We start from the raw sequence: 56,802 nt of genomic DNA on the forward strand, positions 1-56,802 counted from the left end.
GGATCTTGGCGTTGTTCGGCTCCTGCTCGAACTTCACCAGCTGGTTGTCCACGGTATCCAGGCTCTCGCTGGTCTCCGTCAGAAACTCCCGCAACAGATCATCCATGAGCTACGCCTTACTGACCTGGACCTTTACGCCTGAGCCGCGCTTGGCATGGACGGAAGCCCTACCCTGGATCGTTAGACATCCCTTTTCACGGTCCCGTTAATTTCATCCTCCGTGCTAATACGGATATTGAAGACAAGTTTGCGGTTCGGCCGCATGAGACAGCGTTTTTTAACAAGACCGGCACTGCGCCGCGAGCGCGAGACGCGTTGGGTAAACGTGCCGATAACGGCGGGGCGAGACCCGCGCGAAAGGCCTGCGCGTCAAGGACAATATGCGCGCCTTCGCGCAATTGGATCGCGCCGCCTGCAAACAGGGGCGCTCGCGCCACCGTCGCTTCGTGGCGTGCCGGGATCCCCAAGGCCAGCCATTGCGGTAAACGAAGGGTTACCCCGCGTCCGAGGCGGTTGGTGCCGCGCTAACCCAGCCGTGCGGCGGAGGCGGCGTCGGCATCGGGACGGTGCTCCGACAGACAATCGTTGATGGCGGCGAGCAGGGCATGCGGCGTGAACGGCTTGCGCAGACAGCGCGCCGCACCGAGTTCCAGCGCCATCCGGAGGAAATCGGGGGCCGGCGAATTCAGATTTGCGAAGGCGTAGCCGGACATCGCGATCAGCGGAATGGCCGGCGCCCGCTCGTGAAAGAGCCGGATCGATTCGAACCCGCGCATGTGCGGCATGAAGATATCGATGATCATCAGGTCGAACTGTTCGTGTTCGAGGGCGCGGAGTCCGGCTTCCCCTCCTTCGGCAATCGTCACCCGAAAATTGTTGCGCTGGAGATAGATCTCGATGGCCATGCAGACCATCGGGTCGTCGTCGACAACGAGAATATGGCGCAGACCATCTGTCCCCATTTGAGCTTCCCGTTTCGGCGATTCAATCATCGAACCGTGGGGCACGCCTTTCTCCTTTGCTTTCAGCCGAAAAATGGATGGTCGCGAGGTTCGTTGGCCGAACGGGGAAGACGAGGGACGCAAGATCTGCCGCCACCCGGCGCCAGGGATCGGAGCAATGTTGGAGGGCTGCAAGCGCGCGCCCAACGAATGAGGCCGCGCGGTTCGGCCGGCGTCCGATGGCACCGCGGATGCAATGGCTTCCGGCTCATGATGGCCCCCTTGCCGCCTCTTCCTGCGATCCTCGCAGGATTGGCACGCAGGCTCATGAGCGAATCAGCGCGCTATTCTCATTTCCGCCGCAAATGCCTCAGGCTGTCTGCCTCCCAACGGGTATATGGATAGCGACGCAACCTGTATAATATGTTTTGGCCATCGCGCAACTGGACGCCGAACAGGGCGCGATGCCGAGCATTTATCGAACGCGCCGGATCGACCTGATGACCGCGAGCGACCAGCCGCCCAACCTGTTGCTGCAACTGCTCGACGCGGCTGATTTGAATCTGCTGAGTCCCCATCTCGCGACGGTCGAAATGGTCAGGGAATCTGTCTTGAGTGAAGCCGGTGCCGCGCTGAGACACATCTACTTCCCGCACGGCGGATCGGTATCGATCACGGTCAGCCTTTCGGAAGGACAGACGATCGAAGTCGCGATGCTGGGCCGCGACAGCGTCGTGGGCGGCGGTGCGGCGCTTGCCGACGGCATCGCGCTGGCCGACGCCGTCGTGCTGTTCCCCGGAACCGCTTCCATGCTCGAAATCACGGCCTTCCGCACGGTTGCTGCCGCAAGCACGGCGTTTCGCAGCCTGATGGTCCGCCATGAGCAGGCCATGCTCGCGCACGCGCAGCAATCGTTGCTTTGCAACACGCTCCACCCGATCGAGGCACGGCTGGCGCGCTGGCTGTTGCGGGCCCGCGACCTGTGCGACAGCGAAATCCTCCCGCTGACACAGGAGGTGCTGGCGCAGATGATCGGCGTGCGGCGCAACGCCATTTCCCTGGTCGCACATGCGCTCCAGCGTGCCGGCGTCATTCGCTACACCCGCGGCCAGATCGAAATCATCGATCCGCTGGCGCTGGAGACCACGTCCTGCGATTGCTATTCGGCGGTGAAGGCCAGCCACGCGCGCCTGGTCGGAACCTCGCGGTGATGCCCGCGACGCGATCAGCCCGTAAGCCGAAGCGCACGCAGCAACGCAGCGGCGATCATCGTGGTCGGACATCTTGTCCCAATTGCCAATATATCCCGGCGGGAACATGATGGAACTTGCCCGCACGGGAAGCGACGTCGCCTGCGGCGAGTCGCAGGTGCAGGAGACGGGAGGCGGCTTTGGAAACGATGGTGCGTCCCTCCAACGGTTTCCTGTCCGCCCTTTCGGCAGACGATTATGAACTGATCCGTCCGCACCTGCGTACGGTCGATCTGCCGCATGACGCGGTGCTGGTCGAGACCGGCGAGACGCTCAAGCGCGCCTACTTTCCCCATCGCGGCGTCATCTCGCTGGTGGTGGAACTCGCCAAGGGAGAGCATGTGCAAGTCGCCATGATCGGCCGTGACAGCCTGTTCGGGGCTTTCTCGACCCTGGGCGATGCATGCGCGCTGAATACGGCAATCGTGCTGGTACCCGGCGTCGCGACGGTGGTGGATCTCGACCGGCTGCGCGTCGCGGCCGATCAGAGCGCCACCTTGCGGACGCTGCTCACGCGCCATGGGCTGGCGGTCTACGTGCAGATCCAGCAGACCGCGGGCTGCAACGCCGCCCATCCCGTGGAGTCGCGGCTGTCGCGCTGTCTGTTGCACACCCATGACCTTTCGGGCGACTACCGGCTGCTGCTGACCCAGGAGGCGATGGCGCAGATGATCGGCGCGCGGCGCAACAGCGTGTCGCTGGTCGCCAATAGCCTGCAGCAGGCCAATTTCATCCACTACAGCCGCGGCCACATCCAGATCCTCAATCTGGACGGCCTGCGCCGGACGGCGTGCGAATGCTACGCCACCGTGAAGGCGCAGTATGACCGGCTGCTCGGCCCGCGCTGACCGGCGCGTCGTGGTAAACCGGCGGCTAATTGCGGCCTGCAAATACGGGGCGTCCCGCTACCGGAACTGAAATTCGAATGCCGTAGACACGAGCGTGCCTTGCGCCGGTACGGGCCGCGCAGCGGGCCAATCGTGATCGAGGCAGGCAAAGCCATGTTTGAAGTATCCGTCGCGCCGGCGCAGACAGTGCTCGATGCCGAGACTGCACGCGAGCCGGGCGCGTACGAGGCGCTGGTGCGCGAGATCGGCGAGGATGGTGCCGGGGAAGTGCGCGACGTGTTCTGGAGCGAGACCTGTGCGCGCCTGCAACTGTTCCGTGCGCTCTGGCTTGCGCAGCATCGCGCCAGGATCGCGCGCGAAGCGCATTCGCTGAAGAGCGCCGCGGGAACGTTCGGCTATGTCAGGCTCGCTGCGCTGGCGCTGCGGTTGGAGAAGACCGCCGAGAAGCTCGGCGACGCCGAATTCCGCGACCTCCTCGACCTGATGGACGCCGCCTACGCCGCCGCGCGCGCGCAGGAGCCGGAGGGCTAGATTCCTGTTTTGACGCGTTTTCTTCACGCGAACCGGCATCCATTTCGCTCGAAAACGCTCCAACCCCTCGCGCGTGCAAACCCGCCGTACTTCTACGGTTTGGGATTTTCACAGATGGCTAATCATAGGTAGCGATAGTCGCGGGAAACCAGGAGGGTTTCCATGTTCACATACGAGACCGCGGATCAGAAAGAAGTTCGTCGCTTCCGCATCGCGCAGTTCAACGGCCGGATGGCGACGGTGACCGCTGGCGCATCGACGGTGACCGGCTTCGTGCGTTCGGTGGTAGAGCAGGAATCGAGCATGCCGCCGCGCTGGACCATCACCATCATTCCCAACGCACCGAAGGAAGAGCTTAAGCCGCTGCGCCCCTCGCCGCGCACGCGTCCCTTCGCTGAAGATTATTTCTGAGCGCGATCGGATTCCCGGGCTTTCTCGAGCAATCGCTCAAGCGCGGCCCACGCCGCCGGCGGACGGCACAATACGAGACCTTCAGTCGATCGCATGCAGCAGCGCCGCACGGACGAGGTCCGCGGTGTTGCGCGCACCGAGCTTGCGCATCGCCTCCGCGCGATGGCTCTCGAACGTACGCGGACTGATCTGCATCCGAAGCGCACCCTGCTTGTTCGAATAGCCCTCGCTGATCAGCCTCAGCACCTCGCGCTCGCGCTTGGTCAGCCGCTTCTGGCCCGACAGGCCGAGGAACTCGGCGCTCGGCACGCGCTGCGACTGCGGCGCGCGCGCGGCTCTCGATTCGGCGTCCTCGGTCCTGGACGGGACCGGCGGGCCGCCCGTGTGAGGACCCGCAAGCTGCTTGACCAGGCCACAAACGCGCTCGGTCTGCGTCAGCGCATTCTCCACCACCCGCTGCAAATAGGCGCGGTCACCCGTGACAGGCGCGAGCTGATCGCTGTGATGCTTGATCTCGCCCATGTAAAGCAGCAGCGCCGTGAGGGGGCCGTTGAGCTCGCGGGCGATGGCCGCGGCCATCTCGTCGGCCGCCTTGGCCCCAGCCGCGTTCAGGCGGACGAAATCGAGCTCTTCAGCTGGAGAAGCGCCGCTTTCGTACCGTTCCGACGGCCGCGAATCGGTGGCCGTATCATTCTGTGACCCCATGTCACTCATTTAGCGGAACCGGAGGCGATCTGTGGTTAACTTTTTGCTCCGTAAGACTACGGTGATTTCGACAGTTTTGCGCTCAAACAACGGCGTCGGCACAATTTGTGCTTGCGCGGGGCTGTCGCCGTCCCCGCAAAGGTTGAGATTTCCGCTCAAATCTTGAGCCGCGAGGTGGAAAGCCGCTCCACCACCAAACCCCGCCCGACGCCGGTTCCCCGGATTTTACGAATTAATTAACGGCGGCTTGCTTTCTTAGCACGATTGAGAGCGCGCAAATGCCTCCACGCATTGGGCCCGCGAGCCTTGCGGGAAACGCTGCGAAAGACTGCGTGCCATGAACGAGATCGACCGCCTGTCGGAATTCCTGCAGAGGCTCACGCCGCTGTCGCGGAGCTGTCTGCTCAGCGAACTCGAGCGGCTCGAGCTGTGCGGCATCGACATGCCGGGCTCGCCCGAGATCCAGTCGCGCCTGCGCGCCGAGTTTCGCAAGGACGGATCGACCCAGGCGCGCGCCACCAGTCCCTCGCGCTATTTCTTCGCGCCGCTCGAGTTGCTCCTGATCGACGGCGCACCCGAGCATGCCAATATGGGGCGGATCTCGCGCAACACCCTCACCCCGATCTGGGAATGGATCTGCCGCGACCTGCTGCCGACCATGGCGCGCGACTACATCAAGGCGATCAACGACCAGGTCACCGCCAACAATCCCAAGGAAGTGCTGAAGATCGCATCGACCTTCCAGACCAAGGTCGTCAAGGTCCTCGAGAGCACTTTCGCTTCGGCGGAGAGCACCGAGTTCGCGCGCGGCAAGCTCGCGCAATACACCGCCTCGCGCACCGCCTTCGACGACGTGAAGAAGATGCAGCACGTGCTGCGCGCCGGCGCCGCGCTGCCCAAGTTCGGCGAAAAGCTGCCCGAGAAGATCGCGAAATTCGACGACGGCCTGGTTGATCAGATCACCGCGCGGCTCGATGCCTTCAAGAAGGCGAATCCCGAAGCGCTGCCCTTCGCGCTGGCGCTGGTGGCGAGGCGGTTGAAGACGCCGTGGCAATTGGTGCGCCTTGCCACCAAGGCTGCCGCGAGCAAGAGCGCCGCCGACGTCGCCGCCACGCCCTACGCCTGTGTCGTCCACATGGCGCTCGACCAACTCGACGACAAGCGCCTCGCCTTGCGCATCGCACTCCGGCACAACCGGGTGCTGGTCGCGCGCGACCTGCTCGCCGAGATCTACGACACCGAATACGCGCTCAAGGTGCGCATCGACGGCATCGAACATTGCGAATGGGGCATCCGCCTGCAGCAATTGATGGACGCGATCGCGGCGCTGGTGTCCGCCGAGGTGAGCCGCTTCCCGTCCAATGTCGGCCACATCCTCGGATCGCGCCGGCTCCGCAGCCACGACACGCTGGGCGGAAAGCTGTCCTATCTGGCCTGGAAGGGACGCGATGCGATCGAGGACGGCGCGGCGGCGTTCCGCAAATTGATCGGGCAAACCTGATCTTGTGCCGCGAGCGCTAGCGCGGCAGGCAAAAGAAGCGGTCGAGAAATCGTCCCGACAGCACGAATCTGAACCACCAATACAATAGTCGCCGCGTCGTCATTGCTGCGATCCTTCGACAGCCCACCACCGGCTGTCGCGAGCATTAGCGCAGGTGCAGCAATGCGCATGTGACGTGCTTCACATTTGCCGCCCGGCGCATTGTCGCGGAACTGTCACGAGCCAGGCGGCAATATGCGCGCATCGCGCGAAGTTGAGTTCTTCGATCGCGGCGCTCGCTTCCATGCTCGGGCGCATACGGCCAATTGAGGCCGGCATTATTCAATTGGGCGAAGTGCGCGCAGGCCCGTCCAATTGCAGGACACCGGGCGCGCGGGTCGTCGAACCGCGCGTCGCGAAATCCCCGCATGATTGTCGCAGGCCTGCACGCCACGCGTGTCCAGACGTGAAAACTTCGCGAAGGAGATCCGAACAATTTTAGGAATGATGCGCGCTTTAACGTTACCCAGATAATCCAGCATTGGGCTGAAGCCTTCCATATTTGAAACTGCTCACGTCGCTAACACCGTCGCGGAACGGGAGTGGTTTGCGATGAACGACGAAATTGTTGAACTCGCCGGACGAAGGCCAAAGACCTTCGGACGGCGAAAGGTAACGCCGCGAGCATGCGTTGCCGACGGCAAGCGCCATTTGCGCGCCTTTCTCGCCGAAGTGCTGGAGGATCTCGGCTTCGTCACCACCGAATGCGCCAGCGCCGACGAGCTGCAGGGCGTGCTGACGCGCGAATTGCCCGACCTGATTCTGCTTGGCATCGCCGCCGACGGAATCGAGCCCGGCACGTTCCTGGAGACGCTGGTGCGCGAGGCCTTCGACGGCAAGGTTCTGGCCGTCGGCGCCCGCGAGTCGATCATCGTTCGGGCCGTGCAGCAGGTCGGCGAGGAATACGGCCTTGCGATGCTGCCGCCGCTGACGACGCCCTTTGCCGCGGAGACGTTGCGCGAGCGCGTCGCAATGCTGCTGCCGGACGAGCCGGCGCCGAGCCCTGCCGTGCACGTCGGCGAGGCGCTGCATGCCGGCTGGCTCGAGCTCTGGTACCAGCCCAGGATCGACGCGCGCACGCTGGTCCGCAGCGGCGCCGAGGCGCTGGTGCGGATGCGTCATCCGACCTGGGGCGTGGTGCCGCCGGCCTATTTCATCCCCGAGGCGCACGATCCGCATCTGCGCGACCTCTCGGAATTCGTGATCGAGCGCGCCGTGCAGGACTGGCACTATCTGCTGGAGCGGCAGAGCCCGGTCGATCTCTCGATCAACCTGCCGGCGGCGTATCTGAAGGAGCCGCAGGCCGTGCGCGATCTCTGCCGCCGCATGCCGACGCATCCGGCCTTCGGCGGGCTGACGATCGAGATCGACAGCGAGGAGGCGATCCGCGATCTCGATCTCCTCGTCGAGGTCGCCCGCGAAGTGCGTCTGCACAATATCGGCCTGTCGGTCGACAATCTCGGCGCCAACTGGCCGTCGCTGATGGACCTCGGCAAGATTCCCTTCATCAAGCTGAAGGCCGACCGGCACTTCGTCACCGGCAGCGGCAATGACCGGCTCAAGCGCACGGTGTGCCGCCACATCGTCGAGCTTTCGCATGGCTATGGCGTGCATGCGGTCGCCGAGGGCGTCGAGAGCCGCGCCGACCTCGTCGTCGCCAGCGAACTCGGCTTCGACCTCGTGCAGGGTTTCCTGTTCGGAAAGCCGATGCCGCTGAAGAAGTTTGCAAGAAGCACGTTGACGCGGACCGTGATGGGAGGCGAGTGAGGCCGCCCGCCTCAGGCAAACCGCCGCGCGAAGAAGACGCAGGTGACCACCAGCGCGGTCGCCGCGATCATGCTCCAGGCGACGGGCTCGTGCAGCAGCAGGCCGGCGAGTGCGAGACCGAAGAACGGCTGGAGCTGCTGCAACTGGCCGACACGGGCGATGCCGCCGATCGCAAGTCCGCGGTACCAGAAGATGAAACCGACGAACATGCTGAAGACCGAGACGTAGGCGAGCCCGATCCAGGCGGGCGCACCGACGCCGCTCCAGTCCGGCGGCCAGGTCCAGACCGCGAGCGGCACCATCAGCGGCAGCGCCAGCAGCAGGGCCCAGGAGATCACCTGCCAGCCGCCGAGCCGGCGCGACAGCGCGGCGCCCTCGGCATAGCCGAGCCCGCACAGCACGATCGCGGCGACCATCAGGAGGTCGCCGCGAAGCGATGCGGTGCCGTCGTTGGACAGGGCGAAGCCCGCGACCGTGGCGCTGCCGAGCACGGCGAACAGCCAGAACATCGGCTGCGGCCGCTCGCCGCCGCGCAGCACGCCGAAGATCGCGGTGGAGAGCGGCAACAGCCCGATGAAGACGATCGAATGCGCCGAGGTGATGTGCTGCAGCGCGAGCGCCGTCAGCAGCGGAAAGCCGACCACCACGCCGATCGCGACGATGGCGAGCGAGGCGAGATCCCTGCGCTGCGGCCACGCCTGGCGGAGCAGGCCGAGCACGGCCACGCCGATCAGCGCCGCGATCACCGCGCGCACCGAGGTCAGGAACAGCGCGGAAAATCCGCCGACCGCCACGCGCGTCGCCGGCAGCGAGCCGCTGAAGATGATGACGCCGAGAAGCCCGTTGCCCCAGCCGGTGGCGGAAGAGTGCATGTTGGTCTCGCTTGGTGGATGGTGATCCGATCTGGAGAGGCCAGCCGGGGTGGCGTGAGGATTACCCTTAAGCCTTTCGGGGCGGGACGCCAAAAAAGGCTCGAAAACAACCCCATGCACAGTAGGCGGCGGATGCAGGATCAATGACTTACGCGGGGCCCGGACTCGTTTGACCGGGCGGCGATCCTAGTGTCGGAGGATTCGGATGACGTCGCGCGTCGTTTGACTCGTCGGGCAACACAGGAGCATGATGTCATCATTGCAGGGCCCGTGAGAGCAACGGACATCAGTGAACCTGCCGCAGCAAACGCAGGCGATTTTCTCTTCGGACGCGCCCGATCATTCCGGCTTCACGTTGCGGTTCGTCCGCAGCATCGGCGGCAAATCCGAGAAATGAGCGCGCACCCATTGGATGTTGATCTTGCTCGCCCCAACAGTTGGATGCAACCGACGACAGCGCGTGAGCCGAATGGGACGGTGTTCGATCTACCGCGCTTAGAGAAGCACCTCTTATGTGACAGCGATGGCCGTTCCCGGAGCATTTCAATTCATGGGAGGGTAGTGTTGTCGCGGCCGAATTGCAGCGAGAAGGTACTATCGCTTGGTATCGCAACCCGGACCGAGCAAGTCAGGATTCTCTAGGAGTGACATACAAAGACGGCGACGAAATGAAAATCGTGCGGCCGGACTTCATCTTCTTCTCCGAACATGCTGACGGAACTATCCGTGGCGGACATCGTCGATCCGCACGGGATTCATCTTGCAGACGAACTGCCGAAGCTGAAAATCCTGGCAGAATATGCCAGCGCGAATTTGCGTACCTGCCACCGAACAGAGGCAGTGGCGAAGATTGATGATAACGACCGCGCACTCGACCTTACCAAAGATAAAGTCCGGGCGGAGATTCAAGCGGCCACTTTTGCCAGGTCGCTTTATGCCGGCAACTTTGCGAACGACTATACCCTGCCTAGTTGCTGGCTCGGCCCCGAGCATCTCGAAGTAAGGAAGAAGCGATGAACGACCCTGTCACCCACCAAATGGCGGTGGAAAGGCTGCGCGCCGCTGGGGCGGTTCAGGTGGCCGACAAGCTGGCGGCCTTCCGCAACGTGGACGGAGGGCTCGGCGGCTGGGACGGCTTCGTCCGGAAACAATTTAGCCAGCGGATCGTTGCGGTCATTTGGCCCGAGGAAGGACCGGCACCGAAGCCCCACCTAACACGACCAGCACTTGGATGAACCGAACGCCTCTCGCGAGCCTTGCCCACATGGGGTCAGGTCGGAGGTTGAACAGGAAAAGTCGCAAGGGATTAAATCAGTATGGCGGAGAGGGAGGGATTCGAACCCCCGATAGGCTTGCACCTATGCCGCATTTCGAGTGCGGTGCATTCAACCACTCTGCCACCTCTCCTGAAGGCGCCAAGGTAGGAGCAGGGCCCCTGTGGTTGGGGGCGTTAATAGGCGAGGTTGGCGGGCCAGACAAGGCGCCAAAGGGGAAAATCCGCTGCCTCTTTCATCCCTGTGCTGGAGCCACTTCCGTTCCGATGGATCGGAACGGGGCTCCAGATTCTTGTTTTGGCGCGCTTTCTTGACGCGAACCGGTCTCCACTTCGCTCGAAAACGCTCTCGTCGCCGGAAGGAATTGCCATGGAGCATCTCACGATCAAGGCCAACGGCGCCAATTTCCACGTGGCCCGCGCCGGACGGGGCAAACCGCTGCTTTTGCTGCATGGTTGGCCGGAATTCTGGCTGACCTGGGAGCCGGTGATGGCCCGGCTGGCCGATCGCTTCATGCTGGTCACGCCCGATCTGCGCGGCTTCGGCGGCAGCGACAAGCCAGAGGGGCCTTACGGGCCCGATGGCCATGCGGCGGACGTGCTGGCGCTGATGGACGGGCTCGGCATCGCGCGATTCGCCGTGGTCGGCCATGATGTCGGCGGCGCCGTGATGCAGCCGCTGGCCCGGCAGGCACCGGAGCGGATCGCCGGGCTGTTCTTCTTCGATTTCGTCTATCCCGGCATCGGACCGCGCATGGCGGCGCCCGACCGGCTCAACCACATCTGGTATCAATCTTTCCACCAGATGGAGATGGCGCCCGCGCTCGTGGGCGCGAGCCGCGAGACCTGCCAGCTCTATATCAGCCACTTCCTGAAGGGCTGGGCGCATCGAAAGAATGCCTTCGACGACGTCCTCGACGCCTTCGCCGACAATTTTTTCAAGCCGGGCAACATCGCCGGCGGCTTTGCGCATTATCGCGCGTCGCATGCCGGGCGTGTCGCGATGATGAAGGGCGAGGCGTCACGACTGCCGCCAATCGACGTGCCGACCTGCGTCCGCTGGGCCGAGCACGATCCGCTGTTTCCCTATGCCTGGACCGACCGGCTCGGGGAGACCTTTGGCAATGTCGATGTTGCGATGTTTCCCGACGTTGGACACTTCCCGCATCGGGAAGATCCCGATCGCGCGGCAGCCGAGATCGCGGCGTTCTTTCAGAGAATCGGCTGGGGTTGAATTCGGGGAAGCTGGAGCGGATGGGTGAAGTCGATCGCGCTTGGCCGACGGCAGCGCTCTCTCCGTTCCCTCCCCCCTTGTGGGGGAGGGGCAGTGAGGGGGGTGCCACACGGGAATTCTCTTCGTCGCGCATCCGTCCCGCCACGCCATCAACGACCGTCACCTTTTCCTGGGCTACCCCTCTCCCTAGCCCTCCCCCACAAGGGGGGAGGGAACGCACCTTTGTTAGGGCGCGAGTCCCGTCTCATCATGCTCTCGAGCAGGGGTGGGACCGCCAGACGCGGTAAACACTGGCGGTCCCGTGCCGCTCATTGAAATACTGGCTGGGAAGGGCGGCTTCGCCAGCCAGGTGAGGCGACGATTCGACCCTAGCGTGCGGGCCGTGCGCCGCAACGCAATCCGGTCCTTAACCTAACCAGTCAAGGTTACTCTGGAGCCGGTGTCTCCCCCATCGAGAACTCCCGCGTGGAGAGACCCTCACCCGCCGCGCGCGGGACGATGCTTCGCATCGCCCGAGGCGCGTCCGCCTCTCCCGCGAGCGGGAGAGGCGGAGCAAGCCCGCGGCCGGTGATCCAACCTGAAGCATTCTCTTCAGTCACCCTTGCTCTTTTTCTTCCCGTTGTCCTTGCCGTTCTCGGTAGAATCCCGGTCCTTGTCCTTGCCATTGCCGCCGTCCTTGCGGCGGTTGGTGAAGCGGGCGTTGCCGAGCCCGGTGCCGATGGTGAGCACGCCCCAGCGGTCGACGTCCTGCATGAACGGCACCTCGGACAGGCCCTGAACCACGCCGTCATTGTGCATCAGGATCGCGGTGTCGTGCTCGCCGATCTGCGGAATGCCCTCGATCAGGCTCGCCGGCAGGTTGAACTTGCTGCTCTCCCAATTGCCCGGCAGGTTCTGCGCGCCCTTCTCGATCGAGCCGTCCGCGTTGATCACGCCGGGACAGGCGATGCCGATGAAGGGCGCGAGCTTGTAGCCTTCCTTTTCGGCCTCGGCGATCAGCGCCTTCAGCATCTTGGTGAGCCGCTTCACCGCGCCTTCGCGCGTCGGCTCGTCGTCGGCATGACGCCACAGGTCGGAGTTCACGACCTTGGCCTTCGAGAGGTCCTTGGCCTTCTTCCAGCTGGTCTCCACCAGGCCGCAGCGGATGTTGGTGCCGCCGATGTCGACGGCCAGAATGCTGTCATGGGCCTCGAAAATCCAGGACGGCGCCAGATGCAGCGCGCCGAGCAGGCCGGCTTCATCCGGGTGATGGCGGATCGGCGTCATGTCGATCTTGAACTCCTCGGCCTTGAGGATGATCTCGGTGCGCGCGATCGCGAGCTCACCCAGCCGGGAATCGCGGAATCCACCGCCGACCACGATGCGCTCGGTCTTCCCCCAGGCCTTGGACTTGAGGAAACGCCGCGTGACGTAAGCGAGCTCCTGGGCGAAATCCTCGATCGCGCTGTGCACCACCGCGGAGGCCTCGGTGTCGTCGCCGGCCAGCATGGCGTCCAGCGTCTTCTTGCTGACGTTCTCCGAGGGCTCCTTGCCGAACGGATCCTCGCCGGTCTTGCGCAGCGGCTTGCGCCAGCGCTCGAGGATCTTGCGGAACGCGCCCCTGCTGGCGCGGTCGCCGAGAAAACCGTCCTCGTCCTTCATCTCGATGTTGAAACTGTCGACGTCCACCGAGGGCAGCCGCTCCGCCCCGTGATGGGCGATGCCCGTCGTCGTCTTCACCAGCTCGTCTGTTGCCATGCTAAGCCCTGCCCGCGCGAGAATTCGCGGGGACAACGACGAGGGAACCCGTTGGTTGCAGCGCGGACCGGGATTCGATTGCGGGCATGCGAACGGCCAAATCCTTCAAATCCGGGCCGTTTTCGGCAGTTTTCCTTGACTCGGCGGGGATCGCGGCTATAAGTCCCACAACCGGCGCGGGGCGTTTCTCGCGCCGCTTGTTTTTGCGTGGGTTTTCAAAGGGATAACTCCCGCCCGCACAAAACTCGCATAAACCCATAGCGACTGACAAAAAGCCGGCCCGGACGAATTTCGTCGCGAGGCCGGGATTTGAACACGGAGAAAAAACGATGTTCGCAGTCATCAAAACCGGCGGCAAGCAATACCGCGTCGTGCCGGATGATGTTCTCGAAGTAGGCAAGATCGAAGCCGAAGTCGGCACGATCGTGCAGTTGAACGAAGTTCTGCTGGTCGGCGGCGACACGCCGGTCCTGGGCATTCCGACGGTGGCCGGTGCGTCCGTGGCCGTCGAGGTGCTCGACCACAAGCGCGGCCCCAAGGTCATCGCGTTCAAGAAGCGCCGCCGCAAGAACTCGCGCCGCAAGCGCGGCTACCGCGACGAGATCACGGTGCTTCGCATCAGCGAGATCCTGACCGACAACGCCAAGCCCACCAAGGGCCCGCGTCCGAAGCGGGAAAAGGTCGTCAAGGAAAAGGCAACCGAAGAAGCCGCCGCATAATTTTGTCACGCGCAATCACGAATTGATGCGTGGGAAATCGTGAAATGATTCCGTCAAGGAATTGATCTAGACATACGCAGGATTTCGGAGACGAGCCATGGCTCACAAAAAAGCAGGCGGTTCATCGCGCAACGGTCGCGATTCCAAGGGTAAGCGCCTCGGTATCAAGGCGTTCGGCGGGGAAGTCGTCATTCCCGGCAACATCATTGCGCGTCAGCGCGGCACCACCTGGCATCCCGGCCTTAATGTCGGCATGGGCACGGACCACACTCTGTTCGCCAAGATCGAGGGTCGCGTCACGTTCCAGGCCAAAGCCAACGGCCGCACCTTCGTATCGGTGCTCCCGCTCGCAGAGGCGGCTGAATAGACGGCGGATCAAATCTGGAGTCCGCCGGGTCCTTGACCGAACCGGCGGAGTCCTGAAGATCAAAAGATCGAAGGCTCCAGGGGAGGCAGGGAAACCGGCCTCCCCTTTCGTTTGCGTCCTCACTTTTCACTTAGTGACTTCGACGGAGCCGGACATGTTGCAGGATTTTTCGAGCGTGACCTTGCGGGAGGCGAGACCCAGCGTCGTCGCCACCGAGCGGCTGACCTTGCGGCGGCCGACACTCGCCGACGTCAGGACCATCGCCCTCCTCGCCAATGACCGCCGTGTCGCGGAGAACACCCGCCGCCTGCCGCATCCCTATTCGCAGGACGACGCCGTCGAATTCGTCCGCGCCACCGCCGCGCTCGGCAGCGAGACCGTGTTCCTGATCGAGCACGACAGCGGACCGGTCGGCATGGTCGGCATCGACTGCTCGACGCCCGACAATGCCGAGCTCGGCTATTGGCTCGGCGTCGAGCATTGGGGCCGGGGCTTTGCCACCGAGGCCGCGCGCGGCGCGATCGACTTCTTCTTCGAGGAGTTCGAGGACGAGCACCTCCATGCCGGCGCGCGCGTCACCAATCCGGCGTCGCGCAACGTGCTGGAGAAGTGCGGCTTCCAGTGGAGCGGGGTCCAGCTGCACCGCTTCCTGGCGCTGGGCTCCTCCACGCCCGTCGACTGCTTCCGCCTCTCGCGCGGGGTGTGGTCGTCGCTGAAGAGCTGGAGCAGCGCGCGACGGGTGAGGTAGGGCGTTTACCCTCCCCTGGAGGGGGAGGGTCGGCTCACATCGAGCGCAGCGAAGATGTGAGACGGGGTGGGGTGACGGTCTCTGCCCGTCCAACAGTGCCCGTGCGGAGAGATCACCCCACCCCGCTCGCGCTTCGCGCGATCGACCCTCCCCCTCCAGGGGAGGGTAAGAGCTACGCCGGCGGATTCACCTCTGCACTCGGGCGCCCCAGATCGCGCTCGCGCAAGTAGATGTAGAAGCCGGCGCCGATGATGATGACGGCGCCGACGATGGTGGCGATGGACGGCACGTCGCCGAACACGACGAAGCCGAAGATCACGGCCCAGACGATCATCGAATATTGATAGGGCACGACGACACTGGCCGGTGCGAGCTTGAGCGAGCGGTTGACGCAGAACAGCGCGGTCACCGAGATGCACCCCGCCAGCGCGAAGATCGCGAGGCTGCCCGATGTCGGCGGCACCCAGTGGAACGCCGACAGCACCGCGCCGAGCAGGAACGTGCCGACGAATTGCGAGGACGCCATCACGATGTCCGGCGTCTTGCGCAGGCTGCGCGTGATCAGCATCAAGGTTGCGAACGACAGGCTGCCGCCGAGCGCGATCAGCGCCGGCAGGCTGACGGTCTGCGCCGACGGCCGCAGCGCGATCAGGACGCCGCAGAAGCCGATCAGGATCGCCGTCCAGCGCCGCCAGCCGACCTTCTCGCCCAGGAACACCGCCGACATCGCGGTGACGAAAATCGGCCCTGCCAGATAATAGGTGATGACGTCGGCAAGCGGCAGATAGACGGTCGCAAGGAAGAAGGCGGCGACCTCGAGCGTCGACAGCACGACGCGGAAGAGCTGCAGGCGCGGCCGCTCCAGATGCAGGAACTGGTGGCGCTGCCGCCAGACCAGCGGCGACAGCAGCAGCAGCGCCGCGCAGGCGCGCAGGAACAGCAATTGCCCCACCGAATACGTCCCGACCAGGAACTTGCCCATGGCATCGCCGAACGAGAACATGAAGATCGACAGCACCATGAGTGCGATGCCGGCAAGGCGCGCGGAGCGATCATCATAGGCGGAGAGGTTTTTGAAGAGAGGCATTGCTGTCGATCGTGGAAACCCGTCGTTGCGAGGAGCTCTTGCGACGAAACAATCCAGACTGTGTCCGCGGAGGCGATCTGGATTGCTTCGCTTCGCTCGCAATGACGGGCGGAGAGCGTTCGGAAACCGGCGAATAGAGTCGCTTGCGGTCGTTTTAATGACGTGGGCAGCCGGGACAAGCCCGCTTCGCCGAATTGAACGGATTGTCGCACTCTTCGCGCCGCGGTAGCGATAGGCCGCCCACGAACAGAGAGCTTGGACATGACCGATTTCGATCCGACCCGGCATCGCATGATCCCCGCGCAACGCTGGTTTGAGGATTTCGTGGTCGGCGAGCGCTTCGTGCTGCCGAGCCGCACCCAGACCTCGGCGGTGTTCGCGGCGTTCCAGACCGCGAGCGGCGACACCCATCCAGTGCATTACGACGTGGAGTATTGCCGCAGCCGCGGCATGCCGCATCTGCTGGCCCACGGTTTCCAGACGCTGATCCACACCGCGCCCGGCGCCGGCCTGTTTCCGTTCATGGTCGAGAATTCCCTGGTCGGCTTCCTCGAGCAGTCGAGCCGGTTCCTCAAGCCCGTCTTTGCCGACGACACGATCTATCCTGCGCTCGAAGTCACTGAGCTCGTGCCGGGACGCACGACCGGGACAGTCACGCTCAAAAGCACCGTGTTCAACCAGCGCAAGGAGCTGGTGCTGGAGGGCGCGCAGAAATTCCTGATCCGGCGGCGGCCCGCCTGACGTCGGCTTGGACGTCGGCTTGGACCTCGTCTTGGACCTCATCTTGGGGTTAAGCACGGGGCGAAAATCGCGGAAATTCGGCCGGTTTGCGGGTCAATCCGGGTTGCCGCGCGGGACCGGCTAGCCTACCTATGGCCCATGAAATTCCTTGACGAAGCAAAGGTCTATATCCGCTCCGGTGACGGCGGGAACGGCTGCGTGGCGTTCCGCCGCGAAAAATTCATCGAATTCGGCGGCCCCTCCGGCGGCAATGGCGGCCGCGGCGGCAATGTCGTCATCGAGGTCGCTGATGGGCTCAATACGCTGATCGACTACCGCTACCAGCAGCATTTCAAGGCCCAGAAGGGTGAAAACGGCTCAGGCTCGGACCGTCACGGTGCCAACGGCAAGCCGATCACGCTGAAGGTCCCCCTGGGCACGCAGATCTTCGACGAGGACCGCGAGACCCTGATCCACGACTTCACCAATGTCGGCGAAAAATTCGTGCTCGCCGAAGGCGGCAATGGCGGTTTCGGCAACGCGCATTTCAAGACCTCGACCAACCGCGCGCCGCGCAACGCCAATCCCGGCCAGCCCGGCGAGGAGCGCTGGATCTGGCTGCGGCTGAAGCTGATCGCGGATGCCGGCCTCGTCGGCCTGCCCAATGCCGGCAAATCGACCTTTCTCTCCAAGGTCAGCGCGGCCAAGCCGAAGATCGCCGACTATCCCTTCACCACGCTGCATCCGCAGCTCGGGGTCGTGAATGCCGACGGCCGTGAATTCGTGCTGGCCGACATTCCCGGCCTGATCGAGGGCGCCCATGAAGGTGTGGGTCTCGGCGACCGCTTCCTCGCCCATGTCGAGCGTTGCCGTGTGCTGCTGCATCTCGTCGATGCAACCTGCGAGCATGCCGGCAAGGCCTACAAGACGGTGCGGAAAGAGCTCGATGCCTATGGCGGGCTCCTGACCGACAAGATCGAGATCGTGGCGCTGAACAAGATCGACGCGGTCCAGCCGGACGAATTGAAGAAGCAGAAGGAGCGGCTCAAGCGCGCCGCCAAGAAGACGCCGCTGCTGCTCTCCGGCATCACCGGCGACGGCGTCAAGGAAGCCTTGCGCGCGCTCGCCGACGTGATCGGCGAGAGCCCGGTCTCCGCCAAGGCGAAGAGCGCAGCCGAAGCCGAGCCCTGGTCGGCCTGATCCGGCTCCACTTGTCTTCGCGCCCTCGATGACGCAGCATCAAGCAATCAAGAAACGGCAGGGGCGAAGCATGGCGCGCGCGAAGAACGTTCTCTGGATCATGTGCGACCAGCTTCGCTACGATTATCTCGGCTGCACCGGCCATCCCACGCTGAAGACGCCGAACATCGACGCGATGGCCAAGCGCGGCGTGCTCTTCAGCAAGGCCTATGTGCAGTCGCCGATCTGCGGTCCGTCGCGGATGTCGTTCTACACCGGACGCTACATGCGCTCGCACGGCTCGCACTGGAACGGCTGGCCGCTGCGCGTCGGCGAGCCCACGCTCGGCGACCACCTGAAGAAGATCGGCGTGCGCAACGTGCTGGTCGGCAAGACCCACATGGCGCCCGATCTCGAAGGCATGAAGGCGCTCGGCATCCCGCCGGAATCGATGATCGGCGTGCACGTCGCCGAATGCGGCTTCGAGCCCTATGAGCGTGACGACGGCCTGCATCCGACCGGCCGGCCGCGCCCGAAATACGACGAGTATCTGCGCAAGCAGGGCTTTGAAGCCACCAACCCGTGGGAGCACTGGGCCAATTCCGGCGCGGCCGATGACGGATCTTTGCAAAACGGCTGGCTGCTGGTGCACGCCGACAAGGCCGCGCGCGTGCCGGAAGAGCACTCCGAGACGCCGTACATGACGCGGCGCGCGATGGACTTCATCAGCGAGACCGACGGCAGGCCGTGGTGCCTGCATCTGTCCTACATCAAGCCGCACTGGCCCTACATCGCGCCCGAACCCTATGCCAGCATGTATTCGACATCCGACATGATTCCGGTGATCCGCTCCGAGCGGGAGCGGCAGAATCCGCATCCGGTGTTCGGCGCCTATATGGACATGCGCTACTCCCGCAACATGGCGCGCGACGAGGCCCGCGAGAAGGTGATCCCGACCTATATGGGCCTGATCACCCAGATCGACGACCAGATGGGCGTGCTGATGAAGTTTCTGGAGGAGCACGATCTGCTCGACACGACGATGATCGTGTTCACGTCCGATCACGGCGATTATCTCGGCGATCACTGGATGGGCGAGAAGGATCTGTTCCACGAGCAGTCGGCGAAGATCCCGCTGATCATCATCGATCCCTCGAAGGAGGCCGACGCCACCCGCGGCACGCGCAGCGACGCGCTGGTCGAAGCCATCGACCTCGCGCCCACCTTCGTCGATTATTTCGGCGGCAAGGTGCCGGGCCACATCCTCGAGGGTCGCTCGCTGCTGCCGCTGCTGCGCGGGCCGACGCCGGCCGATTGGCGCAAGGTCGCGTTCTCCGAATACGATTATGTCATGCAGGACGTGCGGCTGAAGCTGAACCAGCCGATCGAGCGCTGCCGCCTGTTCATGGTGTTCGACGGCCGCTGGAAATACATCCACGCGTCGGGCTTCCGCCCGATGCTGTACGACCTCGAAACCGATCCAGAAGAGTTTCTGGATCGCGGCGACGATCCGGAGTGCGCCCCGATCATCGCGCGGTTGCAGGCCGAGCTGTTCGACTGGGCACTGCATCCCAACGATCACATCACCACGCCCCGCGAGAAGATCGCGGCCTATGCCGATAATCAGCTCCAGGTGAAGGGCGGGATCCTGATCGGCATCTGGGACGAAACGGAGCTGGCGTCGATTCGTGATGGGATCGAGCAACGCGCGAAGCTGTGAGAGAGGGACAAGCTCTCTCAATTCGTCATGCCCGGGCTTGACCCGGGCATTCACGCCTTACGGCAACCGCGGATACAGGTGGATGGCCGGGTCAAGTCCGGCCATGACGACTGAGTATGCGGCGCCGCCGAAACTCAATTCTCGATCTTGTACCCCGTCGCTTTCACGATCGGCTGCCAGAACGCCGTGTTTGCGGCGAGCTCCTTGGTCAGCCCGTCTGCACTGCTGCCGACCGGGATCAGGCCGATCGCGGTGAGCTTTTCCTTCACCTCGGGCTTGGCGAGTGCGGCGCTTGCGGCCGCGCCGAGCTTGCTGGCGAATTCCGGCGGGCTGCCGGCGGGAAGCCACATGCCGTACCAGGCGTCCGCGACGAGATCGATGCCGCTCTCCTTCAGCGTGGGGACCTCCGGAGCGAACGGCGAACGTTCCGCGCTCGATGACGCGATGATCTTCACGCCCTTGGCGCGATGCTGCGGCAGCGCGTCGGCCAATGTGACGATGCCGAACGACAGATGGCCGCCGATGAGATCATTGAGGATGGGTGCGCTGCCGCGATAGGGCACGCGGGTCAAGGGAATGCCGAGATCCTTCTCGAGCTTGGAGCCCATGAAGTGCGGAATGGTGCCGTTGCTCGGCACGCCGAACGAGGTCTTGTCGGGATGAGCCTTCAGCCACGCCACGAAGCCTTTGAAATCGGCAGCATCGACCGCCGGACCAATCACGACTGCGAATTCGAACCGCGCCAGCAGCGACACCGGCATGAAATCCTTCGCCGTGTCGAAGCTCGGCGTCGTCTCCACCATCGGCAGCAGGTACATGGTGGGACCGGTTGTCACCAGCACCATGCTGCCGTCAGGACTTCCGCCCTTCACCGCCTTGATGCCGATCAGGCCGTCGCCGCCGGTGCGGTTTTCGACCACCATGGTCCGTTGCAGCATCGGCGCCATCTCCTGCGCGATCAGACGACACAGCGTGTCGCCGCCCGCCCCGGCCGCGAACGGGAAAATGATCTTGCTCAATCCGGCCTGCGCTTGCGCTTCGCCCGCCTGCGCCAGCAACGGCAGCCCCAGACACCCAGCCATGAATTTGCGGCGATCCATACGTCTCCCTCCCCAGCCCATTATTGGTTGCCGGCATTAGACCCGGGCCAGCGCCCAAGACAAGGCCCAACACAAGGTGCAAGACCAGATGGAAGACAAGGCCGACCTTGGCCCCGTTTACCATTCCGTCCGCCTTGCGCCGGCCATCGTCCTGCTGCAAAAGCAGGCCTTGCCGGCGCCGCTTTCCGCTCCGCCGTTTCCGATGCAGAGCAATTCGTCACACGCGCCAGCACATACACACATGGCCAGCCCCGAACTCAGTCAATTCCGCCGCATCGTCGTCAAGGTCGGCTCCGCGCTGCTGGTCGATTCCGACAAGGGCGAGGTGCGGGCGTCCTGGCTCGCCGCGCTCGCCGACGACATGGCCAAGCTGCACCGCGAGGGCCGCGACGTCCTCGTCGTCTCCTCCGGCTCGATCGCGCTCGGCCGCAGCCGGCTCAAGCTGCCGCGCGGCCCGTTGAAGCTGGAGGAGAGCCAGGCCGCCGCCGCGGTCGGCCAGATCGCGCTGGCGCGCATCTGGTCGGAGGTGCTAGGGGCCCACGGCATCGGCGCCGGCCAGATCCTGGTGACGCTCCAGGACACCGAGGAGCGCCGCCGCTATCTCAACGCGCGCTCCACCATCGGCAAGCTCTTGGAGTGGCGCGCCATCCCCGTGATCAACGAGAACGACACGGTCGCCACCACCGAGATTCGCTACGGCGACAATGACCGCCTCGCCGCGCGCGTCGCCACCATGGCGAGCGCGGACCTCTTGGTGCTGCTGTCGGACATCGACGGGCTCTACGACGCCCCGCCGAAGAACAACCCGAACGCAAAGCTCATTCCCGTGGTCGACAGCATCTCCTCGGAGATCGAGGCCGTGGCGGGCGACGCCGAGTCCGAGCTGTCGCGCGGCGGCATGCGCACCAAGGTCGAGGCCGCCAAGATCGCCACCACCGGCGGCACCCATATGCTGATCGCCTCCGGCAAGATCGAGCATCCGCTGCAGGCGATCGCCGATGGCTGCCGCTGCACCTGGTTCCTGACGCCGGCCAATCCCATCACCTCGCGAAAGCGCTGGATCGCGGGCACGCTGGAGCCGAAGGGCACGCTGACGATCGACGCCGGCGCCGTCGCGGCGCTGCGGGCCGGTGCCAGCCTGCTGCCGGCGGGCGTGATCAAGGTCGAGGGCCAGTTCGCCCGTGGCGACGCCGTGATCGTGCGCGGCCCCGACATGAGCGAGATCGGCCGCGGCCTGATTGCCTATGACGCCGACGACGCCGAGCGGATCAAAGGCCGCTCCTCTCCGGACGTGATGACCATCCTCGGCATCAGCGGCCGCGCAGAGATGATCCACCGCGACGATCTGGTGGTGGGCGGGTAAGGGCCGGCACGGCCCCTTTGGCTGATCTTGCTGGGCAAATGACGCAGCCGTCGTGCGGCCGGGGAGACCAGCCATACCCTCCCGACCCTTCGCAAAAGCGGGATTTCCGTGCTAGGACACCGCCTTAGCAAAAGGTTGAAACTCCCATGGCCGCCCCCCTCAAAGCCGTTGACGGCAATGCCGACCTCCAGGCGCTGATGTCCGATCTCGGTACCCGTGCCCGCGCCGCCGCGCGCGTGCTGGCGCTGGCGCCGCCGGAGCAGAAGAACCGGGCGCTCGAGGCCATGGAGCGGGCGATCCGCGGCAATGCGGCGGCGATCCTCGCTGCCAATGCCGAGGATGTCGCGGAGGCCCGCGCCTCCGGCAACGCCACCGCCTCCTTCATCGACCGCCTCACGCTGACGCCCGCGCGCGTCGAGGGCATGGCCGAGGGCATCGGCATCGTGCGCGGCATCGCCGATCCGGTCGGCATCGTCACCGAGAGCTGGCAGCGGCCGAACGGCATGACCATCGAGCGCGTGCGCGTGCCGCTCGGCGTCGTCGGCGTGATCTTCGAGAGCCGGCCCAATGTCGCGGCCGATGCCGGCGTGCTGTGCCTGAAGTCGGGCAATGCGGTGATCCTGCGCGGCGGCTCCGACAGCTTCCGCTCCTGCCGTGCCATCCATGACTGTCTCGTCCAGGGCCTGCGCGAAGCCGGCCTGCCCGAAGCCGCGATCACGCTGGTGCCGACGCGCGATCGCGCGGCGGTCGGCATGATGCTGTCCGGATTGAACGGCGCCGTCGACGTGATCGTGCCGCGCGGAGGCAAGAGCCTCGTCGCGCGCGTCGAGCAGGAAGCGCGCGTGCCGGTGTTCGCGCATCTCGAAGGCGTCAACCATGTCTACATCGATGCCAGCGCCGACCTCGCCATGGCGAAGTCGATCGTGCTCAACGCCAAGATGCGCCGCACCGGCGTCTGCGGTGCAGCCGAGACGCTGCTGGTCGATCGCGCTGCTGCCGCAACGAGCCTGAAGCCGCTGGTCGAGATGCTGATCGAGGCCGGCTGCGAAGTGCGCGGCGACGACGCCGTGCAGAAGGCGGATGCGCGGGTGAAGCCTGCGAGCGCAGAGGATTGGGACACCGAATACCTCGACGCGATCATCGCGGCGAAGGTGGTGGATGGCGTCGACGGCGCGATCGCGCATATTCAGAGCCACGGCTCGCATCACACCGATGCGATCGTGAGCGCGGATCAGGCGGCTGCAAAGCGGTTCCTGAGCGAGGTCGATTCCGCGATCGTGCTGCACAATGCCTCGACGCAGTTCGCCGATGGCGGCGAGTTCGGCTTCGGCGCCGAGATCGGCATCGCGACCGGACGATTCCACGCCCGCGGGCCGGTTGGCGCCGAGCAGCTGACGAGCTTCAAATATCGCGTTCACGGCACCGGGCAGACGCGGCCGTAGACGACGCAGGGCACGGGGCATTGAGCAACAATTTCGTCGTGCCGCGTTCCGTGGCGCAAGCGATCCCGCCCTCGACACCGGGCATGCGCGTCGGCCTGCTCGGCGGCTCCTTCAATCCGCCGCATCAGGCCCATCGCGCGATCAGCCAGTTCGCACTGAAGCGATTGCAACTCGATCGCGTCTGGTGGCTGGTAACGCCCGGCAACCCGCTGAAGCAGAACGGCACGCTGCACGAGCTCGGCGAGCGCATGCAGGCCGCGCACGACGTTGCCAACGATCCCAGGATCGAGGTGAGCTGTCTCGAATCCGTCATTCGCACGCGCTACACTATCGACACGATCAACACCTTGCGCCGCCGCCTCCGCGGCCTGCGCTTTGTCTGGATTATGGGCGCCGATAACCTCGCTCAATTCCACCGTTGGCAGGACTGGCGGCGCATCGCCGGCCAGGTGCCGATTGCAGTCATCGATCGGCCGCCACAGAGTTTTCGGGCCCTCGCCTCTCCCGCCGCCCGGGCGCTCGCGCGCTACCGCCTGCCCGAGAACAAGGCACCGCTGCTCGCGGATCGGCCGGCCCCGGCCTGGGTATTCCTGTCCGGATTGAAGCTGAATCTGTCCTCGACGGGCTTACGGAACCCGGACGGGAGCTGGAAAGGTACGACGTGAGACCGAGTGTGCGAACGGAGTGTGGGTTTGGGGCTCTCTGGCATATTGAAACCCTTAACCCCACATGATGTAGTGTAACCAGTGAGTGCCGGATTCGGCGTTCGCGATACAGTGAAAGGAATGGTCCCTGACCACATCTGTATTGTCCAAGTCTGTTTTACCCAAGGTTGCCAAGCCTACGCGTAAAACATCGACCCAAGCTGCGGCCTTGAAGGCGCAACCCGACGCCGACAAGACGCTGAGCCTGATCCTCTCCCGCCTCGACGACATGAAGGCGGAAGAGACGGTCACCATCGACCTTCGCGGCAAATCGGCCTACTCCGACTACATGATCGTCACCACCGGCCGGGTGAACCGGCACGTCGGCGCGATCGCGGAGAACGTCGCCAAGGGCCTCAAGGAAAACGGCATCAAGAACATCCACGTCGAGGGCTTGCCCAATTGCGACTGGGTGCTGATCGATTCCGGCGATGTGATCGTTCACGTGTTCAGACCCGAGGTCCGCGAGTTCTACAATCTCGAGAGATTGTACACGCAGGGCCCAGGGGCGGCGAAGGCGATCTAGAGCGACTGGCCGATTTCGAATCGGTTGACGCGCATGCTAGCGTCGTGCGCGCGCGGAATGCGCGCGGTCCTGAAAACGCGACCTTGAAAACATCATGCGTGTTGCTGTCATTGCGGTGGGCCGGCTGAAGCAGGGCCCCGAACGGGAGCTTGCCGACCGCTATTTCGAGCGGTTCGACGAGGCCGGCCGCAAGCTCGGATTCCGCGAGCTCGCCATCCACGAGATTCCTGAAAGTCGCGCCCGCGACACCGCAACGCGGATGGCCGAAGAGGCTGCGGCGATCTCCGCGCATATTCCGGAAAAATCGATCCTGGTGGCGCTGGACGAGCGCGGCCAGAACCTGGATTCCACCGTATTCGCACGGCATCTCGGGCGCTGGCGCGACGAGGGTGCCGGTCATACTATCTTCGTCATCGGAGGGGCGGACGGACTTTCGCCCGAATTGCGCCGTAAGGCCAAGCTCGCGATCGCGTTCGGCTCTGCGACCTGGCCGCATCAAATGGTCCGCGTCATGCTTCTGGAACAGCTTTATCGGGCCGCCACCATCCTGGCCGGCCATCCCTATCACCGCGCGTGATGCGCGCCACAACGAGCACCTTTGCCTAAAGCGATGCGAGCGCCGATTCTCAACCTGCTGCTGATCGGAAGCCTCGCGGGCGCAAGCCTCGCTAGCACAAGCCTCGCTGGGACAAGCCTCGCGCAAGCTCAGACGGCGACGACGCCGCAGACAGCGGCGGTCTCGCCCGATGCGATCAAGCAGCGCGAGCAGGAGCTGGAGGCCGCGCGCGCAAGCAGGAAGAGCGCGGAGGAAGCGCAGGCCAAGCTCAAGGCCGAGATCACCTCGCTCGGCCAGGACCGCACCCAGCTCAATCAGCAATTGATCGACACCGCCGCGAATGTGCGCTCAGTCGAGACCAAGATCGACGAAGCCGAAGCGCGGCTGCGGTCGCTGAACGGCCGCGAGCAGCAGATGCGCAGCTCGCTGGATTCACGCCGCGCCGACATCGTCGAGGTGCTGGCGGCGTTGCAGCGCGCCGGAAGGCGCTCGCCTCCGGCGCTGCTGGTGCGCCCCGAAGATGCGCTGCAATCGCTGCGCACGGCGATGCTGCTCGGCGCCGTGGTGCCGGACCTGCGCGGCCGCGCGGAAAAAATCGCAGGCGAACTCGGCGAGCTTGTAGCCCTGCGCAAGAACATCGCGACCGAGCGCGACCAGCTCGCCGCCGACCGCGACAAGGTCCGCAGCGACCAGACCCGGCTCACGGCCTTGATCGACGAGCGGCAGCGCCAGCAGGCGTCACGGGAAAAAGACCTCGACGCCGAGAGCGCGCGCGCGATCGCGCTTTCAAGGCAGGTGGGCGACCTCCAGGGGCTCATCGCCAAGATGGAGCAGGATCTGCAAAGCGCCGCCAAGGCGGCCGAGAAGGCCGCCGAGGCTGCCAGGCAGGCCGAGGCCAAGGCGGCCGCCAGCGCCAACGCCGGCACAAAGTCCGGTCCGGCCGCATTCAAGGATCGCTCCCGGACCACCCCTGCGATTGCCTTCGCTGTGGCCAAGGGCCTCCTGCCTCTTCCGGTTAACGGTAACAAGATCAGGGATTTCGGCGGTTCCGACGGGGTCGGCGGGGTCCAGAAGGGCATTTCGCTGGCCACCCGGCCGGGCTCCCAGGTCACGACGCCGTGCGACGGCTGGGTGGTCTATGCCGGCCCGTTCCGCAGCTATGGACAACTCTTGATCCTCAATGCCGGTGGCGGGTATCATGTCCTGATCGCCGGGATGGAGCGCATTTCGGTAAACATCGGACAGTTTGTGCTCACGGGGGAGCCGGTCGCGTCCATGGGGTCGACCTCTCAAGTCGCCTCCATTCTCGCCACGAACGCGAGTCAACCTGTGTTGTATGTCGAGTTCCGCAAAGACGGCACTCCAATCGATCCAGGCCCATGGTGGGCCGCAAATGAAGGCGAGAAGGTTCGCGGATGATGCGCAAGACTTCAGTTATCCTCCTCAGCGCGGCCACCGGTGCTGCGCTGACGCTGTTCGTGACCCAGCCGCGCGCGGTCTTCATGGGCTCCAGCGCGCGAGCCGCCACCGCGGACACCTATCGCCAGCTCAATCTTTTCGGCGACGTCTTCGAGCGCGTGCGCTCGGACTATGTCGAGAAGCCCGACGACACCAAGCTGATCGAATCCGCGATCAGCGGCATGCTCACCGGCCTCGATCCGCATTCGAGCTACATGGACGCCAAGAGCTTCCGCGACATGCAGGTGCAGACCCGCGGTGAGTTCGGCGGCCTCGGCATCGAAGTCACGATGGAAGACGGCCTGATCAAGGTGGTCTCGCCGATCGACGACACCCCGGCGTCGCGCGCCGGCGTCATGGCCAACGATATCATCACCAATCTCGACGACGAGGCGGTGCAGGGCCTGACCCTGAACCAGGCGGTCGAGAAGATGCGCGGCCCTGTCAACACCAAGATCAAGCTCAAGATCATCCGCAAGGGCCAGGACAATCCGATCGACGTTACCCTGGTGCGCGACAACATCCGCGTCCGCTCGGTGCGCGCCCGCATCGAGGCCGACGACATCGCCTATATCCGCATCACGACCTTCAACGAGCAGACCACCGAAGGCCTGAAGCGCGAGGTTGCCAACCTCTCGAATCAGATCGGCGACAAGCTGAAGGGCTACGTCATCGACCTTCGCAACAACCCGGGCGGCCTGCTCGAGGAAGCGGTCACCGTCTCCGACTCCTTCCTGGAGAAGGGCGAGATCGTGTCGACCCGCGGCCGCAATGCCGAGGAGACGCAGCGCCGCACCGCGCATGCGGGCGACCTCACCAAGGGCAAGCCTGTCATCGTGCTGGTCAATGGCGGCTCCGCCTCGGCGTCCGAAATCGTCGCGGGCGCGCTTCAGGACCACAAGCGCGCGACCATCGTCGGCACGCGCTCGTTCGGCAAGGGCTCGGTGCAGACCATCATCCCGCTCGGCTCGGGCAATGGCGCGCTGCGTCTGACCACGGCGCGCTACTACACGCCGTCGGGCAAGTCGATCCAGGCCAAGGGCATCGTGCCCGACATCGAGGTGCTCCAGGACGTGCCGGACGAGCTGAAGTCCCGCACCGACACCAAGGGCGAGGCTTCGCTGCGCGGGCATCTCAAGAACGACGGCGACGAGAAGACCGGATCGCAATCCTATGTCCCGCCGGATGCCAAGGACGACAAGGCGCTCAAGCTCGCCGACGACCTGCTCCACGGCATCAAGAACAGCGCCTCCGCGGCACCCGCGGCGGGCGGCGACAACAAGGGCACGACCGACAAGCCCAAGGCGGCAAACTAGCTCGGCGCCCCGCGGGGTCCAATCAAAAGGGTGGCTCCGGGAGCCGCCCTTTTTGTTTGGAGCCGCCCGAACTCCCGGCATCCCCGGCCTATCCCGGCCTGCCGCCGCTTGACCTCGGCGTGGTATCGTCGGCGCGAGTGATTCGGGATCGCGCATGACTGAAACGGCCGATGATCTGAGCGCCCCGCTCGGACAGGACAAGCCGCGCCGGAAACGCCGGCTGCGGCTGCCGTTCACGGCCATGCAGGCGCTCGCCGTCATGCTCGGCTTGTTCCTGGTCGCCTTTGCCGGCTTCGCCATCTTCAACAAGGATCCGTTCGGCGGCGAGCCGATGACGCGGATCGCGATCCGCGATCCCAAGGCGGCGGACGAAAAACCGGCCGTCGCTGGCCATGGCCAGGACAGCAAGCAAGAAGGCAAGCACGAGACCAAGGAAGCGCCGAAGCAGGCCGGCGAGCAGAAGACCGTCACCATGATCGACGGTTCCACCGGCACGCGCCACGACGTGGTGATCGGCGGCGGCGCTTCCGCCGACAAGGGCGAGGCGGCCTCCGCGCCGCCGCCCGTCATGGCCGGGATCGACCCAAAACTGCTGGAGAAATCACGCTACGGCATGATCCCCGTGGTCGCCGAGGGCCTGAAGCCGTTCAACGTCTATGCGGCGGATGCCGACCGCGCCAAGGCGGCGAAGATGCCTGTCGTCGCGATCCTGATCGGCGGCCTCGGCGTCGGCGCCGCCAAGACCACCGATGCCATCATGAGGCTGCCGCCGGCGGTGACGCTGGCGTTCACGCCTTATGGTTCCGATCCAGGAAAACTCGCCGAGCGGGCCCGCGCCCAGCGCCACGAGATCTTCCTCCAGATCCCGATGGAGCCCTACGACTTCCCCGACAACGATCCGGGACCGCAGACGCTGCTGACCTCGCTGAGCGCCGACCAGAACATGGACCGCCTGTACTGGCATCTGAGCCGGATGCAGGGCTATGCCGGGATCACCAATTTCATGGGCGCCCGCTTCATCGCGACGGACGCGGCGATGCAGCCGATCATCCGCGAGGCGGCCAAGCGCGGCCTCGGCTTCTTCGACGACGGCTCCTCGCCCCGCAGCATCGCGCCCCAGGCCGCGGCAAGCCAGGCGATGCCGTTCGGCAAGGGCGACATCGCGATCGACGTGGTGCCGACCCCGGCCGAGATCGACCGCGCCCTGAACAAGCTCGAAGCGGCGGCGCGCGAGCGCGGCGCGGCCATCGGCACCGCCTCGGCCCTGCCCGTCTCGATCGAGCGCATCGGCGCCTGGACCAAGACATTGGGCGACCGGGGTATCCTATTGGTGCCATTGACAACCGCGATGCTGAAATCAAAATCCAGCTAAATCAACGGATTGGTACGGCACGGGTCTCGCGGGGCCTGCGCGAGCCTTACCGACAGCATGGAAGAGGTCTGGCGGAATGGCGCGTTACGAGGATCTGCCCTACCGGACCTGCGTCGGAGTGATGCTGATCAATACGAAGGGCCTGGTGTTCATCGGCCGCCGCGCCGGCGGCATCGAGCATGTCGACGACACCCATGTCTGGCAGATGCCGCAGGGCGGCGTCGATCCCGGCGAGGACACCTGGGACGCCGCCAGGCGCGAGCTCTATGAGGAGACCAGCGTGCGCTCGGTCGAACGGCTCGGCGAGGTTCCGGACTGGCTCACTTACGACATTCCGCGCACGGTCGCGGGCCGTGCCTGGAAGGGCCGCTACCGAGGCCAGCGGCAGAAATGGTTTGCGGTCCGCTTCACCGGCAAGGACAGCGAGATCAATGTCGAGAAGCCCGGCGGCGGCGGCCACAAGGCCGAATTCGTCAGCTGGCGCTGGGAGCCGATGAAGAACCTGACCGGATTGATCATCCCGTTCAAGCGCCCGGTCTATGAGCGCGTGGTGAAGGAATTTTCCGCGCTGGCGGAGGATTAGTTCGCGTCGTCGTTGCGGGTTGATGCTAATGCATCGCCTGGGCTGACGACGAAAGATCCCGCGCTTGACCGACCAGAAACCCTACCGCCCCAACGTGGGGATCGCCCTCTTCAATGCCGATGGCCGCGTGCTGATCGGGCATCGCTTCAAGGGCGACGGACCCGAGATCATCCTGCCGGGTCTCGACTGGCAGATGCCGCAGGGCGGCGTCGACGAAGGCGAGGACCTGCGCGATGCCGCGCTGCGCGAACTCTGGGAAGAGACCAGCGTCAGAAGCGCAGCCTATCTCGGCGAGACCGACTGGCTGACTTACGAATTCCCGCCCTACGACGGACCACAGACGCACCGGCTGGCGAAATTCCGCGGGCAGCGCCAGAAATGGTTCGCGCTGCGCTTCACCGGCAGGGACGACGAGATCGATCCGCTGACGCCGCGCAACGGACAGCCGGCGGAGTTCGACGCCTGGCGCTGGGAGCGGCTCGACCGCGTCGCCGACGTCGTGGTGCCGTTCCGCCGCGACGTCTACCGCGCGGTGGCGCGAGAGTTCGCGCCCTTCGGAAACTGAAATCGCGAAAACAACCCCATGCACAGTAGAACCGGGGTTGAAGTCATGAGCGAATTTTCACCGGAAATTTGTGTGTGAGGGAGGCACCATTCTCTCGCCAGCGAAATTAGAACGTGGCCGCTTGCTCCGCTGCGCTCCCTCCCCCCTTGCGGGGGAGGGTTGGGGAGAGGGGTGGCTCCGGGCGAGGTCCGAGTTCATGGCGCCCCCTCTCCCTAGCCCTCCCCCCTTGCGGGGGAGGGAACGCACCGTCGTCGGGGCGCGAGTCGGGCCCAATCACTGCAACCCTAGTTGACCGGTCCCACCGTGAACGGGCCGATCGCGATGACGTGGCAATTGCTGTCGCGCCTGGCGCAGTCGGCGAGCGCGGAATTGACCGCTGTCTGCTCGTCCGCGGCCTTCAGGCCGAGGCCCGGCCGGCCCGCGGTGCCGACCGCGACGGCGTTCCAGCCCATGCCATCGGCGAGCTTGCGCACGACCTCGTCGCGCGCATCGGCGACGATCGAGGCGTTGGAGGCGGCATGGAAGAAGCCGGTGATTTTGAACAGGGTCGGGATCGGCACGACAAAATTCTCGTCGACCGCGACGACCAGGCAGGCCACGCCGGCGATCGCGCCGCACGATTCCAGGGCGCGCCGCGCGGCATCGTCGGCGGTTGATGCGCCCATCACCATGAAATACTGACCGCCCGGGCCGAGCGCGACCGAGCGCGATTTCGCCGCGGGCACGAACATGTTCTCGAGCCGGACCTTCGCGGGATCGCGCACCATCGGAAAATCCCTGGAGGCGAAGGCGCGCTCGGTCATGGCATCGTGCCGGATGAACGGCTGCGGCGGCATCGGCGGCTTGCCGTGCGTGTAGACGACATTGTTGCCGACCGCATAGAGCTCGCAGCGCCGCGGCGACTGCGCGGCGTCCGCGCGCTTCTGGCACTGCTCGATCGCCGCGTTGCGCGCGGCCTCCTCGTTCGGCTGATTGAGCGCGGAGCCGGTGTAGCCGCCGACGTTCAGTGCAAAGGCCTTGTAGTCGCCGGCGGCGGAATATTCGCCCGCGAGATAGCCGCGCACGCGGTCGCCGATGAAGGGCACCATATCGGCCGGAAATTTGCCGCCTGAGGTGGCGGGCGCCGAGGGCATCGGCGCCGGACCTGCCGCAGCCATTTGCGTCGGCATGGGCATCGGCGCTTTCGCTGACATGGTGGGCGTCGGGCTGGGGGCCGCCGCGCTGGGCGCAGGATTTGGCGCCGTCGCCGCGGCGCTCGCTGATGTCCTGGTGGTCTCGAGCTTGGCGAAATAGAGGAAGCCGCCGACGCCGATGGCGACGACGGAGACGACACCGACCACCAGCGGCCACATCCAGTTCGGCGCGGGCGCGGCCTTCGCCACCTTCTTGATCTGCGGCGTTGCGTAAGTGCCGTTCTCCCGCCGCATCGCCACCATGTAGGCGTGCACCGGCGTCGGGATGTTCTTGACCTCCTGCGCGCCGATATCGGCGAACTGCACCGACAGCTTGTTGGCGACCTGCTCGTGCACGGCGCGGGAGACGCAGATGCCGCCGACCTCGGCGAGACCTTCGAGCCGGGCGGCGATATTGACGCCGTCACCGAGCAGATCGCCGTCGCGCTCGACCACGTCGCCGATGGTGATGCCGATGCGGAACGACATCTGCCGGCTCGGCGGATAGGCCATGTTGCGGGTTCGCAGGGATTCCTGGATGTCGATGGCGCAACGCACCGCATCGACCGCGCTCGGAAATTCCGCAAGCACGGCGTCACCGGCCGTGTTGAAGATGCGGCCGCCGGCCTTCGCAATGAAATCGTCGACGACCTCGCGATAGGAGGCGAGACGCCGCAGCGTCTCCTCTTCGTCTTCCGCGACCAGTCTCGAGTAGCCGGCAATATCGGCCGCGAAAATCGCTGCGATCTTGCGTTTCATCTGCGACCGGCCCCCGGAACAAATTTCGCGAGCGCAGAATGCCGCTATCGACCGCGCGGTGCAACAAAGTTTCAGCGCCCGCCACGGCCGTGACGAGCGCTGAACTTATTCAGGAATTTCTCATTCGAGCCCCGGAGCAGTGCGCCGGGGCTTAGTGCATGGCCGTGGAGTTGAGCTGCTGCTGAATGCTCTTGAAGTGATCGAGCCGCGCAATCGCCTGATCGAGCTCGTCGCCTTCGTGCTCCTTCAACCCTTCTTCCATCTCCGAGACGGTCGCGGCGAACTGGGCGCGGTCGAGCTCCGCCATCGATGTTGCGACGTCGGCGAGCACGGTGAGGCCCTTTTCGGAGACTTCGGCGATACCGCCGAGCACGATGATCTTCTCGTGCTTGCCGCCGCTGGTGATGGTGAGAATGCCGGGCCGGATCGCGGCCACGACCGGCGCATGTCCCGCCAGCACGCCGAAGTCGCCCTCGACGCCGGGGATGTCGACCTGGTCGACTTCACCCGAAAATGCGAGCTTTTCCGGCGAGACGAGATCGAAATGGAAGGTGGCCATGGGAAACCTGCGAGTAGTGAATAGCGAATAGCGAGTGGCAATTGAACGGGAGCAGCGTCTGTTCGCTACTCCCTATTCGCCATTCGCCAGCTCAGGCGGCTTCCGCCGCCAGCTTCTTGCCCTTCTCGACCGCCTCTTCGATGGTGCCGACCATGTAGAAGGCGGCTTCCGGCAGATGGTCATACTTGCCTTCGCAGAGGCCGCGGAAGCCCTTGATGGTGTCCGCGAGGTCGACGAACTTGCCGGGCGAGCCGGTGAAGATTTCGGCGACGTGGAACGGCTGCGACAGGAAGCGCTCGATCTTGCGGGCGCGGGCCACCGTCAGCTTGTCCTCTTCCGAAAGCTCGTCCATGCCGAGAATGGCGATGATGTCCTGCAGCGACTTGTAGCGCTGCAGCACCTGCTGGACCTGGCGCGCGGTGTCGTAGTGCTCCTGGCCGACGACGAGCGGCGAGAGCATGCGCGAGGTCGAGTCGAGCGGGTCCACCGCGGGGTAGATGCCCTTTTCCGAGATCGCGCGCGACAGCACCGTGGTGGCGTCCAAATGCGCGAACGAGGTCGCAGGCGCCGGGTCGGTCAAGTCGTCGGCAGGAACGTAGATGGCCTGCACCGAGGTGATCGAGCCCTTCTGCGTGGTGGTGATGCGCTCCTGCAGCGCGCCCATGTCGGTGGCAAGCGTCGGCTGATAGCCCACCGCCGAAGGAATACGGCCGAGCAGCGCCGACACTTCCGAGCCCGCCTGCGTGAAGCGGAAGATGTTGTCGACGAAGAACAGCACGTCCTGGCCCTGGTCGCGGAAGTGCTCGGCGACGGTCAGACCCGTGAGGCCGACGCGGGCGCGGGCGCCCGGCGGTTCGTTCATCTGGCCGAACACCAGCGCGCACTTCGACTTCACGCTCGGATCCGGGTTGTGCGGATCGGCGTTGACCTTGGACTCGATGAACTCGTGATAGAGGTCGTTGCCCTCGCGGGTACGCTCGCCGACGCCGGCGAACACGGAATAACCGCCGTGCGCCTTCGCGACGTTGTTGATCAGCTCCTGGATCAGCACGGTCTTGCCGACGCCGGCGCCGCCGAACAGGCCGATCTTGCCGCCCTTCGCGTACGGAGCCAGGAGATCGACCACCTTGATGCCGGTGACGAGAATTTCAGCTTCGGTCGACTGGTCGGTATAGCTCGGCGCTTCCTGGTGGATGGCGCGCCTGCCTTCGGACTGGATCGGGCCGGCTTCGTCGATCGGCTCGCCGATCACGTTCATGATGCGGCCGAGCGTGCCCGCGCCGACCGGAACCGCGATCGGCTGGCCGGTGTCGGTCACTTCCTGGCCGCGCACCAGACCTTCGGTCACGTCCATCGCGATCGTGCGCACGGTGGACTCACCGAGATGCTGCGCAACTTCCAGCACGAGGCGGATGTTGCCGTTCCTGGTTTCGAGCGAATTGAGAATGGCCGGCAGGTGGCCTTCGAACTGAACGTCGACGACGGCGCCCATGACCTGGGTGACGCGACCGACCTGGTTAGCTGCTGTAGCCATGAAGCTCTCCTTCGAAATTCTGTACTTGAACGACCGTCGTTTGGTTCGTGCGTCAGACCGCCTCGGCGCCGGAGATGATCTCGATCAGCTCCTTGGTGATCTGGGCTTGACGGGTTCGGTTGTAGATCTGGGTTTGCTTGCGGATCATTTCGCCCGCGTTGCGGGTGGCGTTGTCCATCGAGCTCATCTGCGCGCCGTAGAACGAGGCGTTGTTTTCCAGGAGCGCGCGGAAGATCTGCACCGCGATATTGCGCGGCAACAGGCCGGAGAGGAGTTCGTCTTCCTCCGGCTCGTATTCATAGGACGTCGTCGGCGCGTTCGCTGCCTTTTCCTCGACGACCAGCGGAATGATCTGCTGTGCGGTCGGGATTTGGGCGATCACCGACTTGAACTGCGCGTAGAACAGGGTGCAGACGTCGAACTCGCCGTTGTCGAAGCGGGCCAGCACCTTCCTGGCGATGTCCTCGGCGTTGACGAAGCCGAGTTGACGAACGCCGCGCAGGTCGAGGTGCTCGACGATCTGCTTGTCGTAGAGACGGCGGAGCTGCTCATAGCCCTTGCGGCCGACGCAGAAGAATTTGACTTCCTTGCCCTGCGCGATCAGCGCCTGGGCGCGCTCGCGCGCGAGGCGCACGATCGAGGAGTTGAAGGCGCCGGACAGGCCGCGCTCGCCGGTGCAGACCAGCAGCAGGTGGACCTGGTCCTTGCCGGTGCCGGCCAGCAGCGCCGGCGCGCCGGGCGAACCGGCGGCAGCGCTGGCGATGTTGGCGATCACCGCGCTCATCTTGTCGGCATAGGGCCGCGCCGCCTCGGCCGCTTGCTGGGCGCGGCGCAATCTGGAGGCCGCGACCATCTGCATCGCCTTGGTGATCTTCTGCGTCGCCTTGGTGGAGGCGATGCGGACGCGCATGTCTTTAAGTGACGCCATTCTTCGTTCACCCCGGCGGTTCGACGCGAGCCGAACCGCTAGCCTGTCCCTGTCGCAATGCCCGGCCGGGCGCCGGGCACGCTTCTTGTTGTCTTGCCTCTTGCGAAGCGGTCATGGCCGGAACGACCGGCCATGCTTGCTATCAGGCGAAGCTCTTGGCGAAACCTTCGACCACCGACTTCAGCTTGGCGGCGGTGTCGTCCGAGAGGTCGCGGCTGTCGCGGATCGCGTTGAGGATGTCGGCGTTCTTGCCGCGCAGCAGCGACAGCAGGCCGTCCTCGAACGCGCGCACCTTGTTGAGCGGAAGCGGATCGAGATAGCCGTTGGTGCCGGCCCAGATCACGCAGACCTGCTCTTCCATCTTCAGCGGCGCGAACTGCGGCTGCTTCAGCAGCTCGGTCAGGCGCGAGCCGCGGTTGAGCAGGCGCTGGGTCGAGGCGTCGAGGTCGGAGCCGAACTGCGCGAACGCCGCCATTTCGCGGTACTGCGCGAGCTCGCCCTTGATCTTGCCGGCGACCTTCTTGGTGGCCTTGGTCTGCGCCGAGGAACCGACGCGCGACACCGACAGACCGACGTTCACCGCGGGACGGATGCCCTGGAAGAACAGGTCGGTTTCCAGGAAGATCTGGCCGTCGGTGATCGAGATGACGTTGGTCGGAATGTAGGCCGAGACGTCGTTGGCCTGGGTTTCGATGACCGGCAGCGCCGTCAGCGAGCCCGAGCCCTGGTCCTTGTTCAGCTTCGCCGCACGCTCGAGCAGGCGGGAGTGAAGATAGAACACGTCGCCCGGATAGGCTTCGCGGCCCGGCGGGCGGCGCAGCAGCAGCGACATCTGGCGATAGGCGACGGCCTGCTTGGACAGATCGTCATAGATGATGACCGCGTGCATGCCGTTGTCGCGGAAATACTCGCCCATGGTGCAGCCGGTGAACGGCGCGATGTACTGCATCGGCGCCGGATCCGAAGCGGTCGCGGCGACGATGATCGAGTATTCGAGCGCGCCCTGCTCTTCCAGCACCTTGACGAACTGGGCAACGGTCGAACGCTTCTGGCCGATCGCGACGTAGACGCAATACAGCTTGATGTTCTCGTCCGGCTGCGCGTTGAGCGGCTTCTGGTTGAGGATGGTGTCGAGCGCGATCGCGGTCTTGCCGGTCTGGCGGTCGCCGATGATCAGCTCGCGCTGGCCGCGGCCGATCGGGATCAGGGCGTCGATCGCCTTGAGGCCGGTCGCCATCGGCTCGTTCACCGACTTGCGCGGAATGATGCCGGGCGCCTTGACGTCAACGCGCATGCGCTTGTCGGCCTGGATCGGGCCCTTGCCGTCGATCGGATTGCCGAGCGCGTCGACGACGCGGCCGAGCAGGCCCTTGCCGACCGGCGCGTCCACGATGGCGCGGGTGCGCTTGACGGTCTGACCTTCCTTGATCTCGCGGTCGGCACCGAAAATAACGACACCGACGTTGTCGGTTTCGAGGTTCAGCGCCATGCCGCGGGTGCCGTTCTCGAACTCGACCATTTCACCGGCCTGGACGTTGTCCAGACCGTAGACGCGGGCGATACCGTCGCCGACGGACAGCACCTGTCCGACTTCGGAGACTTCAGCTTCCTGGCCGAAATTCTTGATCTGGTCCTTGAGGATCGCGGAAATTTCCGCGGCGCGGATGTCCATCAGCCTGCCTCTTTCATCGCGTGCTTGATCGAATTGAGTTTGGTGCGAAGCGAACTATCGATCATCCGGCTGCCAAGCTTGACCACGAGGCCACCGATGATCGAGGGATCGACCTTCACGTTGAGCGCGACGTCCTTGCCGGTCACCGACTTCAGGGCAACCTTGAGGGCGTCGAGATTCTTGTCCGAGAGCGCCTCCGCCACGGTGACGTCGGCCGTCGCCTCGCCCTTGAACCTGGCGACGAGGGCGCGGTAAGCGCGGATCACGTCGCCCACCACGAACAGGCGGCGGTTGGCGGTCAGCACTTTGAGGAAATTGGCGGAGATGCCGGCGATGCCGGTCCTGTCCAGTACGGCCGAGAGCGCCCTGGACTGGGCCTCGGCCGCGAACACCGGGCTGCGGACGAGGCGCTTCAGATCGGCGCTCTCGTTCAGCAAGCCCTCGAATTTGTCGAGATCGGCCTTGACCTCGTCGACCACTTTCTGGTCGCGGGCCAGTTCAAACAAGGCCGTTGCATAACGGCCCGACACACCGGAAACGGACGTATCTTCTGCAGCCACAGACGCGCTCTTTTTGCTGTCAAACTCGCAAGGGAAAAACCGTCGCCACGAAGCGGCGCCTAGCGATCCAAGCCCTTGGAATTCAAGCGGGACTTCGATTTTCGACCCCGCACGGGAAGTGCCGGGCTCGTTAAAATCGCGGCTTTGCTAACATAGCAGGCGCGCACGTGCAACATGACGCCAAATTAAAGGCACGACGTTCTGTCGCCAGTTCGTCGCAGTGCCCGAGGCGCGACGACGATCGGCATGACGATCTGCCATCCGGCGGAATTGAGGCGGGCCTGCCGGCGGCGCCCGTCCATTTCGTTCCTGCCCTCAGCGCATAGCGGCCATGAACACGGATCACTGAGGCGTGACTTCGGCCCCGCCGGCTGCACCCGCCGAATACTTACCCAATTCTAAACACTGAAAGCGATGACTTCGTTTTTCAGTATTTGTAAGTAATAAACATGTTAATAAATCGTTAAATACAAGATTACGGAGCATCGGACGAATATCGGTCACCGGTAACAAGATATTTCATGACGACACGGAACGGATTTACTGCCCAATTCACGCCTCATTAGGAATCGAAACGCCATCCCGCTCACAAACTCATGGGGGCTCCACTTGCCACATATGTGGCAATACTAGCTTAGGGACCACTAAATGCTGTCTTTGAAGACGCTGGGCTCTGTGACCCGGCCGCGTACGGCGATCGCTTTCGTTGCCGCCACTCTCCTCGTCGGTGGAACTGCCACCGAAGCTTCCGCCAAATCCAGGCATCACCACCGGACCTCTCAGCATCATCACCGCCACCACGCCCAGAACGATGCCAACACGACCTCCGATTGGCGCAACGCCAACGCGTCGATGACGCCGTCGTCGGGTAGCGGCCACAGCTTCTCCGGAATGGCCTCCTATTACGGCAACGAGTCCGGCAGCCGGACTGCCTCGGGCCAGCGCTTCAACCAGAACGCCATGACCGCGGCGCATCGTTCGCTGCCGTTCGGCACCAAGCTGCGCGTCACCCATGGCGGCTCGAGCGTCATCGTCACCATCAACGACCGTGGCCCGTTCGTCCGCGGCCGTGTCCTCGACCTCTCCACGGGCGCTGCCCGTGCCATCGGCCTCACCGGGGCCGGCGTCGGCCGCGTCACCGCGGAAGTCGTCTCCTGACGGCGCGAGACGCGCCTCACCACACAAGCGCAGTTCCCGTCATCGTCCGCATGGACATGTGAGCGCGGGATCGGCGCGGGTGAAACAAGCCCGCCGTCTTGGGGGACGGCGGGCTTTTTGCTCGTCCGCCGTCATTGCATTGCGAGCAATGACGAGGGGAGCATTTTTATGATCTCTACAAAAAGCTCTGCGGATCGACGTCCACTTCGAGCTTCTGATTTCCCTTCGGCTTCGGGCACACGGCGAGCCAGTTGCGCAGGTAATCCGACAGATCGAAGCCGCGCGCCGATTTCACCAGGATACGGAAGCGGTAGCGCCCCTTGATGACGGCGAGCGGGGCTTCCGCCGGGCCCAGCACCACCACGCGCTCGTCGCGCGGCGCCAGCGCGACGAGGCGGCGGCCAAAAGCTTCGGCGCTCGGCCGGTCGCCGGCGGAGATGATCAGGCTGGCGAGGCGTCCGAACGGCGGATAGAGCGTGCGTTCGCGCAAGTCGATCTCGCTGTCGTAGAAGGCCTCGCGGTCGCAGGCGATCAGCGCCTTCATCACGGGATGATCGGGCTGGTGGGTCTGCAGATAGCCGACGCCGCGGCCCTGCTCGCGGCCGGCGCGGCCGATCACCTGGTTGAGCAATTGCCAGGTGCGTTCGGAGGCGCGCGGATCGCCATTGGACAGGCCGAGATCCGCATCGACCACGCCGACCAGATTCAGCCGCGGGAAATTGTGGCCCTTGGCGACGAGCTGGGTGCCGATGATGATATCGACGCGGCCTTCCGCGATCTCGGCAAGCTCGCTGCGCATCGTCTCGATCGAGGTGATGAGATCGCTCGACAGCACCATGGTGCGCGCCTCCGGGAACAGCGCCGCCGCCTCTTCCTGCAAGCGCTCGACACCCGGCCCGACCGCGACCAGCGATTCCTCCGCCGAACAGTGCGGGCAGATATGCGGACGCGGCATCGAGAAGCCGCAATGGTGACAGACGAGGCGCTGGCGAAAGCGGTGATCGACCAGCCAGGCATCGCAGATGGTGCAGGCGAAGCGATGGCCGCAGGCGCGGCACAGCGTCAGCGGCGCATAGCCGCGGCGATTGAGGAACAACAGCGCCTGCTCGCGCCGTTCGATCGCGTTCTTGATCTCGGAAGCCAGCCGCGGCGAGATGAAGCGGCCGCGCGCCGGCGGCTCGCGGCGCAGATCAATCGCCTCGATATGCGGCATGTGCTGGCCGCCGAAACGCGACGGCAGCGCGATGCGCTGATAGCGGTTCTTGCGCGCATTGACCTCGGATTCGACCGACGGCGTCGCCGAGGCCAGCACGATCGGGACCTTTGCGACATGCGCGCGCACCACCGCCATGTCGCGGGCGTGGTAATGCACGCCCTCGTCCTGCTTGTAGGCCTGGTCGTGCTCTTCATCGACCACGATGAGGCCGAGATTGGCGTAAGGGAGAAACAGCGCCGAGCGCGCGCCGACCACGACCGGCGCGCTGCCCCCGGAGATCGCCGCCCAATTGCGCGCACGCGTGCGCGGCGTGAGTTCGGAATGCCATTCGATCGGCCGCACGCCGAAACGCTGCGCGAAGCGATCGAGGAACTGGCCGGTCAGCGCGATCTCCGGCATCAGGATCAAGGATTGTTTTCCGCGGCGGATCGCCTCGGCCACGGCTTCGAAGTAAACCTCGGTCTTGCCCGAGCCGGTGACGCCGTCGAGCAGCGCAACGTGGAAGGTGCCGTTGGCCGCGAGCGCGCGCATCGTATCGGCAGCAGTGCGCTGGAGCGGCGAAAAATCCGGCCGGCCGAAATCCGGGTCGGGGGCCGGCGGCGGCGCCGGCGGCGGCATCGGCTCGACCGTCAGCGTGCCTTCGTCGACGAGGCCGTCGACCACGCCGGCCGAAACGCCCGCCTCCCTGGCGGCCTCGGACTTGCCGTGCAGCAGACGGTCCGACAGCACCTCGATCAGGCGCTGCCGCGCCGGCGTCAGCCGTTTTGGCGGATCGCCAGCCAGCCGGACGCCGGCGCGCACTCGCTCGGGGCCGAGGTTCTCGCCCATCCGCAGGCACATCCGCAGCACCATGCCGCGCGGGCTCAGCGTGTAATTGGCGACCCAGTCCACGACCGCGCGCAGCTCGGGCTTCAACGGCGGGATGTCGAGCTTTTCGCTGACCTCCTTGAGGCGGTTGTGCAGGCGCGGATCGGGATTGGCGTTCTCGGCCCAGACCACGGCGAGCACCTCGCGCGGGCCGAGCGGCACGCCGACCAGATCACCCGCCTTCAGCTCCATCCCGCGCGGCACCTTGTAGGAATAGGTCTGGTCGAGCGCGACCGGCACCAGCACGTCGACCATGCGGGTCGCGTTTGCGGAAGCGGGGCTGCGCGGTGTGTGATCCATGGATGGAGAATCGGAACCCGGGGCTTCAAGGCTAGCGGCCTGAGGCCGCCTTAGCGAACGATAAACGAGTGTGATGCGATATACTGGGTGGAATCACCACGTCCAGAGCGCATGAGCAAAGCGGCCGCCCCACAGATCGAGCTCGCCAGCGCCGATCCTGACATCGCGCAGCAGATGACGCGCTGGCTGTCGCATCTCGGCTCCGAGCGGCGGCTGTCGCCGAAGACGCTGGAGGCCTATGGCCGCGACCTGCGGCAGTGCCTGAATTTCCTCAGCAATCATTGGGGCGAGCGCGTGACGCTGAAGCGCTTCGCCGCGCTGGAAGCCACTGACATCCGCGCCTTCATGGCGATGCGCCGCGCCGACGACATCGCCGGCCGCTCGCTGATGCGCGCGCTGGCGGGCCTGCGCTCGTTCGGCCGCTTCCTCGAACGCGAGGGCAAGGGCAAGGTCGGCGCGCTCTCGGCGATCCGCGCGCCGAAGGTCGCGAAAAGCCTGCCAAAGCCGCTGCCGATGGCGTCGGCCAAGCGTCTAGCGGATGCCGACGAGCGCGCCGGCGAGGACCGCGAGACCTGGATTCTGGCGCGCGATGCCGCGGTGATGGCGCTGCTCTACGGCTCGGGCCTGCGCATTTCCGAGGCGCTGGGCTTGAAGCGCCGCGAGGTGCCGCGGCCCGGCGAAGGCGACGTGCTGATCGTGACCGGCAAAGGCAACAAGACCCGCATGGTGCCCGTGCTGCAGAACGTGCTCGCGCTCGTTCAGGAATATGTTTCGATGTGCCCCTATCCGCTGCCCGCCGAGGGGCCGATCTTCGTCGGCGCCCGCGGCGGCCCCTTGAGCCCGCGCATCATCCAGCTCGCGATGGAGCGGCTGCGCGGCGCGCTCGGCCTGCCCGACAGCGCGACGCCGCACGCGCTGCGCCATTCCTTCGCCACGCATCTGCTGTCGCGCGGCGGCGATCTGCGCGCGATCCAGGAATTGCTCGGCCATTCCTCGCTCTCGACCACGCAGATCTACACCGGCATCGATTCGGAGCGCCTGCTCGAAGTCTATGCGAGCGCGCATCCGCGGCGGTGAGCGTGTCAGCGCGTTAGAACAAACCTCGGAGGCAAGCCAATCGGAGGAGCCTCAACAAAGACGTCATAAATCTCTCGGAGAAGCTGGTCTTTTGTCTCCTGCGCGTCTTGCTCGGTCCAGGTCAACGCATACACGCCCCGCAAGAAGCTAGGCATGCTCTTCGCATCGAAACTGCCTCGGAGTATCGGAAGAAATTTTTTGGGATTCGTCGACTGTGATTGCAACAACTCACCTTGAATGACGCGCATTTCCCATCCAACGCCGCCCAAGCGACCGTTCGCTCGAGCAGCATATTCATCGTTGCAAACGATCAAGACTCGATCGGCTTGATCAAGCTCGTTGCACATCCACTGAGGAGTATCCATGCCCGGACGGAGGTGCCAGACATCAAGTCTCGCATCGACTCCATTCTCGCGCAGAAAGGTTGCCAAATCTCGTACCCAAGTCTGATGCTCTTGAGATGTTTTCGTATAGCTTATGAATACGCGCAGTGGCTCGCGCGTGCGCTCTCTAGACTTCTCTGAAACACTGACGTCCGATCGCATCGTCTTTTCTTGCTGCGAGGAAAGCTTCTCAAAGACTTCTCGCTTATAGACGAAAATATTGATCACTTTCTTTTTGATTAGAGACTTTTCAAACCCGGTCATCAAGGCCGACAGCGATTCTGCAGGCGTCAGTCTTCCTGAGCCGGCCCCCAACAGAGGAATAGCAACATCGCGAATCTCCGGCTTCTCAGCTATAAAATCCGATACGGTCTCCGCAATTTTCGAGATAGCCTGTTGGCTCGACTCCATCGCTTGGACGGAAGTGGCGTAGCCCACGTAGGCAGCTATATTTGAAGCGCCATTGAACAACTCGAATTTGACATCACCAAGATTGGAATAGCCGGTAGGCCATTTGATATCAAATTGCTCAAGCTGACTTGCTATTGCGCCAGTTACAGTGCCACCGGTGGAGCAAGGTATCACGATCAAATCGGTTGGCTGCGCGAACATATCGCCCTGCCGAAGCTGGATTGTCGACTTCATTTTGCAATCCTTGATTGAAATACATCAAGGAATTACATTTGGCTGAATGAGTCAATGGTTAGCTTTTTGCAGCCAGAAGGAGGTTCGCAGCACGGGCGAATCCAGCCTAGACTCGGAACGGCTGCTGAAGTTCTACGCCGGCGCGTATCCGCGCAGTCGAGCGCACGACGTAGTCCCGTCATAACTTGCTTGCCTCTTGCGCGGCGCCCGCGGTTCGGTCAATCGTGGGGAACCGACAGGAGGGATCTATGAGCGCACATGAAAGCATGGAGCACGCCGAACACGCCGAGCACGCGTCCGGCTCGAACAAGAAGATCGCGCTCCTGATCGCCGTTCTGGCGCTATTCCTGGCGATCTCGGAGACGCTCGGCAAGGGCGCCCAGACCGAATCGATCAGCAAGAACGTCGAGGCCTCCAATCTCTGGGCGTTCTTCCAGGCCAAGAGCATCCGCCGCACGGTGGTGCAGACCGCGGCCGACCAGGGCAAGCTCATCCTGGGCGCGGCGAGCGACGAGGCCAACAAGGTGGCGGTGCAGAAGCAGATCGAGGACTGGCAGAAGACCGCGGCGCGCTACCGCTCCGAGCCCGAGACCGGCGAAGGCACCGAGCAACTCGCCGAGAAGGCCAAGCATGCCGAGCACGAGCGCGATGAAGCCACCGCCAAGTACCATCACTTCGAGCTGGCGTCGGCGGCCTTCCAGATCGGCATCGTGCTGGCGTCGGCGACGATCATCACCGGAATGCTGGCGCTCGCCTATGTCGCTGGCCTGCTGACGCTCGGCGGCGTCGCCATGACCGCGCTCGGCCTGTGGTTGCCACATCTGCTGCATTTGCATTGAGACGCTGAGGCACATGACACGCCCTTCGCCAGGCCGGCACCTGAGGATTTGGCGGAGACGCAGGTTCAGGAACCGCACTTACCGCGCTTCGTGCACGCTCTTGCGGAAGCGCTGGATCAGGCGGAGGGTCCGGGAGGACCAGCCCTCGCCGTTACCGGAGATCAGCTCGCGGATGCGCTGCTTGATCGGATCGACCAGTTCGGCGGCCTTGGCGCGGAGCTTCAGCACCAGATCATAGATCCGCTCGAACCAGTGCATCTCCAGCAGCTTGTCGCGCGTCACGTCGAAGACGAAGGCGGTGACGCCGACGCCGAGCAGCTTCGCGAACAGGATCGTGAAGATCGCGCTGGTCCAGTATTCATGCGTGAGCAGCCACAGGCCGACCAGCTTGAGCGGAAACAGCGGGATGATGGGGACCGCGAACACGATCAGCGTCATCGCCGGCGACAGCGCATCGACGCGATCCGACAGCCATTGCTTGAACCGGGCGAGCGGAATGATCGCAACGACCCGCGCCACGATCGGTTCGAGATGGTCCCACAGCCAAGCTTCGATCAGGAAGACGATCGCAAGCAGGACCCAGACCGGTTGAAGGAGGCGGCGCAGCATATGTTGTCCCGCCCGATTCGGCTCGGAGCGTCGCCTACATATGGATGGCCCGCTTGCCGACTGCAAGCGCCGCTTCCTTGACGGCCTCCGAACGCGTCGGGTGCGCGTGGCAGGTGCGGGCGAGATCCTCCGCACTTCCGCCGAATTCCATGAGAACGCAGGCTTCGTGGATCATTTCGCCGGCCTCGATGCCGATGATGTGCACGCCGAGCACGCGATCGGTCTTCGCATCTGCGAGAATTTTCACAAAGCCGTCGGTGGTCTGGTTGACCTTGGAGCGGCCGTTGGCGGTAAAGGGAAACTTCCCGACCGTATAGGCCACGCCCGCCTGCTTCAGCTCCTCCTCGGTCTTGCCGACGGAGGACACTTCCGGCGTGGTATACACGACGCCTGGGATAACGTCGTAGTTCACGTGGCCGGCCTGGCCGGCGATGATCTCCGCGACCGCGACGCCTTCATCCTCGGCCTTGTGCGCAAGCATCGGGCCCGCGACGACGTCGCCGATGGCATAGACGCCCTTGAGGCTGGTGGCGAAATGCGGATCGATCTGCACCCGGCCGCGATTGTCCAGCGCAACGCCGGCTTCCTTCAGGCCCAGCCCGTCGGTGTAGGGCACGCGGCCGATGCAGACGAGCACGACGTCGGCTTCCAGCGTCTCCGCGGCGCCGCCGGCGGCGGGCTCGATGGTCGCCTTCAGCGTCTTGCCCGAGGTGTCGACGGCGGTGACCTTGGCGCCGAGCTTGAATGCAAAACCCTGCTTCTCGAGGATGCGCTGGAATTGTTTTGCAATTTCGCCATCCATGCCTGGCAGGATACGGTCCAGGAATTCGACGACGACGACCTCGGCACCGAGCCGCTTCCACACCGAGCCGAGTTCGAGGCCGATCACGCCGGCGCCGACGATCAGGAGCTTGCCGGGGACCTTGTCCAGCGACAGCGCGCCGGTGGATGAGACGATGCGCTTCTCGTCGATCTCGATGCCCTTGAGGCGCGCGATGTCCGAGCCGGTGGCGATCACGATGCTCTTGGTTTCGATCACCTGCGACTTGCCGTCGGCGGAGACTTCCACCTTGCCGGTGCCGAGGATCTTGCCGGTGCCCTTGAGCACGTCGACCTTGTTCTTCTTCATCAGGAACTCGACGCCCTTGACGTTGCCGTCGATGCCCTGCTGCTTGAAGTTCATCATTGCCGGAAGCTCGAGTTTCGGCGCGGAGACGCTGACGCCCATCTTGGCGAAGGAGTGCCCGGCTTCCTCGAACATCTCGGACGCGTGCAGCAGCGCCTTGGACGGCATGCAGCCGACATTGAGGCAAGTGCCGCCGAGCGTTGCGTTCTTTTCCACCACGGCGACTTTCATGCCGAGCTGCGCTGCACGCACCGCGCAGACATAACCGCCCGGTCCGGTGCCGATGACGACGAGATCGTAGGTAGCCATGAGAGAAAGTCCCGTAGGTTTAGCGTGATGAGGATGTGTCAGCGTCCGCGCGGCGCGTCAGCGTCCGCCGGACACATCGAGAATGGCCGAGGTGACGTAGGAGGCATCGTCCGACATCAGCCAGACGATGGCATTGGCGACTTCATCGGCGGTACCGACGCGCTTCATCGGCACCATATGGGCCAGACGATGGTGCCGATCGGGCTCGCCGCCAGAGGCGTGGATTTCGGTGTCGATCAGGCCGGGGCGGATGCCCGCGACGCGAATCCCCTCGTTGGCAACCTCGTAGCCGAGGCCGATGGTGAAGGAATCGATCGCGCCCTTGGAGGCGGCATAGTCGACATAGGTATTGGGCGCGCCGAGCTTGGCAGCAACCGATGACAGATTGACGATGACGCCGCCGTTGCCGCCGTGCCTGGTCGACATCCGCTTCACCGCCTCGCGCGCGCAGAGGATGGAGCCGGTGACGTTGACCGCCATGACGCGCTGGATGCGCTCGGCCGACATCTCGTCGACGCGCACGCCGCTGGTCCCGACGATACCGCCGTTGTTGACGAGCGCGCCGAGCGTGCCGAACTTGTCGGCTTGCTTGAACAGTTCGACGATGTCGCTTTCCTCGGCGACATCGCATTTCACCGCGATGGCCTTGCCGTTGCTGGCCTCGATCAGGCTGACCACCTCGTCGGCGGCGGTCTTGTTGCTGGCATAGCCGACCACGACACGGAAGCCGCGCGCGGCCGCAGCAATGGCAGTCGCGCGACCGATGCCGCGGCTGCCGCCGGTGATGACAACGACTTTATCCGTCAAGCTTGCCTCCATCTTTCGACAAACGCCGCCGCCCCTTCAGGCGACGGCGTCTTCAAGGCATCAGGGATCAGAGGTCCAGCACCAGCCGCGCCGGATCTTCCAGGCTCTCCTTGACGCGAACCAGGAAGGTGACGGCTTCCTTGCCGTCGATGACGCGGTGATCATAGGACAGCGCCAGATACATCATCGGGCGGACCTCGATCTTGCCGCCGACGACCATCGGCCGCTCCTGGATCTTGTGCATGCCGAGAATGCCGGACTGCGGCGCGTTGAGGATCGGGGTCGACATCAGCGAGCCGTAGATGCCGCCATTGGTGATGGTGAAGGTGCCGCCCTGCATCTCGTCGATCTTGAGCTGGCCGTCGCGGGCGCGGCGACCGAAATCGGCGATCCCCTTCTCGATGTCCGCGATCGACTTGTTGTCGCAGTCGCGGACAACAGGCACGACGAGACCCTTGTCGGTGCCGACGGCGACGCCGATGTGGTAATAGTTCTTGTAGATCAGATCGGTGCCGTCGATCTCTGCGTTGACGGCCGGGATGTCCTTCAGGCCCTGCACGACGGCCTTGGTGAAGAAGCCCATGAAGCCGAGCTTGCTGCCGTGCTTCTTCTCGAACGCGTCCTTGTAGTGCGCGCGCAGCGCCATGACGTTGGTCATGTCGACCTCGTTGAAGGTCGTGAGCATGGCGGCGGTGTTCTGCACGTCCTTGAGGCGGCGCGCGATGGTCTGGCGCAGCCGGGTCATCTTGACGCGCTCTTCGCGGGCGGCGTCATCGGCCGGCGAGGGCGCGCGGACCTGAACCGCTGCGGCGGGCTGGTTGACCGGGGTCGGCGCCGAGGCCGCGCGTTCGATCGCAGCTAACATGTCGCCCTTGGTGACGCGGCCGTCCTTGCCGGAGCCCGGAACGGTCGAGGCGTCGATGCCGGTCTCGGCCGAGAGTTTTCGCACGGAAGGGGCGAGCGGCGCATCGGCCGGCGGCGCCTTCGGAGCCGGCGCAGCAGCAGCAGCAGCAGCGGCCGCCGGAGCAGCGGCAGCGGGCTTGGCCGGCGCAGCCGCCGGCTTGGCAGCGCCAGCGGAGCCTTCGGTGATCTGGCCGAGCAGCGCACCCACGGCGACCGTCGCGCCATCGGCAGCGATGATCTCGCTCAGCGTGCCGGCGGACGGCGCCGGGACTTCGATGGTGACCTTGTCGGTCTCGAGCTCCACCAAGGGCTCGTCGACGGCGACGGGATCGCCGGCCTTCTTGAACCAGCGGCCGATGGTGGCCTCGGTGACGGATTCGCCGAGCGTCGGCACACGAATTTCAGTCATGGTCTTTTCCTTAAGGAGATCGCCAATGCGGTCATAAGTGCGGATGTCATCGCCTGCGAAAAGCAAGCCGTCCGGCAAGCCGCAACGTTCGCATTCACGACGACGTCACGACTTACCGGATGCCCCGCTCCGGTGCGCGATTGCGCACAAGGCGGGGCATGACGCAGTTCAAAAAGTTCAGCTCAGTGCTTCGTCCAGGAACGCCTTCAACTGCGCCTGATGCTTGGACATCAGACCGGTCGCGGTCGCGGCGGAGGCGGCGCGGCCGACATAACGCGGACGCCGGCTCGCACCGTTCACCTGGTTCAGCACCCATTCCAGATAGGGCTCGATGAAGTGCCAGGCCCCCATGTTGCGGGGCTCTTCCTGGCACCACACCACTTCGGCCTTCTTGAAGCGCGACAGCTCGGCCACCAGCGCCTTCAGCGGCACCGGATAGAGCTGCTCGACACGCATCAGGTAGATGTCGTCGATGCCGCGCTTCTCGCGCTCCTCGTAGAGGTCGTAATAGACCTTGCCGGAGCAGAGCACGATGCGACGGATCTTCTCGTCCGGGACGAGCTTGACCGGCTCGCTCGGCAGCATCTGGGCGTCATCATAGAGGATGCGGTGGAAGGTCGTTCCCTTCGCGAGCTCCTCGAGACGCGACACCGCCCGCTTGTGACGGAGCAGCGATTTCGGCGTCATCAGGATCAGCGGCTTGCGGATCTCGCGATGAAGCTGACGGCGCAGCACGTGGAAGTAGTTCGCCGGCGTGGTCGGATAGACCACCTGCATGTTGTCTTCAGCGCACATCTGGAGATAACGCTCGAGCCGCGCCGAGGAATGCTCCGGTCCCTGGCCCTCATAGCCGTGCGGGAGGAGGCAGACGAGACCGGACATGCGCAGCCATTTGCGCTCGCCCGAGGAGATGAACTGGTCGAACACGACCTGCGCGCCGTTGGCGAAGTCGCCGAACTGCGCCTCCCAGAGGGTCAGCGTGTTCGGCTCGGCGAGCGAGTAGCCGTATTCGAAGCCGAGCACGGCTTCTTCCGACAGCAGCGAGTTGATGACCTCGTAATGGCCCTGCTCGTGGCCGAGATGGTTGAACGGCGTGTAGCGGCTCTCGTCTTCCTGGTCGATCAGGACCGAGTGGCGCTGCGAGAAGGTGCCGCGCTCCGAATCCTGGCCCGACAGGCGGACGTGGTGGTTCTCGTTGAGCAGCGTGCAGAACGCCAATGCCTCGCCGGTCGCCCAGTCGATGCCGGTGCCGCCGTCGATCGCCTTGGCACGATTTTCCAGAAAGCGCTGGATGGTGCGATGGACGCGGAAACCGTCCGGCACCTTGGTGATCTTGCGGCCGATTTCCTTGAGCTCGGCGATGTCGACGCCGGTGACGCCGCGCCGCGCATCTTCTTCCTGGTCGGCGATCTTGAAGCCGGCCCATTTGCCGTCGAGCCAGTCGGCCTTGTTGGGCTTGTAGCCGGAGCCGGCTTCGAGCTCGGCATCGAGCCGCGCGCGCCAGTCCGCCTTGGCCTTCTCGACCTCGCCCTCGGTCAGCACGCCTTCGTTGATGAGGCGGCGGGCGTAGAGCTCGAGCGTCGACGGATGGGCCGCGATCTTCTTGTACATCACCGGCTGGGTGAAAGCCGGCTCGTCGCCCTCGTTATGACCGTGCCTGCGATAGCAGAACATGTCGATGACGACGGGCTTGTGGAATTTCTGCCGGAACTCGGTCGCGACCTTGGCCGCGAACACCACGGCTTCCGGATCGTCGCCGTTGACGTGGAAGATCGGCGCGTCGATCATCTTCGCCACATCCGACGGATAGGGCGAGGAGCGCGAGTAACGCGGATAGGTGGTGAAGCCGATCTGGTTGTTGACGATGAAGTGCACGGAGCCGCCGGTGCGGTAGCCCTTCAGGTCGGACAGACCGAAGCATTCCGCGACCACGCCCTGGCCTGCGAACGCGGCGTCGCCATGCATCAGCAGCGGCAGCACCGAGATGCGCATGTCCGGCGGATCGCCGTGCTGGTCCTGCTTGGCGCGGACCTTGCCGAGCACCACGGGATCGACGATCTCGAGATGCGAGGGATTGGCGGTCAGCGACAGATGGATGCGGTTGCCGTCGAACTCGCGGTCCGAGGACGCGCCGAGGTGATATTTGACGTCGCCGGAGCCTTCGACCGCATCGGGGTTGGCCGAACCGCCCTTGAATTCGTGGAACAGGGCGCGATGCGCCTTGCCCATCACCTGGGTCAGCACGTTGAGGCGGCCGCGATGCGGCATGCCAAGCACGACCTCCTTCACGCCGAGATTGCCGCCGCGCTTGATGATCTGCTCGAGCGCGGGGATCAGCGATTCGCCGCCGTCCAGACCGAAGCGCTTGGTGCCGGTGAACTTGGTGTCGCAGAATTTCTCGAAACCTTCGGCTTCGACCAGTTTCATCAGGATGGCTCTGCGGCCTTCGCGGGTGAACGAGATCTCCTTGTCCGGCCCCTCGATCCGCTCCTGGATCCACGCCTTCTGCGCGGCATTGGTGATGTGCATGAACTCGACGCCGAGCGTCTGGCAGTAGGTGCGCTCGCAGATCGCGGTGATCTCGCGCAGGCTGCCATATTCGAGGCCGAGCACGTGATCGAGGAAGATCTTGCGGTCGAAATCGGCTTCGCTGAAGCCGTAGGTGCGCGGGTCGAGCTCTTCGCGGTTACGCGGGGCTTCGATGCCGAGCGGATCGAGCTTGGCGTGGAAGTGGCCGCGCATCCGGTAGGAGCGGATCAGCATCAAGGCGCGGACGGAGTCGCGCGTGGCCTGCAGCAGGTCGGCGGAGGAGAGGCCGCCACCCTTGTCGCCACTCTTGGCCTGCGCCTTGGCGGCAATCTTGGCGCCGACCACCTTCTCGACCTCGGCCCAGTTGCCGTCTAGCGCGGAGGTCAGGTCGTCCTGCGGGGTCAGCGGCCAGTTGGCGCGCTCCCAGGACGGGCCTTCGGCATTCTTCCGGACGTCGCCGGGCTGGTCGTTCAGGCTCTTGAAGAACTCCTGCCACTCGGCGTCGACCGAGGACGGGTCCTTCTCGTAGCGGGCGTAGATTTCGTCGATGTAGGTGGCGTTGGTGCCCTGCAAAAAGGAGGAGAGGGCAAAGGCTGCGTTCGCGTCTTGGCGAGACATACTTGAGTTCCTGGCGATTTCGGTTCGCGCATAACAAACGGCGCTGGCGTCGAGCCTCCCGGCAGAGGCTCGACGCGACAGGCACCATTTACCCTATTTGCTGCGAAACTTCGCCCGGAAAAGTACGAAGAAGTGAACTAGCCTTTCAACTTTTCGGCAAGCGTATGCCCGAGGCGTGCGGGAGACGGCGACACTGTAATCCCTGCGGATTTCATCGCGTCGGTCTTGGAACCGGCGTCGCCCTTGCCGCCCGAAATGATCGCGCCGGCATGGCCCATGCGGCGGCCGGGAGGTGCGGTGACGCCGGCGATGAAACCGACCATCGGCTTCTTGCGGCCGCGCTTGGCCTCGTCCTTGAGGAACTGGGCGGCGTCCTCCTCGGCGGAACCGCCGATCTCGCCGATCATGATGATGGATTCGGTCTTGGGGTCGGCCAGCAGCATTTCCAGCACGTCGATGAACTCGGTTCCCTTGACCGGGTCGCCGCCGATGCCGACCGCGGTGGTCTGGCCGAGGCCTTCCTGCGAGGTCTGGAACACGGCTTCATAGGTCAGCGTGCCGGAGCGGGAGACGATGCCGACGCTGCCGGTCTTGAAGATGTTGGCCGGCATGATGCCGATCTTGCATTCGCCGGCGGTCATGACGCCCGGGCAGTTCGGCCCGATCAGGCGCGACTTGGAGCCGGCCAGCGAGCGCTTCACGCGCACCATGTCGATGACCGGGATACCTTCGGTGATGCAGACGATCAGCGGGATCTCGGCGTCGATGGCTTCGCAGATCGCGTCGGCCGCACCCGGCGGCGGCACGTAGATCACCGAGGCATCGGCGCCGGTCTTCTCACGTGCCTCGCGCACGGTGTCGAACACCGGCAGGCCGAGATGCGTCGCGCCGCCTTTGCCCGGCGAGGTGCCGCCGACCATCTTGGTGCCATAGGCGATCGCGGCTTCGGAGTGGAAGGTGCCGTTCTTGCCGGTAAAGCCCTGGCAGATGACCTTGGTGTTCTTGTCGATCAGGATGGACATGAGGTCTGCTTTCGCGAAACTAACGAGTGAGAGGTCAGTGGATGCGGCGGTAGACGCCGGTGAGCACGTCGGCCCAGCCTTCCGCGTCCGGCGAGAACTGGATCTTCAACGAATAGGAATCATCGTCGATGATTTCGTAGACGTGGCGCGCATTGCCGCGGAGCGAACCGCGCACCAGCGTCAGGGTCTTGCCGACCCACCCGCCCGAAGCGGGCGAGGGCGGCGTGTAGCCGAGCGAGTCGTACCAGAACAATTTGTAGGTCCGGTCCTCGCGATCGAAGGTGAAAATGCCGTGGGTGGCGAAGCTTTGCTTGCCCTCGCGCGTCTGCACCGAGTCCTGGATCAAGTAGAACCCGTTGAGATCCATGTGCGCGACGACGTGAGACGTGGCCGACCCGCCTTCCGTCCAGCGCGACGGAAAGACCACCTCTTCGCCATTCCATTCGCCGGCGAACGCGGCGAGACGCGCATGCTCTGCAAGCGGGGACGATGCAGCGAGATGGTCCTGGGTCATGGCCTCAGCCTCCCTTGACGGCCTTCACGATCTTCTGTGCGGCGTCGTCGAGATTGTCCGCCGGCACCACGTTCAATCCGGATTCACGGATGATCTTCTTGCCGAGCTCGACATTGGTGCCTTCGAGGCGGACCACCAGCGGAACGCTGAGGCCGACCTCGCGCACGGCAGCCGTGACGCCCTCGGCGATCACGTCGCACTTCATGATGCCGCCGAAGATGTTGACCAGGATGCCCTTCACGTTGGGATCGGCGGTGATGATCTTGAAGGCGGCCGCGACCTTTTCCTTGCTGGCGCTGCCGCCGACGTCGAGGAAGTTCGCCGGCGCCATGCCGTAGAGCTTGATGATGTCCATCGTCGCCATGGCGAGACCGGCGCCGTTGACCATGCAGCCGATGTTGCCGTCGAGCGTGACGTAGTTGAGGTCGTATTTCGACGCCTCGATTTCCTTGGCGTCTTCCTCGGTCTCGTCGCGCAGCGCGAGCACCTCGGGGTGACGGAACAGCGCGTTGTCGTCGAACGACACCTTGGCGTCGAGCACGCGGAGCTGGCCCTGCTTGGTCACGACCAGCGGGTTGATCTCCAGCATCGACATGTCCTTGGCGACGAAGGCCGCGTAGAGCTGCGCAGTGAGCTTCTCGGCCTGCTTGGCGATGTCGCCCGACAGCTTCAGCGCGTTGGCGACCGTGCGGCCGTGGTGGCCCATGATGCCGGTCGCGGGATCGACCGAGAAGGTGACGATCTTCTCGGGGCTGTTGTGCGCGACGTCCTCGATGTTGACGCCGCCCTCGGTCGACACCACGAACGAGACGCGCGAGGTCTCGCGGTCGACCAGGATCGAAAGGTAGAATTCCTTGTCGATGTCGGAGCCGTCCTCGATGTAGAGGCGGTTGACCTGCTTGCCGGCGGGGCCGGTCTGGATCGTCACCAGCGTGGCGCCGAGCATCTGCTTGGCGAATTCGGCGACCTCGGCGGCCGACTTGGCGATACGGACGCCGCCCTTGTCGCCGGCGGAGGCTTCCTTGAACTTGCCCTTGCCGCGGCCGCCGGCGTGGATCTGGCTCTTCACCACCCAGACCGGGCCCGGGAGGGCCTTGGCAGCGGCTTCCGCGTCCGCGGGCTTCAGGACGGGAACGCCCTTGGAGATCGCCACGCCGAACTCGTTCAGCAGCGCTTTGGCCTGATATTCATGGATATTCATATGGTCGCTCCCTGAACCCGCGGGCGGTGACCTCTTGGGCCCACCTCAGTCTTGTGGCTGGCATACCATATACCACAGGAACTGCAACACGGATTCTTTGACATCGATCTGGACTGCCGAACCGGAAAACCCGCCAGGCCTTCAACAAGAGTTGCAGCCGGGCCCCGGAAGTGAAACCGCCGAAGACCGGTTTTTCGATCTTCGGCGGGGAATTTTGCGCTTAGCGGCCGAGAAGATCGGGGGCAATCTTCTTGCAGGCGTCCACCAGGCCCTGCACCGCCCCGACCGACTTGTCGAAGGCCTCGCGGTCCTTGCCGGCGAGCTCGATCTCGACGACGCGCTCGACGCCCTTGGAGCCGATCACGACGGGCACGCCGACATACATGTCCTTCACGCCGTATTCGCCGTTGAGGTAGGCGGCCGAGGGCAGCACGCGCTTCTTGTCACGCAGATAGCTCTCGGCCATCGCGATCGCGGACGCCGCCGGCGCGTAGAAGGCCGAACCGGTCTTGAGCAGATTGACGATCTCGGCGCCGCCGTTGCGGGTGCGGTCGACAATCTCGTCAAGGCGCGCCTGCGAGGTCCAGCCCATCTTGACGAGGTCGGGCAGCGGAATGCCGGCGACGGTGGAGTACTTCACCAGCGGCACCATGGTGTCGCCATGGCCGCCCAGCACGAACGCGGTGACGTCCTCGACCGAGACGTTGAACTCGTCGGCCAGGAAGTAGCGGAAGCGCGACGAATCCAGCACGCCGGCCATGCCGACGACCTTCTTGTGCGGCAGGCCGCTAGCCTTCTGCAGCGCCCAGACCATGGCGTCGAGCGGGTTGGTGATGCAGATGACGAAAGCGTCGGGGGCGTACTTCTTGATGCCGGCACCGACCTGCTCCATGACCTTGAGGTTGATGGAGAGGAGGTCGTCGCGGCTCATGCCGGGCTTGCGCGGCACGCCGGCGGTGACGATGCAGACCTTTGCATTGTCGAGCGCCTCGTAGGAATTCGCGCCGGTATAGTGCGCGTCAAAACCGTCGACCGGCGAGGACTGCGCGATGTCGAGCGCCTTGCCCTGCGGCACACCCTCGGCGATGTCGAACATCACCACGTCGCCCAGTTCTTTCAGGCCGATGAGATGAGCCAGCGTTCCGCCGATCTGACCGGAGCCAATCAAAGCAATCTTGTCGCGCGCCATGTGAACCTGTCCTTTAGACACGTAAGGAGGGGAAAACTGACAGGGTGGTTATCCCTTTCGCTTCCGCCGTTCAAGTCGGTGGATGCCCAATTGTCGGGCTTGCCGATGCCTCGGGCACGCAGCCCTGTCATTCCGGGCTCGCGACCAACGGGTCCGCGCAAAGCGCGGCCCGATGACGGGCTCCGTCGCGAGCCCGGAATGACAGCGCTGGCAAATAGGACTTAAGTCTCCACCAAGCCCTTGGTCGAGCCGCTCGCGGTGGAATCCTTGCGGCCGTGAGGCAGCGCCAGATAGGATTCCGAGCTCATTTCGATCAGGCGCGACGCGGTGCGCTTGAACTCGTTGGCCTCGTTGCCCTCGTGGGCGAGATAGAGCGAGATCGGATTGGCATCGGCCGAGGCCATCAGCTTCACGGCGTTGTCATAGAGCGTGTCGATCAGCGTGATGAAGCGCTTGGCGGAATTGCGCCGGGAGAAATCCATCACGGGAATATGGTCGACCAGGATGGTGTGGTAGTCGTGCGCCAGCCTGAGGTAGTCGGATGCGCCTAACGGCTTCTCGCAGAGATCGGCGAACGCAAAGCGCGCGACGCCATGGGCCGAGCACGGCACGTGCAGGATGCGGCCCTTGATCGAAATATCGCGCGACCTGCATTTGGCGCCGCCCGACATCTTCGACCAGGCGCGGTCGAGCGCTGCGTCCGCGTCGCTGTCCGCCGGCGTCAGCCACATCGGCACGCCCTGGAGCTTCTCCAGCCGGAAGTCGGTGCGCGCATCGAGCCGCGCCACGTCCATGTGATCCGTGATCTGCTTGATGAAGGGCAGGAACAGCGAACGGTTCAGGCCGCCCTTGTAGAGATCTTCGGGCGCGACGTTGGAGGTCGCGACCACCACGGTGCCGAGCTCGAACAATTTTGCGAACAGCCGGCCGAGGATCATCGCGTCGGCGATGTCGGTGACGTGAAATTCGTCGAAGCAGAGCAGCCAGCTCTCCTCGAAGATCGCGTTCGCGGTCAGCGCGATGACGTCGCCATCGGCGATCTCGCCGCGCGCGATGCTCTGGCGGTAGTCGTAGATGCGCTCGTGCACATCGGCCATGAATTCGTGGAAATGCGCGCGCCGCTTGTGCTCGACGGTGCTGTGCTGGAAGAACAGGTCCATCAGCATGGTCTTGCCGCGGCCGACCTCGCCATGGATGTAGAGCCCGCGCGGCGCCTCGTCCTTGTCGCTGCTGAACAGGCGGCTGAGCAGGCCCTGCTTGCGC

At 64.6% G+C, this 56,802-nt stretch carries 52 protein-coding genes and 1 tRNA gene (1 of these 53 only partly in view); 28 read left to right on the top strand and 25 right to left on the bottom strand.

Annotation, left to right across the window (positions count from 1 at the left end; translation table 11 throughout):
- Positions 1 to 524 precede the first annotated feature (524 nt).
- Positions 525 to 1,007 carry a response regulator gene (locus tag NR187_RS29690; protein WP_372703282.1) on the bottom strand — a complete coding sequence of 161 codons (483 nt, stop codon included), beginning with the start codon at positions 1,005 to 1,007 and terminating at the stop codon, positions 525 to 527.
- Positions 1,008 to 1,441: 434 nt separating this feature from the next.
- Between NR187_RS29690 and NR187_RS29695 the strand changes: the two genes are divergently transcribed.
- The 4 genes from NR187_RS29695 (at position 1,442) to NR187_RS29710 (ending at position 3,981) form a co-directional block, all read left to right on the top strand.
- Positions 1,442 to 2,152: a Crp/Fnr family transcriptional regulator gene (locus tag NR187_RS29695; RefSeq protein ID WP_211384203.1), complete on the top strand. Its 711-nt coding sequence runs from the start codon at positions 1,442 to 1,444 to the stop codon at positions 2,150 to 2,152.
- A 188-nt stretch (positions 2,153 to 2,340) separates the two neighbouring features.
- Positions 2,341 to 3,039, top strand: coding sequence for a Crp/Fnr family transcriptional regulator (locus NR187_RS29700; RefSeq protein ID WP_211384204.1), 699 nt, complete (start codon positions 2,341 to 2,343; stop codon positions 3,037 to 3,039).
- A gap of 153 nt (positions 3,040 to 3,192) precedes the next feature.
- Positions 3,193 to 3,570 carry an Hpt domain-containing protein gene (locus NR187_RS29705; protein WP_211383568.1) on the top strand — a complete coding sequence of 126 codons (378 nt, stop codon included), beginning with the start codon at positions 3,193 to 3,195 and terminating at the stop codon, positions 3,568 to 3,570.
- Positions 3,571 to 3,732: 162 nt separating this feature from the next.
- Positions 3,733 to 3,981 carry a hypothetical protein gene (locus tag NR187_RS29710; protein WP_211383569.1) on the top strand — a complete coding sequence of 83 codons (249 nt, stop codon included), beginning with the start codon at positions 3,733 to 3,735 and terminating at the stop codon, positions 3,979 to 3,981.
- An 81-nt stretch (positions 3,982 to 4,062) separates the two neighbouring features.
- Here NR187_RS29710 and NR187_RS29715 read toward each other — a convergent pair whose 3' ends face one another.
- Complete coding sequence (locus tag NR187_RS29715; protein ID WP_211383570.1) at positions 4,063 to 4,686, bottom strand: helix-turn-helix transcriptional regulator; 624 nt, start codon at positions 4,684 to 4,686, stop codon at positions 4,063 to 4,065.
- 337 nt (positions 4,687 to 5,023) lie between these two features.
- On the opposite strand from NR187_RS29715, the gene NR187_RS29720 reads away from it, so the two are divergent.
- Entirely contained in the window at positions 5,024 to 6,187 is a 1,164-nt protein-coding gene (locus NR187_RS29720; RefSeq protein WP_211383571.1) for a hypothetical protein, read from the top strand.
- A gap of 591 nt (positions 6,188 to 6,778) precedes the next feature.
- The gene (locus NR187_RS29725) at positions 6,779 to 7,993 is read left to right on the top strand and encodes an EAL domain-containing protein (protein WP_256808649.1); all 1,215 of its coding nucleotides are present in this window, start codon (positions 6,779 to 6,781) and stop codon (positions 7,991 to 7,993) included.
- Positions 7,994 to 8,004: 11 nt separating this feature from the next.
- Here NR187_RS29725 and NR187_RS29730 read toward each other — a convergent pair whose 3' ends face one another.
- Complete coding sequence (locus NR187_RS29730; protein ID WP_256808650.1) at positions 8,005 to 8,865, bottom strand: DMT family transporter; 861 nt, start codon at positions 8,863 to 8,865, stop codon at positions 8,005 to 8,007.
- Between the two features lie 726 nt (positions 8,866 to 9,591).
- On the opposite strand from NR187_RS29730, the gene NR187_RS29735 reads away from it, so the two are divergent.
- On the top strand, positions 9,592 to 9,882 hold the full coding sequence (locus NR187_RS29735) for a hypothetical protein (RefSeq protein WP_211383574.1): 291 nt from the start codon (positions 9,592 to 9,594) through the stop codon (positions 9,880 to 9,882).
- The gene (locus NR187_RS29740) at positions 9,879 to 10,100 is read left to right on the top strand and encodes a hypothetical protein (protein ID WP_211383575.1); all 222 of its coding nucleotides are present in this window, start codon (positions 9,879 to 9,881) and stop codon (positions 10,098 to 10,100) included. Before NR187_RS29735 ends, NR187_RS29740 begins: the two co-directional genes overlap by 4 nt.
- Positions 10,101 to 10,182: 82 nt before the next feature.
- Here the strand turns inward: NR187_RS29740 and NR187_RS29745 are convergent.
- Positions 10,183 to 10,272, bottom strand: a tRNA-Ser gene (locus NR187_RS29745).
- Positions 10,273 to 10,508: 236 nt separating this feature from the next.
- Here NR187_RS29745 and NR187_RS29750 point away from each other — a divergent pair.
- Positions 10,509 to 11,372 (top strand): alpha/beta fold hydrolase, encoded by an 864-nt coding sequence (locus tag NR187_RS29750; protein WP_211383576.1) that lies wholly within the window; start codon positions 10,509 to 10,511, stop codon positions 11,370 to 11,372.
- A 591-nt stretch (positions 11,373 to 11,963) separates the two neighbouring features.
- Here NR187_RS29750 and NR187_RS29755 read toward each other — a convergent pair.
- The gene (locus NR187_RS29755; protein WP_256808654.1) at positions 11,964 to 13,109 is read right to left on the bottom strand and encodes an ROK family protein; all 1,146 of its coding nucleotides are present in this window, start codon (positions 13,107 to 13,109) and stop codon (positions 11,964 to 11,966) included.
- Between the two features lie 329 nt (positions 13,110 to 13,438).
- Here NR187_RS29755 and rplU point away from each other — a divergent pair, with 329 nt between their 5' ends.
- The 3 genes from rplU to NR187_RS29770 all read left to right on the top strand — a co-directional run bounded on the left by rplU (position 13,439) and on the right by NR187_RS29770 (position 14,943).
- Positions 13,439 to 13,828 carry a 50S ribosomal protein L21 gene (gene rplU / locus NR187_RS29760; RefSeq protein ID WP_256808657.1) on the top strand — a complete coding sequence of 130 codons (390 nt, stop codon included), beginning with the start codon at positions 13,439 to 13,441 and terminating at the stop codon, positions 13,826 to 13,828.
- 97 nt (positions 13,829 to 13,925) lie between these two features.
- Complete coding sequence (gene rpmA / locus NR187_RS29765; RefSeq protein WP_008137923.1) at positions 13,926 to 14,195, top strand: 50S ribosomal protein L27; 270 nt, start codon at positions 13,926 to 13,928, stop codon at positions 14,193 to 14,195.
- A 154-nt stretch (positions 14,196 to 14,349) separates the two neighbouring features.
- Complete coding sequence (locus NR187_RS29770) at positions 14,350 to 14,943, top strand: GNAT family N-acetyltransferase (protein WP_211383579.1); 594 nt, start codon at positions 14,350 to 14,352, stop codon at positions 14,941 to 14,943.
- A 172-nt stretch (positions 14,944 to 15,115) separates the two neighbouring features.
- On the opposite strand, the gene NR187_RS29775 is transcribed toward NR187_RS29770, so the two are convergent.
- Entirely contained in the window at positions 15,116 to 16,030 is a 915-nt protein-coding gene (locus NR187_RS29775; RefSeq protein ID WP_211383580.1) for a DMT family transporter, read from the bottom strand.
- A gap of 261 nt (positions 16,031 to 16,291) precedes the next feature.
- Between NR187_RS29775 and NR187_RS29780 the strand changes: the two genes are divergently transcribed.
- The 3 genes from NR187_RS29780 to NR187_RS29790 all read left to right on the top strand — a co-directional run bounded on the left by NR187_RS29780 (position 16,292) and on the right by NR187_RS29790 (position 19,649).
- Positions 16,292 to 16,771 carry a MaoC family dehydratase gene (locus NR187_RS29780; protein ID WP_211383581.1) on the top strand — a complete coding sequence of 160 codons (480 nt, stop codon included), beginning with the start codon at positions 16,292 to 16,294 and terminating at the stop codon, positions 16,769 to 16,771.
- Positions 16,772 to 16,909: 138 nt separating this feature from the next.
- Positions 16,910 to 17,950 (top strand): GTPase ObgE, encoded by a 1,041-nt coding sequence (gene obgE, locus NR187_RS29785; protein WP_256808659.1) that lies wholly within the window; start codon positions 16,910 to 16,912, stop codon positions 17,948 to 17,950.
- Positions 17,951 to 18,020: 70 nt separating this feature from the next.
- On the top strand, positions 18,021 to 19,649 hold the full coding sequence (locus NR187_RS29790; RefSeq protein WP_256808660.1) for an alkaline phosphatase family protein: 1,629 nt from the start codon (positions 18,021 to 18,023) through the stop codon (positions 19,647 to 19,649).
- 134 nt (positions 19,650 to 19,783) lie between these two features.
- Here NR187_RS29790 and NR187_RS29795 read toward each other — a convergent pair whose 3' ends face one another.
- Positions 19,784 to 20,749, bottom strand: coding sequence for a Bug family tripartite tricarboxylate transporter substrate binding protein (locus tag NR187_RS29795; RefSeq protein ID WP_211383584.1), 966 nt, complete (start codon positions 20,747 to 20,749; stop codon positions 19,784 to 19,786).
- A 241-nt stretch (positions 20,750 to 20,990) separates the two neighbouring features.
- Here NR187_RS29795 and proB point away from each other — a divergent pair, with 241 nt between their 5' ends.
- From proB to NR187_RS29845, 10 genes are all read left to right on the top strand, one after another.
- Positions 20,991 to 22,112, top strand: coding sequence for a glutamate 5-kinase (gene proB / locus NR187_RS29800; RefSeq protein ID WP_256808664.1), 1,122 nt, complete (start codon positions 20,991 to 20,993; stop codon positions 22,110 to 22,112).
- Between the two features lie 146 nt (positions 22,113 to 22,258).
- Positions 22,259 to 23,554, top strand: coding sequence for a glutamate-5-semialdehyde dehydrogenase (locus NR187_RS29805; protein ID WP_256808666.1), 1,296 nt, complete (start codon positions 22,259 to 22,261; stop codon positions 23,552 to 23,554).
- 20 nt (positions 23,555 to 23,574) lie between these two features.
- The gene (locus NR187_RS29810; protein ID WP_211383587.1) at positions 23,575 to 24,219 is read left to right on the top strand and encodes a nicotinate-nucleotide adenylyltransferase; all 645 of its coding nucleotides are present in this window, start codon (positions 23,575 to 23,577) and stop codon (positions 24,217 to 24,219) included.
- 208 nt (positions 24,220 to 24,427) lie between these two features.
- Entirely contained in the window at positions 24,428 to 24,784 is a 357-nt protein-coding gene (gene rsfS / locus NR187_RS29815; protein WP_027515020.1) for a ribosome silencing factor, read from the top strand.
- A gap of 94 nt (positions 24,785 to 24,878) precedes the next feature.
- Positions 24,879 to 25,361, top strand: a complete 483-nt coding sequence (gene rlmH, locus NR187_RS29820) for a 23S rRNA (pseudouridine(1915)-N(3))-methyltransferase RlmH (protein WP_211383588.1) — start codon at positions 24,879 to 24,881, stop codon at positions 25,359 to 25,361.
- 33 nt (positions 25,362 to 25,394) lie between these two features.
- Positions 25,395 to 26,759 (top strand): murein hydrolase activator EnvC, encoded by a 1,365-nt coding sequence (locus NR187_RS29825; RefSeq protein ID WP_211383589.1) that lies wholly within the window; start codon positions 25,395 to 25,397, stop codon positions 26,757 to 26,759.
- Positions 26,756 to 28,114, top strand: a complete 1,359-nt coding sequence (locus NR187_RS29830; RefSeq protein WP_211383590.1) for a S41 family peptidase — start codon at positions 26,756 to 26,758, stop codon at positions 28,112 to 28,114. Before NR187_RS29825 ends, NR187_RS29830 begins: the two co-directional genes overlap by 4 nt.
- A 154-nt stretch (positions 28,115 to 28,268) precedes the next feature.
- Entirely contained in the window at positions 28,269 to 29,486 is a 1,218-nt protein-coding gene (locus NR187_RS29835; RefSeq protein ID WP_211383591.1) for a divergent polysaccharide deacetylase family protein, read from the top strand.
- Between the two features lie 76 nt (positions 29,487 to 29,562).
- On the top strand, positions 29,563 to 30,069 hold the full coding sequence (locus tag NR187_RS29840; RefSeq protein ID WP_211383592.1) for an RNA pyrophosphohydrolase: 507 nt from the start codon (positions 29,563 to 29,565) through the stop codon (positions 30,067 to 30,069).
- Between the two features lie 64 nt (positions 30,070 to 30,133).
- Positions 30,134 to 30,634, top strand: coding sequence for an RNA pyrophosphohydrolase (locus tag NR187_RS29845; RefSeq protein ID WP_211383593.1), 501 nt, complete (start codon positions 30,134 to 30,136; stop codon positions 30,632 to 30,634).
- 284 nt (positions 30,635 to 30,918) lie between these two features.
- On the opposite strand, the gene NR187_RS29850 is transcribed toward NR187_RS29845, so the two are convergent.
- The 6 genes from NR187_RS29850 to NR187_RS29875 form a co-directional block, all read right to left on the bottom strand.
- Positions 30,919 to 32,565 carry an adenylate/guanylate cyclase domain-containing protein gene (locus NR187_RS29850; RefSeq protein ID WP_256808672.1) on the bottom strand — a complete coding sequence of 549 codons (1,647 nt, stop codon included), beginning with the start codon at positions 32,563 to 32,565 and terminating at the stop codon, positions 30,919 to 30,921.
- A gap of 151 nt (positions 32,566 to 32,716) precedes the next feature.
- Positions 32,717 to 33,124, bottom strand: coding sequence for a F0F1 ATP synthase subunit epsilon (locus NR187_RS29855; protein WP_211383595.1), 408 nt, complete (start codon positions 33,122 to 33,124; stop codon positions 32,717 to 32,719).
- A gap of 91 nt (positions 33,125 to 33,215) precedes the next feature.
- Complete coding sequence (atpD, locus tag NR187_RS29860) at positions 33,216 to 34,658, bottom strand: F0F1 ATP synthase subunit beta (RefSeq protein WP_211383596.1); 1,443 nt, start codon at positions 34,656 to 34,658, stop codon at positions 33,216 to 33,218.
- Between the two features lie 52 nt (positions 34,659 to 34,710).
- The gene (locus tag NR187_RS29865) at positions 34,711 to 35,586 is read right to left on the bottom strand and encodes a F0F1 ATP synthase subunit gamma (protein WP_211383597.1); all 876 of its coding nucleotides are present in this window, start codon (positions 35,584 to 35,586) and stop codon (positions 34,711 to 34,713) included.
- 142 nt (positions 35,587 to 35,728) lie between these two features.
- On the bottom strand, positions 35,729 to 37,258 hold the full coding sequence (atpA, locus tag NR187_RS29870) for a F0F1 ATP synthase subunit alpha (RefSeq protein WP_140979601.1): 1,530 nt from the start codon (positions 37,256 to 37,258) through the stop codon (positions 35,729 to 35,731).
- On the bottom strand, positions 37,258 to 37,818 hold the full coding sequence (locus NR187_RS29875) for a F0F1 ATP synthase subunit delta (RefSeq protein ID WP_211383598.1): 561 nt from the start codon (positions 37,816 to 37,818) through the stop codon (positions 37,258 to 37,260). Before NR187_RS29875 ends, atpA begins: the two co-directional genes overlap by 1 nt.
- Before the next feature lie 648 nt (positions 37,819 to 38,466).
- Here NR187_RS29875 and NR187_RS29880 point away from each other — a divergent pair.
- Positions 38,467 to 38,976 carry a septal ring lytic transglycosylase RlpA family protein gene (locus NR187_RS29880; RefSeq protein WP_211383599.1) on the top strand — a complete coding sequence of 170 codons (510 nt, stop codon included), beginning with the start codon at positions 38,467 to 38,469 and terminating at the stop codon, positions 38,974 to 38,976.
- Between the two features lie 175 nt (positions 38,977 to 39,151).
- Here NR187_RS29880 and NR187_RS29885 read toward each other — a convergent pair whose 3' ends face one another.
- Positions 39,152 to 41,359 (bottom strand): primosomal protein N', encoded by a 2,208-nt coding sequence (locus NR187_RS29885; protein WP_256808680.1) that lies wholly within the window; start codon positions 41,357 to 41,359, stop codon positions 39,152 to 39,154.
- A 111-nt stretch (positions 41,360 to 41,470) separates the two neighbouring features.
- Here NR187_RS29885 and NR187_RS29890 point away from each other — a divergent pair, with 111 nt between their 5' ends.
- Entirely contained in the window at positions 41,471 to 42,436 is a 966-nt protein-coding gene (locus NR187_RS29890) for a tyrosine recombinase XerC (RefSeq protein ID WP_211383601.1), read from the top strand.
- A 5-nt stretch (positions 42,437 to 42,441) separates the two neighbouring features.
- Here the strand turns inward: NR187_RS29890 and NR187_RS29895 are convergent, their stop codons facing one another.
- The gene (locus NR187_RS29895) at positions 42,442 to 43,464 is read right to left on the bottom strand and encodes a TIR domain-containing protein (RefSeq protein WP_256808683.1); all 1,023 of its coding nucleotides are present in this window, start codon (positions 43,462 to 43,464) and stop codon (positions 42,442 to 42,444) included.
- A gap of 248 nt (positions 43,465 to 43,712) precedes the next feature.
- On the opposite strand from NR187_RS29895, the gene NR187_RS29900 reads away from it, so the two are divergent.
- Positions 43,713 to 44,303, top strand: a complete 591-nt coding sequence (locus NR187_RS29900; RefSeq protein ID WP_211383602.1) for a DUF4337 domain-containing protein — start codon at positions 43,713 to 43,715, stop codon at positions 44,301 to 44,303.
- Between the two features lie 78 nt (positions 44,304 to 44,381).
- Here NR187_RS29900 and NR187_RS29905 read toward each other — a convergent pair whose 3' ends face one another.
- From NR187_RS29905 to zapE, 10 genes are all read right to left on the bottom strand, one after another.
- Complete coding sequence (locus NR187_RS29905) at positions 44,382 to 44,912, bottom strand: hypothetical protein (protein ID WP_211383603.1); 531 nt, start codon at positions 44,910 to 44,912, stop codon at positions 44,382 to 44,384.
- A 34-nt stretch (positions 44,913 to 44,946) separates the two neighbouring features.
- A complete protein-coding gene (gene lpdA, locus NR187_RS29910) occupies positions 44,947 to 46,347 on the bottom strand; it encodes a dihydrolipoyl dehydrogenase (RefSeq protein WP_211383604.1) in 1,401 nt (466 codons plus the stop codon).
- A gap of 57 nt (positions 46,348 to 46,404) precedes the next feature.
- Positions 46,405 to 47,166, bottom strand: coding sequence for an SDR family oxidoreductase (locus tag NR187_RS29915; protein ID WP_211383605.1), 762 nt, complete (start codon positions 47,164 to 47,166; stop codon positions 46,405 to 46,407).
- 55 nt (positions 47,167 to 47,221) lie between these two features.
- Positions 47,222 to 48,466: a 2-oxoglutarate dehydrogenase complex dihydrolipoyllysine-residue succinyltransferase gene (odhB, locus tag NR187_RS29920; protein ID WP_256808690.1), complete on the bottom strand. Its 1,245-nt coding sequence runs from the start codon at positions 48,464 to 48,466 to the stop codon at positions 47,222 to 47,224.
- A 177-nt stretch (positions 48,467 to 48,643) separates the two neighbouring features.
- Positions 48,644 to 51,613, bottom strand: a complete 2,970-nt coding sequence (locus NR187_RS29925; RefSeq protein ID WP_211383607.1) for a 2-oxoglutarate dehydrogenase E1 component — start codon at positions 51,611 to 51,613, stop codon at positions 48,644 to 48,646.
- 137 nt (positions 51,614 to 51,750) lie between these two features.
- A complete protein-coding gene (gene sucD, locus NR187_RS29930; RefSeq protein WP_148755124.1) occupies positions 51,751 to 52,635 on the bottom strand; it encodes a succinate--CoA ligase subunit alpha in 885 nt (294 codons plus the stop codon).
- 34 nt (positions 52,636 to 52,669) lie between these two features.
- A complete protein-coding gene (locus NR187_RS29935) occupies positions 52,670 to 53,149 on the bottom strand; it encodes a DUF1579 family protein (protein ID WP_211383608.1) in 480 nt (159 codons plus the stop codon).
- Positions 53,150 to 53,153: 4 nt separating this feature from the next.
- The gene (gene sucC, locus NR187_RS29940) at positions 53,154 to 54,350 is read right to left on the bottom strand and encodes an ADP-forming succinate--CoA ligase subunit beta (RefSeq protein WP_256808697.1); all 1,197 of its coding nucleotides are present in this window, start codon (positions 54,348 to 54,350) and stop codon (positions 53,154 to 53,156) included.
- Positions 54,351 to 54,570: 220 nt separating this feature from the next.
- Complete coding sequence (gene mdh, locus NR187_RS29945; RefSeq protein WP_094972741.1) at positions 54,571 to 55,539, bottom strand: malate dehydrogenase; 969 nt, start codon at positions 55,537 to 55,539, stop codon at positions 54,571 to 54,573.
- Between the two features lie 221 nt (positions 55,540 to 55,760).
- Positions 55,761 to 56,802 carry the 3' portion of a cell division protein ZapE gene (gene zapE / locus NR187_RS29950; protein ID WP_211383610.1) on the bottom strand. It continues 143 nt past the right edge of the window, so 1,042 of the gene's 1,185 nt are visible here — the last part of the coding sequence; its start codon lies beyond the right edge, outside the window; its stop codon occupies positions 55,761 to 55,763.

It is taken from the genome of Bradyrhizobium sp. Bra64 (assembly GCF_024519875.1).
GTDB lineage: Bacteria > Pseudomonadota > Alphaproteobacteria > Rhizobiales > Xanthobacteraceae > Bradyrhizobium > Bradyrhizobium japonicum_G.

Coding starts and splice junctions, on each gene's coding strand:
- sucC (WP_256808697.1), bottom strand. CDS start 54,350: ATGAATATCCATGAATATCAGGCCAAAGCGCTGCTGAACGAGTTCGGC.
- NR187_RS29855 (WP_211383595.1), bottom strand. CDS start 33,124: ATGGCCACCTTCCATTTCGATCTCGTCTCGCCGGAAAAGCTCGCATTT.
- NR187_RS29720 (WP_211383571.1), top strand. CDS start 5,024: ATGAACGAGATCGACCGCCTGTCGGAATTCCTGCAGAGGCTCACGCCG.
- NR187_RS29780 (WP_211383581.1), top strand. CDS start 16,292: ATGACCGATTTCGATCCGACCCGGCATCGCATGATCCCCGCGCAACGC.
- NR187_RS29790 (WP_256808660.1), top strand. CDS start 18,021: ATGGCGCGCGCGAAGAACGTTCTCTGGATCATGTGCGACCAGCTTCGC.
- NR187_RS29725 (WP_256808649.1), top strand. CDS start 6,779: ATGAACGACGAAATTGTTGAACTCGCCGGACGAAGGCCAAAGACCTTC.
- atpD (WP_211383596.1), bottom strand. CDS start 34,658: ATGGCTACAGCAGCTAACCAGGTCGGTCGCGTCACCCAGGTCATGGGC.
- NR187_RS29750 (WP_211383576.1), top strand. CDS start 10,509: ATGGAGCATCTCACGATCAAGGCCAACGGCGCCAATTTCCACGTGGCC.
- NR187_RS29890 (WP_211383601.1), top strand. CDS start 41,471: ATGAGCAAAGCGGCCGCCCCACAGATCGAGCTCGCCAGCGCCGATCCT.
- atpA (WP_140979601.1), bottom strand. CDS start 37,258: ATGGACATCCGCGCCGCGGAAATTTCCGCGATCCTCAAGGACCAGATC.
- NR187_RS29775 (WP_211383580.1), bottom strand. CDS start 16,030: ATGCCTCTCTTCAAAAACCTCTCCGCCTATGATGATCGCTCCGCGCGC.
- NR187_RS29830 (WP_211383590.1), top strand. CDS start 26,756: ATGATGCGCAAGACTTCAGTTATCCTCCTCAGCGCGGCCACCGGTGCT.
- NR187_RS29795 (WP_211383584.1), bottom strand. CDS start 20,749: ATGGATCGCCGCAAATTCATGGCTGGGTGTCTGGGGCTGCCGTTGCTG.
- NR187_RS29695 (WP_211384203.1), top strand. CDS start 1,442: ATGACCGCGAGCGACCAGCCGCCCAACCTGTTGCTGCAACTGCTCGAC.
- NR187_RS29880 (WP_211383599.1), top strand. CDS start 38,467: ATGCTGTCTTTGAAGACGCTGGGCTCTGTGACCCGGCCGCGTACGGCG.
- proB (WP_256808664.1), top strand. CDS start 20,991: ATGGCCAGCCCCGAACTCAGTCAATTCCGCCGCATCGTCGTCAAGGTC.
- NR187_RS29865 (WP_211383597.1), bottom strand. CDS start 35,586: ATGGCGTCACTTAAAGACATGCGCGTCCGCATCGCCTCCACCAAGGCG.
- NR187_RS29825 (WP_211383589.1), top strand. CDS start 25,395: ATGCGAGCGCCGATTCTCAACCTGCTGCTGATCGGAAGCCTCGCGGGC.
- NR187_RS29805 (WP_256808666.1), top strand. CDS start 22,259: ATGGCCGCCCCCCTCAAAGCCGTTGACGGCAATGCCGACCTCCAGGCG.
- NR187_RS29895 (WP_256808683.1), bottom strand. CDS start 43,464: ATGAAGTCGACAATCCAGCTTCGGCAGGGCGATATGTTCGCGCAGCCA.
- rplU (WP_256808657.1), top strand. CDS start 13,439: ATGTTCGCAGTCATCAAAACCGGCGGCAAGCAATACCGCGTCGTGCCG.
- NR187_RS29705 (WP_211383568.1), top strand. CDS start 3,193: ATGTTTGAAGTATCCGTCGCGCCGGCGCAGACAGTGCTCGATGCCGAG.
- NR187_RS29915 (WP_211383605.1), bottom strand. CDS start 47,166: ATGGAGGCAAGCTTGACGGATAAAGTCGTTGTCATCACCGGCGGCAGC.
- NR187_RS29885 (WP_256808680.1), bottom strand. CDS start 41,359: ATGGATCACACACCGCGCAGCCCCGCTTCCGCAAACGCGACCCGCATG.
- NR187_RS29835 (WP_211383591.1), top strand. CDS start 28,269: ATGACTGAAACGGCCGATGATCTGAGCGCCCCGCTCGGACAGGACAAG.
- mdh (WP_094972741.1), bottom strand. CDS start 55,539: ATGGCGCGCGACAAGATTGCTTTGATTGGCTCCGGTCAGATCGGCGGA.
- NR187_RS29900 (WP_211383602.1), top strand. CDS start 43,713: ATGAGCGCACATGAAAGCATGGAGCACGCCGAACACGCCGAGCACGCG.
- NR187_RS29935 (WP_211383608.1), bottom strand. CDS start 53,149: ATGACCCAGGACCATCTCGCTGCATCGTCCCCGCTTGCAGAGCATGCG.
- NR187_RS29710 (WP_211383569.1), top strand. CDS start 3,733: ATGTTCACATACGAGACCGCGGATCAGAAAGAAGTTCGTCGCTTCCGC.
- NR187_RS29740 (WP_211383575.1), top strand. CDS start 9,879: ATGAACGACCCTGTCACCCACCAAATGGCGGTGGAAAGGCTGCGCGCC.
- NR187_RS29840 (WP_211383592.1), top strand. CDS start 29,563: ATGGCGCGTTACGAGGATCTGCCCTACCGGACCTGCGTCGGAGTGATG.
- NR187_RS29755 (WP_256808654.1), bottom strand. CDS start 13,109: ATGGCAACAGACGAGCTGGTGAAGACGACGACGGGCATCGCCCATCAC.
- rpmA (WP_008137923.1), top strand. CDS start 13,926: ATGGCTCACAAAAAAGCAGGCGGTTCATCGCGCAACGGTCGCGATTCC.
- NR187_RS29700 (WP_211384204.1), top strand. CDS start 2,341: ATGGTGCGTCCCTCCAACGGTTTCCTGTCCGCCCTTTCGGCAGACGAT.
- NR187_RS29730 (WP_256808650.1), bottom strand. CDS start 8,865: ATGCACTCTTCCGCCACCGGCTGGGGCAACGGGCTTCTCGGCGTCATC.
- NR187_RS29715 (WP_211383570.1), bottom strand. CDS start 4,686: ATGGGGTCACAGAATGATACGGCCACCGATTCGCGGCCGTCGGAACGG.
- NR187_RS29905 (WP_211383603.1), bottom strand. CDS start 44,912: ATGCTGCGCCGCCTCCTTCAACCGGTCTGGGTCCTGCTTGCGATCGTC.
- lpdA (WP_211383604.1), bottom strand. CDS start 46,347: ATGGCTACCTACGATCTCGTCGTCATCGGCACCGGACCGGGCGGTTAT.
- odhB (WP_256808690.1), bottom strand. CDS start 48,466: ATGACTGAAATTCGTGTGCCGACGCTCGGCGAATCCGTCACCGAGGCC.
- NR187_RS29850 (WP_256808672.1), bottom strand. CDS start 32,565: ATGAAACGCAAGATCGCAGCGATTTTCGCGGCCGATATTGCCGGCTAC.
- NR187_RS29925 (WP_211383607.1), bottom strand. CDS start 51,613: ATGTCTCGCCAAGACGCGAACGCAGCCTTTGCCCTCTCCTCCTTTTTG.
- rlmH (WP_211383588.1), top strand. CDS start 24,879: ATGCGTGTTGCTGTCATTGCGGTGGGCCGGCTGAAGCAGGGCCCCGAA.
- obgE (WP_256808659.1), top strand. CDS start 16,910: ATGAAATTCCTTGACGAAGCAAAGGTCTATATCCGCTCCGGTGACGGC.
- NR187_RS29770 (WP_211383579.1), top strand. CDS start 14,350: ATGTTGCAGGATTTTTCGAGCGTGACCTTGCGGGAGGCGAGACCCAGC.
- sucD (WP_148755124.1), bottom strand. CDS start 52,635: ATGTCCATCCTGATCGACAAGAACACCAAGGTCATCTGCCAGGGCTTT.